This window comes from Ensifer sp. PDNC004, assembly GCF_016919405.1.
Lineage (GTDB): Bacteria > Pseudomonadota > Alphaproteobacteria > Rhizobiales > Rhizobiaceae > Ensifer.
In genome coordinates this window covers 721,337-779,007 of the sequence record NZ_CP070354.1, presented here as the reverse complement: position 1 = coordinate 779,007, position 57,671 = coordinate 721,337, and the positions used below count along the sequence as shown (strand labels likewise).

Here is a 57,671-nt window from a genome sequence, read left to right as displayed (position 1 = left end):
AATTTTTCCAGGAACACATCGTGCTCGCATTAGCAAGAATATTCAGGCGTGGCCTTGGCGAAAACAGAGCGACAATCGGAGTTTTCGCGCGCGCGCTGGACGCCGTCATTTCATCGGTCGATATCGGGAAAATCAGCGTCATCCTACCCTCCGGCGAACGTATTGAACATATCGGCACACGTCCGGGGCCTTCGGCGGCGATCACTATTCACAAATGGCGGGCCGTCCGTCGGCTCGCGACAGGTGGTGATCTCGGCTTCGCGGAAGCCTATATCGACGGGGACTGGTCGACGCCGGATCTGGAAGCCACTCTGGACCTGGCCGCACGCAACATCGATATGCTCGATGGGAAGATTTCAGGTCACTTGGCGGTCAGGCTGCTGCAGCGGTTTCGCCATGCTCTGCGCGCGAACAACAGGACCGGTAGCCGGAAGAACATCGCCTATCACTACGATCTCGGCAACGCTTTCTACAGAGAGTGGCTCGACCCGAGCATGACCTATTCCTCCGCGCTCTACGCGGAACCGGCCCTCAGCCTGGAGGAGGCCCAACGGGCAAAGATAGAGCGGGTCAAGCAGCTCCTGTCGATCAAGGGTGGCGAGCAAGTTCTGGAGATTGGTTGCGGTTGGGGAGCACTCGCAGTAAGCCTCGCCCATGCGGGCGCCACGGTGGATGGTGTCACGCTATCCTCCGCGCAACTGGACCATGCGACGGAGTGCATCCGGGCCAAAGGCCTTCAAGAAGCGGTGCGTCTGCAGTTGAAAGACTACAGGGATGTTACAGGAAGCTATGACCGGATCGTGTCCATCGAGATGCTGGAAGCGGTTGGCGAGGCCTATTGGCCGCTGTTTTTCAATATGCTGCAGCAAAGGCTTCGCGCGGGCGGGCACGCCGTCCTTCAGGTCATTACGATCGATGAGAGTCGTTTTGCCGCATATCGAGACGCGGCAGATTTCATTCAGCGGCATGTCTTTCCCGGGGGCATGCTTCCGACCAAAAACATCATCCAGTCACAAGCTGCGCACGCAGGGCTTCGAATGGTCCAATGCGAGTATTTCGGATCGGATTATGCTCGAACACTCCTCGAGTGGCGGAAGCGATTTCGCGCCGCGTGGCCCCGCATCAGCGCACTGGGCTACAGTGAACAGTTTCATCGCCTGTGGGACTATTACCTCTGCTACTGCGCGGCTGGTTTTAAGGCCGGAACCATAAATGTCGGCCTCTATGTATTGGAACGGCCTGCCGACCCCATTCGCGCGAGGGCGGATACTACCGAGCTTATTCCCACGCTTCCTGGTAACTGAAATTGGCATAACAAAGAATGCGAATGACATCTGCAAAAATCGAACACAGCCATCCGCCTGTCAAACACGGCAAGGTGGGCGTTCTGCTCGTCAATCTCGGCACGCCCGACGGCACGGACTACACGTCCATGCGGCGCTACCTGAAGGAATTCCTGATGGACAAGCGCGTCATCGAGTGGCCGCGCATCGCCTGGTACCCGATCCTGTTCGGCATCGTGCTCAACACTCGCCCCGGTAAGGTCGGCAAGGCCTATGAGACGATATGGAACAAGGACAGGAACGAGAGCTACCTGCGGACCTATACCCGCAGCCAGGCCGAACTGATGGCCGAAGCCCTCAAGGACCATGCCAACGTCATCGTCGACTGGGCCATGCGCTACGGCCAGCCGTCTATCGCATCGCGCATGGACGCGCTGCAGAAGGCCGGCTGCGAACGCATTCTCGTCTTCCCGCTCTATCCGCAATATGCCGCCGCCACCACGGCCACCGTCAACGACAAGGCCTTCGAGACGCTGCTGAAGATGCGCTGGCAGCCGGCGCTGCGCACCGTGCCGCCCTATCACGACGACCCGACCTATATCGACGCGCTCGCCGTCTCCATCGAAAAACACCTCGCAACGCTCGACTGGGAACCGGAAAAGGTACTTACCTCCTTCCACGGCATTCCGAAGAGCTATTTCGAGAAGGGCGACCCTTACTATTGCCAATGCCAGAAGACCGCACGCCTGCTGCGCGAACGCCTCGGCTGGTCGAGCGACAGGCTGCTAATCACCTTCCAGTCCCGCTTCGGGCCGGAGGAATGGTTGCAGCCCTATACCGACAAGACAGTTGAAAAGCTGGCACAGGAAGGTGTCAAGCGTATCGCCGTGCTTAATCCCGGGTTCGTTTCCGACTGCCTGGAAACACTGGAAGAGATCGCCGAGCAGGCTGCCGAAAGCTTCCTGCACAACGGCGGCGAGAAGTTCGCGCACATCCCCTGCCTCAACGATTCCTCCGAAGGCATGAAAGTGCTCGAGAAGATCGTCAGGCGGGAGCTTTCGGGTTGGGTCAACCCCAAGCCGCTGTAATAGGTCTCAAATTACTGCCTCCCGGGAATTCATTTTGAATAGAAGCAGTATCGCGCTGCTTCTTTCGGTCTAAGCGGCAATACGGACGTAAACTGCCGCGTGCCGATCACTGTCCCGACACGAAACTTGCTCGCTGTAGTCGCGTCTTGATTTCCCACTCTGAGACTAAGGAATTAGCAAACCTTTACGAACAACAAGGGTACGGCGGGAACGCGAAACATTACAAAGAAATGTGTCGGAGTTGCAGAGTCGCTGGCGAAGGTAGATTAAACATTATCTATGACGTCGTAGGAAAAGGCGTATTCGTTGAATTCACTGGCCGATCGCACTATCTCGAGGGGCCATTTCCAAACAGGAGAAAAGCGCTAGCAGCCGCGATGTGATTTTGCAGATCCGAAGGCTGGCCTTCGGGTTTCGAAAATCGTGAGGTACGTGACGATTGATGAAAACTGGAATGTAGTCCTTTTTCGTTATCAGTGATAATTAGGAATTTACATCGTGAATGCTGCCATTATTTTCCATTTTTTTTAGATTATCATCGCGACTATACTATTACAATAAAAGTTACTTACTGCGCTACGGAGATCATAACCTAGAATAGGGAGGATTTCATGAACCATCTCACGCTCACGATCGGGACCGCTCTGTTGGCAGCGTTCCTTTCAGCCGGTGCTGGAACTGCATCTGCGGCCCCCAAGGTCGCCAAAGTAGGGCCAGATCACTACCGCGGCACCTGGCTGGAGATCGGTCGCACACCCATGTTCCTGACGGACGGCTGCGTCGCGGGTTACTCGACCTACCGGCAAGGCAAAGCACCGGACGAGGTCTCGGTTGAGGATGGTTGCCGGATGGATACGCCCGAAGGCCGCCTCAAGACGGTTCGCGGCAATGGCAAGATCCAGGACTTCGGATCGACGAATGCGAAGCTGCGCGTTCGCTACCCGCTGCTGGTCACTTTCAACTACTGGGTTCTCTACAAATCACCGGACAAATCCTGGTTCATCAGCGCCAATCCATCCATGACGGACCTTTGGATCTATGCCCGTGCCGTCCCCTCCAAGACGAAGCTCCAGCGCATGATAAGTAAAGCGAGCGAACTCGGATATGACGTGCGCAAGCTCGAGTTTCCGCCTCAGTGAGATGTATCGAATGCCTAACTGAAAGATGACGCCCTTTCAAACCCGTTCACCATCGTCCAGCTTCTGCAGAAACGAGGATGCGCTGTTCCGATATGGCTTCCTTTTTTCCCGGGCTCATACGATCCCAAGAGGAGTAAATCTGGGCGAGACGATGGTTTTTGGAGAGGCTATCAGCATTTCGGACGATGAAATCCCAATGCAGGGCATTAAAGGGACAGGCGCCTTTGCCGCTCTTCTTCGAAACGTCGTATCGGCATCCGCCGCAGTAGTTCGACATGCGTGCGATGTAGGCGCCGCTCGCAGCATGGGGCTTGGACGACATGAAGCCGCCGTCGGCAAACTGACTCATGCCAATGACGTTGGGCAATTCCACCCATTCGAACGCGTCGGCATAGACGGCCAGATGCCATTCGTGGACAGCATAGGGGTCGAGGCCTGCCAGCATTGGACAGGTCCGCGCCCTATGATAGCGTTGGCATCATGACCGTCGATCGCATCGCCAGGCTACATATCCAACTCGACGATATCGAGCCTTTGATCTGGCGCAGGGTCGAGGTTCCACTCACGATGAGCTTGAAGGGGCTCCACGATGTCATTCAGGCCGTATGCTTCCTGAGCGTCATGGCAAGGCCACGACATGCGCAGCATCCAGAGTTCGTGCGTTGGTATGGTGGCCGCTTTGAACCAGAAGATTTAAGCGTTGATATCATTCAAGACCGTGTCGCTAAAATTGCGCGACGTCGGACACTTGGAAAGCTGGATTTGCGAAGAGCCAAAACCAGCAGCACTGACCAAATCTAGAAAATACAGAACGAGGCATCATGGGCTAGCGCAACTCTGCGCTGTATACCCTGAAGTATGTCGCAGCCATGATTGATGAGGACAAAGACTTCTTGCGAGAATGTTCGATTGAGATGTTCTCTGAAGATGGCTGCTTGTGTGCATATGATGATTATCCGGCCTCGGAGCTCAGCGAGCACATCATCTTGTTCACCCAGGTGGGGATCGAAAACCTTCAACAGATTATCCGCAATCTTCGCGGAATTGGCGGCCCGCCATCGAAGTGGCGGAAAAAAATCGCAAGAAGCCTCGGCTACTTCGGCCCTCACCGGATGGTTGCTTTGAGGGCGTTCGTCATCAATTCGTTGGTGACCAGCCGACCGGCATCGCGATATTGATGGAGACGGGCCAGGTGTCGACTTTCGTATCCAGCCCAATACCCTTAACCGCATGCGCCGCCATCACGGCCGCGGCAATCTGGCTGACATATGTGCCGAGATCGACGGTCTCCTGCGCATTGGTATCGGATATCCGCCTCCTTATCCCGTTTGTCATCGGTAATGATCAGATAGATCGGCTGTCCGACCACCTCGGATTCCGAATAGCTGAACATGCGTTCGGCGGCCTTGTTCCAGCTGACGATCAAGCCTGAAAATCATTACTGATGATCGCGTCGAAGGAGAACTCGACGATGGCTGCAAGGCGTTCTGTGGTGTGTTCATCCATGCCGACCGCTTGGCTTATCGCGGCGTTAGAGTGATTTAGGCAGGAGCCTGACAGATCAACCTCGCAGACCATAAGAAACTTCAGGCACGGTACCGTATAAAGACTGGCGGTTCGGATGACCGTCTATCGTGGTCAGGCACGGTCGTAGGTAAAGGAGGTCAGCAGCGTCGTCACGAAATTGCTGGCACGTTCCTTGACCAGCATTTCGGTCCACTCGCTGGTTCCGCGAAGCCTCAAGTCGGTCTGGATGCTGTCGACGGCCGCTTCTTCGATCCGCTTGATATGGGCGCTGAAGGCCGCTTCACCCGCACCACGGTACATGTCACGGATGACCATGCGCAGGATTTCCTGGATCGCTATCTGCCAGGCGGTATTGATTGCCTGCAGCTCGTTCGTGTCCGGTGCCATCAAAGGCTCCTCAGAAATGAGTAAGTTCGAGCGCGACCATATATCACGCCCTGATCTATTCCACGGCCGCCTCCCCTAAAAGGCGGGTGCCTAGACGTTAAGCCTTCCGGGCCTTCCGAGCGGCGTAGCGTCTGTCGCGTTCAGCCTTGCGAGCGGCCTCATCTTCAATGACGCGCGATATCCGGGCGTTTTCAGCGGACTGTCGCGCCTCAATCTCGGCCGCGGCGGCGGCCTCGACGGCTGCCTGCTCTTGCGCTGCAAGTGTTTCGAGGCGGGTGCTCTCCTCGACTCTCAGTCGTTCCCGTTCTGCACGGCGCGCTTCGCGGGCTTCAACAAGCAAGATGCGCTCCGCCTGTCGGGCGGCTTGAACTGGCTCTGCCGCCGTCTTTGCGGCCCGGTAGGCAGTGAGAAGAGCGGCCTTGGCGTCTGCAGCAGCGGAGCGTCGGTCGGTGAGTTCGTTATCTCTGGCGTGTCTCAAATCATTATCCTGATTTAGCGTTTGGGATGATCAACTGGCCTTGGATCGTTTGGCAAGAAGCGCCGATGTTGCAGACATCCTGTCTGCTTGCTCCTTGGCGAGGCGCGCTTCGCGCAGCCTGACTGTCTTGGCGTCGCGTGCTTGAGCTTCGGATTCGAGCTCTTCCGCCGCATTGTTCTTGGCGAAAAACTCCGTCCGGAGATTGCCGAAGGCGGTTTCGGCCTGCTGGCGAGATTTACTATATGTCTCTGTCACTGAATTTCCTCGATGTGGCTTGAGGCCAGAACGAAAAAGGCCAGGCATGACGCCTGGCCTAAAAGTGATAATTGCTTCCGGCAGTGCCAGTACATCCGTGGTCAAAGGGAAGCAGCCATCCTTAGGCAGCCTGCAGATTGCAGGCCGACATCTTACCCGACTTCTTGTCGCGCTCGAGGTCGAAGCCGATCTTCTGGCCTTCGACGAGATCGCGCATTCCAGCGCGCTCGACAGCCGAGATGTGAACGAAAGCGTCAGCGCCGCCGTCGTCAGGCTGAATGAAGCCGAAGCCCTTGGTGGAATTGAACCATTTAACTGTGCCAGTGGTCATTGTGAACCCCTTCAAGCATAGAGTGAAGAACTGCGGAGCGGATGCCACGCAGACGAAAACCGACTATTTTTGAAAGAGAATTTCGCTTAGAGCGCGGTGCCAATCGCGCGGTAGACAAAGCTCGGCAAGCAAAAGATCGATGACCCGTCTATACGGGGTCTGGGGCCACTCGTCAACGCTTAGTTTTCGAAACCCCTAAATGCACCGATAGAATGCGCTTGTCTTCGCGGTTGCGGTGGCAGCCTGAACGGTCGTCCTCGTCTCGCCGAGTGGTCAATCTGGATCGTTTTATGGTGGCTCCACGGTCCGATACTGGGTCGAAGCGAGACGAACGTTTTCACGATCAAAGTGAAACGGTCGGTGTACTGACCCCTTCATGTTGCTCCAAGATGTGTTTCATCACCGCTCACCTCACCTGACTGGATCCCGGCCGTCGCCTTGACCGTATCGCCTCTGGCATAAAGGTATCTGGCGCTAGCAGGTCGTGCTTTTCCACAAAGGCCGCAAACAGCCCGCGGGCTGTTTCCGCTTCGATTTCGCCGCGCAACGCGGCGCCACAGGCATTGAGGGCCGCGCGGTGCGCTGCATCCCGGTTCGAGGCTGGCCACTCGACCAGGTGCCGGTAAGCTTCCATCACGGAACAAACGTCGGCGGGAAATCCAAGTCCGACGAGGATCGTCACGGGCGTTTTGAACATATCGGGTTTCATTCGTGTGCTCCTTTCCAACCCAAAATGTCGTTGGGGGCCCTTCAGCAAGGGCCCCCTTCTTACCGCGAGCTTTATCCAGCTTTCCGTGCTTCGATTTGCGGCGCAGCATCCAAGCCTGTTGGAGTGGTCAAGCCCTGTATCGTAATCTTCCGCGGCTTCATCTCTTCCGGAACCTCGCGCACGAGTTCGATTTCCAGGAGACCGTTGTTCAGGTCAGCCGCATGAACCCTGACATGATCGGCAAGCTCAAAGCGATGCTCGAACGGCCGCCCGGCAATGCCGCGGTGCAAATAGCCGTCCGAAGCCGCTTCCTGCTTCTTTCCGGTGACGGTCAGGAGATTGGACTGAAATGTGATTTCGAGATCGTCCGGGGCAAAACCTGCGACCGCGATCGAGATGCGATAGCTGTCATCGCCCGTCTTGACGATGTCGTAAGGTGGCCAGTCACTGATCGTGCGGGCGCGATGCGCATTCTCAAGCAAACTGAAAATCCGGTCGAACCCGACGCTCGAGCGGAACAGGGGTGCGTAGTCGTAAGATGTTGCCATAACCATATCCTCCTTGAAGCAACATGGATATGAAGGCGCCGAGGGCGACGCCTCCAGCAAAGCCAGCCCTTGCGGCGACTGGCGATCATCGATTTGGTTTGGGATTTTCCAGGTTTCAAGAGCTGTGGGCGCAAATTTTTTGCCGTCGAAGATTGGCCTCATTATTCGCCGCAGCACTCTGCGTTAACACGGCATTCCGCCAGGTTCTCAGAACCAATATTTACCGGCAATCATCGTCTTTCTGGTGAAAGTCCCGGGCCCTCAGTGGATGGCGTGGCTGATCATTCGATAAGGACGACCTGCGTGAAAATTTGAGATGACAGCCGTCGCCTGCTGAAGCACGCGTTCGGCATCTTGTCCGTTGTCGCGCGCCAGTTCGCCGGCGTTTATGCGGATCGCCTGGGCCATGTTGGCCGAAAACGCGGCGAAGTGCCGCTTACCTTCGACATAGGCCTCGTGGGAGGTGTCCTCCAGAACACGGGCAATATCGGCAAATAGGTCTTCGCGTTCCTGAATGCTAAGGTCTTTGATCAATCTGTTTTTCTCTTCCATAACCGTCTCACTCTGAACAGACGTGCGAGGCGGCCGAGCCCGTCTGTCTCGGCCGTGCAAGAGCTAGGAAGGACAGAGTTCTTATTCAAGCCTCAGTACCTTGGAACTCGCCGCGAATGCAGGGGCCCCTCGCTGGGCCCATCAGCCGCCGATGCGGATATTGTGGGGTCTTCGATATCGATCGGCTGTCCCGTCGGCACGCCTTCGTACCCCGCATGCGAGCCGGATGCCGGCATCGGCGTCTATTCCAGCGTCCAGGCCACTTCCTTGACGCCGCCATGATTCATGCTCGCATGTGTCGCATCCGAGAGAGGCACGTTATCCCATTTTTCCGCTGGGAAGGTGCTCCATGCCTGCGTCATGCGCTCGCCCCAGATCCCGGCCCAGGTAAGCCCGGAAATCAGGAACACGAGCAGGATGGCGGCCGCGTAGACACCGACGGTCTGGTGCAACGACTTCCAGACCTGGCGACCTCGGCCAGAAATCCGCGGAACGAGCGAGGCTGCGATGCTTCGACCGTCGCGCGGCCACCACAAATAGAGCCCGGTGACGATCAGGACGACGCCGAACCCAGCGGCAATCTCGATCGGCCGATCGACCGCGGCGCCGATGAGGAGTGTACCGTGGATGTCGTTGGCGAGATCATAGAGCGCGTTCTGTCGTTCCCAGGAGCCGAGGACCGTGCCGCGATATGGATCGACGGCAACCATGGTGGCAGCTTCTCCGACATCAAGGCGAAAGACAGCCGGCTGCTCAGCAGTCCGGGGAGCAATGTATTGTACAAAGCGTTCCGCCCTGAACGGCACCACGTGCCGCATTAGCCTGCGCTGAAACCGCAACGATTTGTTGCGCCGGCTCGACGGAATAGAGCTTCTCACCGTCGCGGCCAACAAGCACCGCCGACCAGAGCATCATAAGCCCGGTGACGGCCAGCATGATCAGGAATGGAGCGCCGTATAGTCCGGCATAGAAGTGCCAACGCCAGGCCGTCGTGTAGAAGGCTCGTGAGAGCGATCTCTCGGCGCTTGCTGGCGGGATATTTGTGGTGAGCGTCATTGATTGTCCTCTGTTTGACGAAATGCGTTCACGCCGCGAAAGCGCGTGCGTTGCCGGCAGCAAGCGCTTCGAGCGCCGTGCGGTCACGGATGGTGATGATTTCCGGGTGATCGAATGCGATCAGTCGCCCGCGCTTGAACGCGCCGAGGCACCGGCTGACGGTTTCGAGCGTCAGCCCCAGCCAGTCGGCGAGATCGGCGCGGGTCAAGTGAAGGTTGAACGTTGTCTTGCCCTTGCCCGAGGGCGATCGTGACTTGCGGGCGAATTGGCTTGCAAGATCGAGGAGGGCCGTGGCAACCCGTTCGGCAGCCGTCTTGCGGCCGAGCAAAATTGCGTGGGCCTGTGCGCGCAATAGCATCTGCCGCATGACCACATCGATGACCGCAGCTTGTGGCGGTCCGTCGAAAGTCTCGACGCTTGTCGCGGCAAGCGTCATGGCCCTGCAGTCCTGAACGTCAACGAGACCGGACCCGAAAAGTCGCCCCGGTCCAAGCACGTCAGGGATCAGTCGCCGTCCATCGCCAAGTTCGCGGTAAAGGGCGACGCAGCCTTCAACCACCCGAAGTGTCGTCGGGCGCGAGATAAACTTGCGTTCGAGCGGCAACGCGGCTCTGGTGCGATGTTGGGCCATCAAACGGGCCATTGAAGAAAAGAATGGGCGAACTGCCACCCACGACCGTCCTGCTGAACATGGAATGTGATCCGGCCTTGGGCCGGCACATGCCCGTACGAGGGACACGTTTTCCGGCCGCAGACTGATGGAACTGCCGCGCGATGGCGGCAGAGGCTCAGGCTGAAAGACCGGAAGGTGGACCACGTGGCGAGGTGTTTGGAGGAAAGAGCTGGCGATAAAACGTTTCCGTGCGGGTAGGCACGAACAGGTTGATCGACCGAGAGATCGGCCTCCCGGCGGAATCGGCCGGCGACGGCAGCAAGACAGCGGAAGCGAGGCGGCAGAACTCGCATCCCGTTCCTGCATCATGGCTGCCATGGCTGGATTTGCCATCTTCCGATGGCAGGCAGAGAACGGGACTTGTCCCGTCGGGAAGGACGTATTCCGACAAGAGTTCCGCCGGGAGAGGTGAGGCCGCCGCCATCGGCGGCTTGTAGGTGAAACCGGCAAGCAGCAACGCCAGCGCGCACAAGATGCGCACTGCCCATTGCTCGGCACGGCTCAGTCCCTTGGCCATCGACTCCCCAACGTGATCCAAACGTCTGCGCACTACAAGCAGATCCTTGAGTGACGTTCAATGCGACCTCGCACTCGGTGAAGCGGAATTCATAGCCGCTGGTCGGTTTGCCATAGCGCCATACGCTTCCCCGAACAGCTGATATCTCCGAAGATCAGCACGCCAAGCCAGCCGACCTCGCCAGATGCGGGATAAGCCGAAAAACCGAGTGACGCGAAAGTTAGCTAGTGTCAAAGAGCGAGGAATGTTGTGAGCGACAGTCAAACAATCAGTTTCTATTCCGCAATTCGCAACGATCGAGAGGCGCTAGGCCGTCTCGCAGCCGCAAAAAGTGAGTCTGAATTGATCGAGCTGATCCTCGATGAAGCGCGGACGCGCAACTGCCTGCTCGAGGTCGAACAGATCAGGGCAGGTCTTGCCAATCTCGGCAGCCTGGTTGGCAAGGCCGCTGGAAACGATGAACTTCGAGACTTCGAGCTCGAACTTGTTTCCGGGGGTGTCGAATCTGCACGGGAGCAATGGGAGCGCGCCAAAAAGGCCAATGGCGCCTGCTGGTAAGCCCCCTCCAGGATTGGATCACGTTTCGGCAAATCTTGCTTCGGCCGAGGCCGTAACGGCGCGTGACTCCGCTGTGCGACCGCGCCGTGCTGGTTGGTTGAAGGCACCGACGCGCCATGCCTTGCGCGTCCAAAAAGGTTCAGCAAACTCAATGAGTCGGCAAGAAAATCGATCCTCATTTCGCAAAATTCAACGAGAAACCTGTGACTGCTAAACTTGTTTCCTCGTTTATGTTCGGGCTAGTTGCCGCCATAGATGGCCTGGGTACCAGTGTTGCCTTCGCAGCACTGCTCTTCTCCGGCAGTCTCGCCTCAGGCTTTGGAGCTGGCGTCAGCGTCATGCTTTTGAGCTGTGTAATCCTCGCGATCTACGTGTCGTTGCGCAGCCGTTTTTCCACCAGCGTCGCGCAGGTTCAAGAGACCAGCATCGCCATTCTGGCCTCAACCGTGGCCGTTGCGACCAGCTCGATGAGCGCTGCCGGCCCGCAGGAAAAGGTTGCCACGGCCTTTGCAGTCCTCGCCGTCAGCACATTGGCGACAGGCTCCGTTTTCTACCTCTCCGGCCGCTTCCGTCTGGGTACCTTGGTACGGTTCCTGCCCTACCCGGTAGTGGCGGGCTTTCTCGCCGGCTCCGGGTGGCTACTCATTGAGGGCGCACTCGTGATGATCCGCCCGGGTGCTGATCCGGTAAGCCTCATCCAATCACTTTACGATTTCGCCGCGCTCGGCATGCTTTTCCCGTCGATCGCCTTTGCAATCGCCTTGGCGGCCGCCCTTCGCCTGACGCCTAGTCCATTTGCTGCGCCGATTGTCACGCTGGCCGCGATCATGCTGTTTTATGGCGCTCTTGGTCTCACGGGCCTGTCGATCGAAGCGGCCCGTGCATCGGGGTGGTTGCCGGCGATCGCGAACTCCGGTGGTCTTTCCCTCCCATCGCCGATTTGGGTCATCTCGGCCGCAGACTGGTGGGCTGTGATCTCGATCGCGCCTATGCTCGTCTCGCTTCCGCTCGTCGCGATGACTGGTATGCTTCTCAACACAAGTGGGCTTGAGGCAGCGGTCGGTCGCGACATCGATGCGAACGCCGAACTGCGCGTTACGGGTCAGGCAAACGTGGTCGTCGGCTTTATCAGCGGCGCATCCGGCTTTACCGGGCTCGGCATGACGCTACTGGCGCGCCGACTGGGTGTCACGGATCGCTCCGCCGGTCTTGCAACCGCTGCCATTATGGCGCTGGCTCTCCCCTTTGCGACCGACCTTGCCGCCAGCATCCCGCTGTTCGTTGCAGCGGGCCTGATGATCATGCTCGGTGCGGAACTCCTCTACGACTGGGCTATCGCGGTGCGAAAGACGTTGCCCGGGCTCGAATGGGCCGTGGTGCTGTCGATCGTCGGATCGATGATGGCCTTCAGCTTCATGGCCGGTATGGCAGTGGGGCTCGCCGCATCGCTGGCAACCTTCGTCTACACCTATGCTCGACTGCCTGTCATTCGCCTTGCCGCAAGCGGGCGCGACCGGCGCAGCCGGACCGACCGCTCGCCCGCGACAAATCGTATTCTCGATGAGAAGGGCGATCTCATCCACATCCTGGAGCTTCACAATTATCTCTTCTTCGGCACGATGGGACAGGTCGTCGATGCCGTTAAGGAGCGTCTTGACGCCAGTCCGCCGCCTCGCTTCCTAATCCTCGACTTCCGACGCATCGGCGGAACGGATTCGGCTGCGGTTGCTGGATTTGCACGGATCTTCAGCCTTCTGGCCGCTGAGGGGGTTTCTGTCACTCTCTCGTCCTTGCCGCCTTCGGTAAGGGCTATGCTCGACCCGGTTCTGCAATCCGACTGCCATGCCGGAAGAGTGGCGTTTGCCTGTGACCTGGACCACGCGCTCGAAGACTGCGAAGAGCAGTTGATCAAGGCGGAGTGCGGTGAGCACAGCGACAATGATGTTGCCGCCCAGCTGGTCAAAGCGCTCGGGCCTCACCCGCGACTTGCAGCACTCATCAGCTCGATGGAGCGCTTCGAGCGGAAAGTCGGAGAACGACTGATCGCGGCCGGCGAGCAGGCAGACGACATCTTCCTTTTGGGGCGTGGCGTGGTGAGGGTGCAGATCACCTTGCCCGATGGACAAGCCCTGCGCCTGCGCAACATGGCATCGGGAGCCGTGCTTGGTGAAATCGCCTTCTACCTTGGCGAAACGCGTACAGCAGACGTGCTCATCGAAAAAGAGGCCGTGCTGTTCAGGCTGACACGGAAGGCATTGAGATCGATGGAGACGAACGACCCCGAACTTGCCGTTCTCGCCCACCGGCTGTTCGCCCGCGCGCTAGCGGATCGTCTGACCGTCGCCAACCGCATGGTCACAGTCGCAAACGCCTGAGCCGTCCAATCGCCAAAAAATTCACTCGACGTGCGTGCCGCTCTCGGTTTCGTAAGGAACGTGGAGCCCGAGGGCCGCCGCGTTGTGGGGTGTCGCCGTGGGAATTGCATGGCGACCGGCTCAATCGTTTTCGAACAAGATCGCGACGCCGCTGCATCGGCAGACCGTCATCAAAGTAGCCAGTGGATTGGCGCATATTGCCGGTTCCGTGGCATCTCCAGACCATTTGCTTTCTAAAAAACCTAAACAGTTGCAAAGCCTTGCCGGTTGTCGCCAAAAGATTCCAGCCGCGAAAAAACAAACCGCGGCGGCGGCATTCGCCCCAATCGAACAGCGATAGCCTGTAACTCAAACCTGGCACGAGGAGACCGGTCGATGAGGATCGACGCCCTGACACTCGATGGTTCGGCGACAGTCTTTGCGTCCCAAAGGATCCGAGCCGCAGTCGGAATGGTCGGCGTCGTCCACCACGGAAGCACGTTTGGCGGACTTGAGCTCTACGTCATGCTCGCCGAAGCGGAACAGGACGCGAAACTGGACCTCCTGTGCAACGAGCAGGGCGATTCGCTGACGTGCCTCTTTGCGTTGGCCGGTCACGCTTGCCTTGGCCTTTCACGGCTCGAAGCCGGATATGGCTGGCACAATCACGGTTCCGGCACACTGCAAGTGCATTTTCCGGCAAGAACACGCACGCTGGTTGTGGGCTACCGAGCGACTACTTGTTGCATTGCACGCCTGACGGATCTTCCACCTCACGCGCTTGCACTTGAGCGGCCGGCCCTGCGTCGCACGCCAGAGATCTTGATCTCGAACCTCAATTTGCTCGCGACCCCGCCGATCGCCGGCCACGGCAGCGATATCTATCGTTGGGGCAAGCTCCTGGAAATCCTGGCTCTGCATGCGCCAACGCTCGCCTTGGATGAGGTGCGGGAAGGCGAAGGGGTCCTAAGCCTGCGCGAACGTGAGGCCGTGGGACGCGCCGCACAAATTCTATCGTCCCACCTGTCCCAGCCCCCTTCTCTATCGGAGTTGGCCGAGGCAGCAGGTCTCAGCCAGCGTCGTTTGACGCAAGGCTTCCGCGAAAGCTACGGATCGACCATGTTCGGATACCTGCGCGAAGCGCGTCTGTCTGCGGCACGCGTCATGCTGGAGGAGACCGACATGCCACTCAAGCAGATCGCCTTCCATGTAGGGTACGGACACGCAAACAACTTCATCGCAGCCTATCGCGAGCGCTTCGGAACGTCGCCGCGCCGTCATGCGCGAAAGCTGGCCCACGGATAGAAGCAGCGTCCCTTGTGCCGGCGAAGTCATAGAACGAGGGTCGTCGCCTCTCGCGCCGCGAACACGCGGGGCCAACTGCCCCGAGCCGCCTGCTCGATCCGATCCATGAACGCGTCGTCATGCGCCGGATCATGATGAATAAGCCCCAGCCGTCTCGCTCCTGACGCTCGCGCAAGCCGTACGGCATCTTCCCAGGTAGAATGTCCCCATCCCTTGCGGTTTTCATATTCCATGCCGGTATAGGCGGCATCAAAGAGCACGAGATCAGCGCCTTCCATCAGCGCGGTCGCTTGCTCGTTCCAACCGGGCGCGACTTCATGGTCGGTTATGTAGACGAGGCTCCTATCGGCCCATTCGAGCCGATAGCCGGTGCAGCCGCCCGGGTGGTTGAGAGGGGCGGTTCTGACTGTAACGCCATGTCCCGGCGCAAGAGTCTCGCCCGATTCGAAATCGGAAAACCGGATATCGGCAGCCATCGCGGAAAGGGGAACCGGGAAATAAGGTGCCTGCATCTGCCCCATGAGGACCTGCATTACGCCGCCATTGTTCGCCATGCTGCCCGCATGCACATGGATGCGCCAACGTGCGTCGTAACAGGGTGCGAAAAAGGGGAAGCCGCATATGTGGTCCCAATGCGCATGCGACAGGAAAATGTGGCAGATACCGGGCTTCGCCTCGGCAAGCCGACGCCCGAGCGGCATAAGGCCAGTGCCCGCATCCAGGATGAAGATTTCGCTTCCGATCTTCACCTCCACGCAGGCAGTGTTCCCGCCATAGCGTGCGAAGGCGCCGCCCGAGCAGGCGATCGAGCCTCGCACCCCCCAGAATGTCACCGAAGCCGTCATCTGGCGGCCATCACTTCGAGGTCGCTCTGAAGACGCCATTCCAATTTTCGGATGGCGGCTGACGTCTGAGATCGGCGATGCGCTGAGCATAGAGGTCGTAGAGGGCCGAAAACTCCGCAGAAGTGCTTCTGAGGCGTTCAAGACGCGCCTCGGCTTCGTCCCAAGCACCAGTTCGATAAGCCAAGAGCATGGCGTCATGTCCCTGTGGAGCCTTTCCCAGCGTGAAAATGCGCACCGCCTCCTCCTTTCCCTTGACTACGATGAGGTCGAGCTCCACCCCTGCAAGCCCCGCCCGCTGCAGTGTCTCCTCGCTGACCACGATCGTTACACCATAGGTCTTCGACTGCCCCTCGAGACGGGACGCCAGATTAACGGCATCGCCGAGTGCCGAATAGTCGAACCGCCGTTCGGAGCCCATGTTGCCGACAACACAGGAACCGGTGTTGATACCAATGCCAATCCCGAGTTTGACGGGCAGTTCCCGGTTCAGCGCCTCAAGTTCAGCCATCATGGCCTGAGCAGCCGCACAAGCTTGGCTTGCGTGTTCTGGGTCGTCGAGAGGGGCATTCCAGAAGGCCATGATGCAATCGCCCATATATTTGTCGATGGTACCGCCTGCCGCGAGGATCACATCGCTCATGGGCGTGAGAAAGCGGTTGATGAGGCTGGTCAGCTCCTGAGGATTGCCCCTGAAATGCTCGGAGATCGCAGTAAACCCCCTGACGTCGCAGAACATCAGCGTCAGCTCTCGTGTCTCGCCGCCAAGGGCAAGTTGCTTGGGATCGGCCGCGAGCCTCTTGACGAGAGCCGGGGAAAGATACTGACCGAAGGCCGCCGTTACATGCCGGCGGTCGCCCTCGACCTTCAGATATGAGGCCAGCGACCCGGCCATATAGACGAAAATCCCCGCAAGTCCCGGTGTCACGGGGTCGAGAAGCAGCCGTTCGGCAACATAGAGATGCCAGGACGCCGCGCCTGCAACCAGCAACGCTGCCAACCCCGCAAAGGCGCTCCAGAAGGCGTTGGCATAGAACAGCGACGCCATCAGCAGCAGGCCGAGCGCGAGCGTAGCCAGCCACTCAGCTCCTTCCGCCCAATCGGGCCGTTGCAGAAACGACTGCAGCAGGATCTGCTCGATCGCTTGAGCATGGGCCTCGACGCCTGGCATCATCGGGTCCAGGCTGGAAGCTCGGATATCGTTGAGCCCGACTGCCGAAGTACCGATCAATACGATATGCCCGCCGATGAGATCCGGTGGCGCATCGGTGGAAAGCACCTTCCAGGCGGGAACATACCGCGCGCCTTCGGGCCGGGAAAAATGCATACGCAACTCGCCGCGGGCCGTCAGTGGAACTGTGAAATCGCCGATGCGCATGTCCGTGAGGGCGCCAGCTTCAGCCTTCAGGGTGTAGGATCTGGCGCCTTGCGCCACCCGCAGCAATTCGGCAGCCAGACTGGGATAGAGTTTTCCCCGCAAGGCGTACACCATGGGTACGGCACGGACGATCAGTCCATAGGAGGGATAGAAGTCGAACGCACCTGTCCCTGCCGCCGCGTCATCCAATTTGGACAGATTGACGACGGCGCCCTGGAACGAAGGGAGAAAGCCCGCGGGATCCGCTCCGGAGAAAGCAAAGCCCGCCTTTTGCGCCGGCGCTGCCCCATTGGCATGCACGGACAAGCCATAACCCGTGACGACGTTGCCAGCGCGCGCAATCGCATCAGCAAAGCCTGCGTCAGGATCTGGCAGCCGCGCGAGCCCCTCGATTTCGGGATATGCCTGCGCCAGAAATTTGGGAGCGGTGCGGTCTTCCTCGGCGAACACACTGTCAAAACCGATGGCAGCGGCGCCCATTTCGTTGAGCCTCATGGTGAGATCGGCAAGCAGTCGGCGCGGCCATGGCCATTGGCCAAGGCGGCGAAGACTTTCGTCATCAATGTCGATGATGCGAACCGGGACGGATTCGAAGTCGCGCGGCTGAAGCCGCGCATAGACATCGAAAACCATTACCCTTGACCGAACGAGCAATTCACCAGGGTCGAAAGCCCTCCAGACGAGAATGAGGGTGAGCAGACAGGCGGGTGCCAGCAGAATTTTCAAGCGTGAAGACATGAACCGATTGTGTTGACCGCTGCCGGCGCTGCCAATGCGATCGATCCGGAATTCATAGTCCGTGAGGCCCGCCCATAGTTTTCACGCGTTGAGCGTGAAAACGCCTGCCGTCTAGATTGCGAGGCAATCAATCCTTGCGATGGAATCTCATGCGCTACCGTCTTCTGCTCATGGCCACACTGCTGGCTGCCCCCGCCGTTGCCGAGGACGCGCTCTCGGCGGCGCAACTCTTCGAAGCACGCGATGACCCGGAAGGCGCGATTGCAGTCCTGGAACGCCGCCTGATCGCCTTCCCGGGCGATGCGAGCGCGCAGCTGAGGCTCGGGCAAATCTACGAGAGTATTCACTCGGAACAGGCCGCCCGGATCTACTATGTTACGGTCGCCGGCAACGACAGCGCTCCCAAGTCCTTGCAGCGGATCGCGCTTGATCGGCTGCGCGTCATCGATCGGTCCAATCCATGAACCGGCGCCTCGTCTGCACTTTGTTGCTACTGTCGCTGGCGCAGCCGTCCGTCGCGCGCGACATTGGTACCGCAGCGGCGGTTCAGCCAACCGTGGTCGGCGAAGGCGAAAGGATCATCCATCTGAACGCGGCCGTGCGCGCCAACGAGCGGATCGTGACTGGAGCGGAAGGCCGTGCGCAATTGCTCTTTGCCGACGGAAGCGCCTTTTCCATCGGCCCCGGCAGCGACGTCGTGCTCGACGCCTTCGTCTACGATCCCGACCGAAGCACCGGCAAGATTGCGCTGTCGGTGACCAAGGGCGTGTTTCGCTTTGTCGGCGGCAAGCTCTCCAAGGAGCAGCCTGTCACCATTTCGGCCGGCACTGCGACGATGGGCATTCGCGGCGGCATCGCGTTCCTGACCGTTCAGCCCGACCACTCGGTCTCGGCGGCATTTCTCTACGGCGAAGAGTTGACACTGCGCCGAAACGGGGTGACGCGTTCGACGCGCAAGCAGGGTACGGCCATCGATGCGGAGCCGGGCCACGCGCCTCGCACGGCTCGGCCGCTCTCCTCGATCGAGATTGACGATCTGCTTTGTCAATTCGACCGCGGGCCGAAGAAGACCGATCAATTGGCGGAGGTCCCAATCGACCGCAGCAAGCTGCCTGCGAGATAGCTGCCATGTCCCGACAAATCTTTCGGCAGGCGGCGCTTGACCGTCTTTCTTCCCCTGAGCAGTTGGACACGGCACTTCCGCTCGTGAGCGTGAGGGGGTGGGCAGGCATCGCCGTCTTCGGCTTCCTCATTCTATGCGCGCTGCTGTGGGGCGTTTTCGGCTCCTTGCCGTCCAATATTTCGGGCAAGGGGATCCTGGTCGTGCGCGAGGGGCGGGTACAGGAAGCCATGACGTTGGCCTCCGGCGTTCTGATGGAGATCCTCGCTACCCAGGGACAGGTCGTGACCAAGGGACAGGTGGTCGGCCGGATCGAACAGGCCGGCAGCGAACGTCAGCTGCTGAACCTCGACCAGGAGATCGAAGAAAAGCGCGGGGAACTGGCACGGCGCCAGTCCTTGTTTCTCGATGAGATGCGCAGTCGCGAGGCCATCAAGTCAGAGCAGGAAGCGGCTTTGCGCACCAACCTTGAAGCATCCCGCCAGCACGCCGAGTGGCTGGTAAAGTCGATGCCCGGTATCGAGAAACTGCAGATCAAGGGCGTTGTGTCCGCGCGCGGTCTCCAGGATCAGAGGGTTTCGCTCGCCAATGCGCAAAAGCAAGTCAGCGACGTCGAATTGGCGCTCTCCAAACTTGACAGTGATCTCGCCGAACTGCGTCTTTCGCGTGAAACGGCCCTCAAGGAACTGGAGGCGGCCCACAACGATGCGGTACGGCGCAGGGCGCTGACCGAGGCGCGGATGCAGCAGGAAAATCTCATAACCGCACCGGTGGCGGGCCGCGTGGTGGCGGTCAAGCAGGCGGCAGGATCGGTCGTGGCGGCCGGCGCGCAAATCGTTTCGATCGAAACCAACGGTGGTGGGTTGGAGGCCCTGGTCTTTCTGCAGACCGCCGATGGCAAGAAGGTGGTCAAGGGGATGAGGGCGCGCATCACGCCCGACGCCGTGCGCAAGGAGGAGTGGGGCAGCATTCGCGGCGAGGTCCTAGAGCGTTCCGACTATCCGGTCGCAGCCAACGGGTTGGAAGCCTGGATCTCCAACCAAGCCTTGGTTCAGCAACTGGCGGCCGGCAGTCAGCCCTATGTCGCCCGACTGAAGCTGCAGATCGATGAGGACGGTCGGTGGGCGTGGACCTCGGGCAAGTCTCCCCCCATCGTGATCACCTCGGGCACGACCGTCGCGTCCGAGATCACCTATGAACGTCGTCGTCCGATCGATCTCGTGCTTCCTGCGCTGCGCAAATGGTTGAGCCTAGAGCCATGAGCCGTTGGAATGTGGCAGGCACCCGAACGAAAACAACCGCAAGAACGCCGACCATTCTGCAGATGGAGGCCGTCGAATGTGGCGCCGCTTCGCTTGCCATGGTTCTGGCTTGCTACGGTTGCTGGGTGCCGCTGGAGCAGTTGCGAGAGGAGTGCGGCGTCGCCCGAGACGGAACCAATGCGGGCAACATTCTCAAGGCCGCGCGTCGCCACGGTTTCATCGCCAAAGGGTTCCGCAAGGAGGTCGGCCAGCTGTCCGATATCCGCGCGCCCGCCGTTCTTCACTGGAACTTCAACCATTTCGTGGTGTTCGAAGGCATAAGGCGCGGCCGCTACCTGATCAACGATCCTGCCCAGGGCCGCCGCGTTCTTTCGCGCGAGGAAGTGGACGCGGCGTTCACAGGTGTTTTGCTTGCCTTCGAACCTGGCCCCGACTTCGTGCGGCAAGGCACGCCCCCCAGACTCCTGCCCATGTTGGGCGCGCGACTTTCGGGTGCCCGAGATGGGCTCATGATGGTTCTGCTCGCAAGCCTTCTGCTGGCGATCCCGGGGCTCGTCATACCCGCGTTCTCGAAGGTTCTCGTCGATGACATCTTCGGCCGGCAGGCGCAAAGCTGGCTCGCCCCTCTCCTCATTGCCATGGGCTTGACGGCCGTCATCCGCGGCGGCCTCACCTACGTCCAGCAATTTTATCTGGCGCGGCTGGAAGCCAAGCTCGCGGCGGTGGCCTCGTCCCGCTATTTCGAGCGCCTGCTGCGGCTCCCACTTGCGTTCTTCTTGCAACGTCAGCCAGGCGACCTCATGAACCGCGTCGAGGCGGGCGAACGCATGGCGCGGCTCCTGTCGGGCGATCTCGCAACCAGCGCTTTCAACCTGATCTCGGTCATCTTCTTCAGCGTGGCCATGTTGCTTTACGACCCCGTCCTTGCGGCACTGGCGATCGGGCTTTCGGCCGCAAACGGCGTCGCCGTCTGGTTCAACACGACACGCGCCGAGGAAGACAGCGCTGCCGTAGCCTCTACTGCAGGCAAGTTGCAGGGAGCCACCGTCGGCACTCTTTCAGCGATCGAGACGATCAAGGCGAACGGCGAAGAGGACGACGCGTTCGCCACCTGGTCCGGCTATCAGGCCAATGCGCTGAAGACCATTCAGCGGCAGATGGCCGCGTCACAGCTCGTTCAGGTGATCCCGAAACTTCTCTCCGGCCTTACCACGGCGCTTGTACTCGTGTTGGGCGCGTTTCGGGTGCTGGAGGGAGCGATGACGGCCGGCGACCTCGTCGCGTTCCAGACCCTGCTTGGAAGCTACGCCACGCCGATCGCGCGGCTGACCCAGCTTTCGACGCAGGTGCAGGCGGCCAGAGCCGATCTTTCCAAGCTTCAGGACGCTTTCCGCTATCCGATGCCAGAGCCATGCGTGCCCGTTCACCTCACCGGAACGCCATCCGGGCGGATGACGATCGAGAATGTCTCCTTCGGCTATGCGCCCCTGTCAGCACCCATACTTGACGATTTCTCGGTTGACCTTCAGCCAGGGCGACGCGTTGCGCTGGTGGGGGGCTCCGGTTCAGGCAAGAGCACGGTCGGACGTCTCGCGGCCGGCTTGACGGTTCCCTGGACGGGTCAAATACGCATCGATGGTCATCCCCTGGCTGCGCTCGATCCGGCGACGAAGGCTCGGCTTCTAGCCTATGTCGACCAGGACACTTTTCTTTTCGAAGGAACCGTGCGCGACAATCTTTCCCTCTGGGATGACGGCCTCCCCGACGACGCTTTGATGGATGCGTTGCGCGACGCCGAGCTGCTGTCGGAGGTCATGGCGCGCGGCGGGCTCGAGGCGCGCGTCCTTGAAGGCGGCACGAATTTTTCGGGAGGCCAGAGGCAGCGGCTGGAGATCGCCCGCGCCCTCACCCGCAACAGCCGTCTTCTCATCCTCGACGAGGCGACCTCCGCCCTCGACGCTCTCACCGAGCAACTCGTCGACACCAATCTCAGGCGGCGCGGATGCAGCTGCCTGGTCATCGCCCATCGCCTCTCCACCATCCGGGATTGCGAGGAGATCCTGGTGCTGGAACGCGGCCGTGTCATCGAGCGAGGAAATCATGACCGACTGATGGCCCTCGAAGGTGTTTACGCAGGTCTGGTACGGAGCCAGTAGTCATGTCGATTTCGAATGTCGCCGCCGCTGTCATCGACGGCCCGGCCCCTCCGCAAGGAATATGCGGATCGCTGCTGGCGTCCATCGGCGTGCCGATGCCGCCCCGGGCCGGCGGCAGCGCGCGAGAAATCCTCGCCAGCGCGGGTATCCGTCTCCGCAAGGTTCAACTGCGCCTGGACTGGCACAGAAGCTCCCAGGGCGCGATGCTGGCGCGCTTCAGGGGACTGGACGCGGCGCTGATCCCCGGGCCGTTCTCGGGCTACCGCTTGGTTACGACGGAAGGCTCGCATCCGGTCACCGCAGCGCTTGCCGAAGAATTGGAGGGGGAGGCTTTCCTGCTGCATGCTCCCCTTCCACCGGACGCCCGTGAATGGCGCGCGCTCGCGCGCTTCGCAACTGCGGGCAGTCGGGCCGACCTGCTCCACATTGCGACCATGGCCACCGCCGGCGCGTTGCTCGCCGTGCTTTTGCCCATCGTCACGCAACTAATGTTCAACAACGCCATCCCGCAGGCGGATATCCCATCGATCCTGCAGATCGGCTTCCTGCTGCTGGCCGCCGCACTTGGGAGCGCCGCCTTCGCCGCGCTCCAGGGATGGGCCGCACTGAAGATGGAGGGCCGGCTCGATCCGCGCGCGCAGACGGCCTTGTTCGACCGGCTGTTGCGGCTCTCGCCCCGGTTCTTCAAATCCTTCACCGTCGGCGATCTGACCACGAGAGCCCTCAGCATACAAAGGGCGCGCGCCATCGCCTCGGCCTCCGCATTTCAGGTGCTCATGGGCGTGGCAACCGGAATACCAAGCCTGATACTTCTCTTTTTCTATGACGCCAGACTGGCGGCCGTGGCGGTGCTGCTGGCCTTGTTCGGCGCATGCGCTCTAACCGTCATCGCCCGCAGGCAGGTCAAAGCAGGACAAGCGGTGGTCGAGAACGGCATCAGCGGCCTGACGTTGCAGATGCTTTGCGGCATGGCGAAGCTGCGCGCGGGACAAGCTGAAGGACGAGCTTTCAATGTTTGGCTTTCGCACTATGCGAAGCTTTTGCGCCTCCGGCATCGCGAACTCGCCTGGGGCAATCTTACCGAAGTGTTCTCGAATACTTACCCGCTCCTGGCAAACCTCGTGGTCTATGGCCTTGCCGCCTATTTCCTGCAGCAATCGCTTGCCGCAGGCGACGCGGCCAAGGCAATGAGCGCCGGCACTTTGATTGCCTTTTCGACCGCCTTTGGCCAATTCATGGAGGCGCTGACGGCGACCGCTCTGTCCTCAACGCAGCTGCTTTCAGCTCTGCCACATCTCTCACGTGCCAAGCCCATTCTCGAGGCACCGCCCGAGGCTGCCAGCCTCGCGCGCGACGCGGGCAGGCTCCTGGGCGGCATCAGCCTCAATGCGGTATCCTTCCGTTACACGCCAGAGACGCCCCTGGTACTCGATCGCTTGAGCCTCGAAATTCCACCAGGAAGCTTCGTGGCCATTGTCGGGGCCTCCGGCAGCGGCAAGTCGACCCTGCTGAGATTGCTGATGGCGTTCGACATACCCGAGGGTGGTGACATCCTATACGATAGCCAGCCGCTGGCGACCTTGCGTGCCGAATCCGTGCGCAGACAGATCGGCGTGGTGCTGCAGCACGGCCAGGTCCTTTCCGGAACCGTCCTTTCCAACATCGTCGGTGCGAGCGGACGCGGGGTCGATGAGGCCCGTCGCGCCGCAACGATGGCGGGGCTCGATCGCGACATCGACGCCATGCCAATGGGCTATCACACCGTCATGCAATCGGGAGGGACAAGTCTCTCGGGAGGACAGCGCCAACGGCTCCTGATCGCCCGCGCTTTGATCAACAACCCGGCCCTGCTTCTGCTCGACGAGGCTTCGAGCGCTCTCGACAACGTGACGCAGTCCCTGGTGATGGACACTTTGGCCACGCTTCCTGCCACACGCATCATGGTGGCGCACCGCTTGTCGACCATAAGGCGTGCGGATCGGATCCTCGTCATGGAGCGCGGGCGGCTGGTCGAGGACGGCACGTTTGACGACCTCATCCGCAAGGGCGGCGCCTTCGCGCGGCTTGCGCAAAGACAACAGCTCTAAGGATCCGCAGCATGCGAAAGGTACTTTATATTCTCGGCCAACTCACCGACCAGGATGTCGAATGGCTGGCGCGAGCAGGGGAAAGACGCCTGCTGCCGCCTGGCCATCTTCTGATCAACGAAGGCGAGGCTGTGCCGGCACTTTTCGTGCTGCTCACCGGGGAACTGGATGTTGAAATTCGGGGTGTCGGCCAGGTCGCACGCCTGCTGCCTGGAGAGGTCGTCGGCGAGATGAGCTTCATCGACAGAGCCCCGCCTTCGGCTTCGGTCGTCACGTGCGGCCACGTTCAGGTTCTCTCCGTCAGCAAGGCCGCCATCGAAGCGCATATCGCCCGGGACCCGGCCTTCGGCATGCGATTCTACCGGGCCCTTGCCACATTCCTTTCCGACCGCTTGCGAGGAACGGTGAGACGGCTCGGCTACGGCAGCAAGAGCGGCAGCATCGCGGATGAGACGGCCGACGAACTGGATGACGCCGTGCTTGAAGGCGTGTCGCTTGCCGGCGAGCGCTTCACCCGCATGATGGACGTATTGAAGGGTTGAAAGCGATCCCGCGAGATCGGCCTTGAGTTCGCTGGCGCAAGCCGCCTCGCGGGGCCATTTGATGCGACCAAAGGCGGACCCCGGCCACTGTGCGCTCGATTGGTGCCCCTGCAACGGTTTAACAACAAGAACCGCGGACCTGGAAGCCAGATCCGCGGTATTGGGCACCGCCGCGCCAAGACGGCTCTCATGAAGAGCGTGGCGAGACGGTCAACCGCGCTTGGCGACGGATTGGTGGGGGCGACCACACGAATCGGTCGGGCCTCGGACCTGTCCGTAGCCACCCGAGACGATTTCCAGTTCCATCTCCGTCAACTCGTCCCCGCCCGCTGCCTGCTGAACGATGGTGCCTAGGTCTGAAAGAGCTGACCTCACAAGCTCCTCAGTCGAAGCAAAGCCGCGTTTCTCGGCCTCATCCATGATGAGCTCAATTAGCTCCGCTTCACTCCCGGCCTGCGCGAAACGATCGAGCGTTTCAGGATCCTTGCGGATCGCGACATAGAATTGAACGCCTTGTGTATCAGTCATCGGTACGCTCCTCTTCAATCAATGGCTTCAGCGCGTGCATGAACCACGAATTGCTCATTTCTTGCACGCAGGCGTCGAAGGACGGTCCCGGTCGTTGTAGAAGAGAAAGGCGCTGAACCCTAAGCCGCCCGACACGATCTCCAGCTCCATCTCACTGAGTTCATCCCCCTTCGAGGTCTCTTCGATAATGGCTGGCAAGTTATCGAGACCAGCCTTGACGAGTTCCACCGTCGGCACGAAGCCGAGCGTTTTTGCCTCATCGAGTATGAGCTCCACGAGCTCTGCCTCGCTCGTTGCTTGACCGAGCCGGGCGAGGGTTTCGGTGTCCTTGCGGATCGCGGCGTAGAATTGGACTGTCTGTTTGTCTGTCACCGGTAAATTCCTTTCTGGGTGGCCTTGCAGGCGGATTGGAGCCCCGAGCAGATCTTCGACCATGGACTCGGCACGGTTCCCACGGGGAGGATGATTGGAAGGAGCGCCTTGCCGGCTTGCTCGGGAGCCAGTTCCGATCACCGTGGCCGCGGTCGTTCACTTGCAACTGAGGGTCTTGGTCGTCCTGTGCTCGACGAAGCTCGAAAACATGGTGCCGCCGGAAACGATTTCGAGTTCCAACTCCGTCAGTTCTTCACCGTTTGCAGCTTCTCTCATCAAGCCGGCAAGATCCGACAGACCTGCACGAACAAGATCGGCAGTCAGCTCGAAGCCACGCGACTGTGCTTCGTCCATGATGAGTTCGATGAGCTCCGCTTCGCTCGTTGCCGCGCCAAGTCGTGCCAGGGTCTCCGCGTCACCCCGGATGGCGGCATAGAAGCGAACGTTATCGCCATTGGTCATGTTGGGTCCTTTCTCGGATCGCTCGGCGTGTTTGCCGATCGCCAGGATCATTGGTGATGCGCTGCGTCGTGAAAAGCGCTGCGGGCTATGACAAGACGGCAGGTGCTATGGAAATTGAAACGGGACGCAGACCATTCATAGTCGTGCTCTGCTATTCATAGTTCGGCCGTCAGGACGCCTTTGCGGGGCCCCCTTATGATCGAGGCATGTCATCCACTCCACGGATCAGCCATGCCCACCGATCTCGATGCCCTGCCCTCAGCACTACCCGAAGCATGGACGGCCTTGAAAGGCATTCTTGATTTCACGGATGCGCAGCTCCGGTCGGAGATAGACCGCATTCGACAGACGCATGCCTGGGCCCTCGTCCAGGACGACAATCTGTGGGGTGATCTCGTCCTGTGGCAACGCCTAGAAGGGGCTCAATCCTTGGACGGCCGCCCCCTGCTCCTTTTCCTCGCGGAAACCACCCTGCCCCTGCCGGAGGACAACTTGCTTGCGGCCGCAGCGGACGCCGGCTTGCATATGCTCACACTCCGGATCGAAGGCAGCGAGGTCAATATGTCCTTGGCGGCGGAAATCAGGCGCCTTGCAGGCCATGGCATTGCGACACAAATCATTGCCAGCGGCGATGCGAAAGCATTCGCCCCTTTGCGTCACCTGCCCACGCCGCGCATCGTACCTGCGGATCCAAGGTCCGAGCGTAGCGAGTGGCGGGCGCTCAATGCACCAGATCTCTACGCTATCCGGTTGAATGCGCTCATCACGGCGCTCCGCCTTCCCTCATCTGCCGCGCGACGGGCGGACGCCCTTTCAAGGGGCAGCGACGCCCGGTCACCGGCCATGCTGACGCGCCTTGGTGAAGCCGAATGCCGCATTGTCGACATCGTCATGGCTAGGAACGCCGTCGATGATGGCCTGGCCGCAACGGCCAGCTTCTACCTCGATCTGCGTTTGAATGATCTGATGGCCTGGGGCGACGTCATCGCTCCGCCGCCGGTTCGATTGGTACGACGCGGTGCGGATGGTCTCACGCTTGAAACCCTGGCGGGGCCAGAGCCCGGCTGCATGCCGCTGACCTACGGCCGCTTCTGGTTTCACTGGTCCATGAGGCGCCCGGACTGGCTCGCGATCGCAGCCCGCGGGACCGATTCTAAGATTGTCGGGTTGGCTCTGTTGTCCGAGCCAATCACTGTTGACGGCGGCCTGGGGCGGCGGCTTTTGTCTCTTTCCGTCGATAGTGCGCATAGACGTCGGGGCATTGCGAAGAGCCTTCTTGCCCTTTCGGCCGAAGCTGCGGGTGAAAGCGGCACGCCGACCTTGTTTACGACCTATTCGCATCACATGGGCTCCCGCACGCATTTCGAGCGGACCCTTGCCGCCTGCGGCTGGACCAGTCCGGAGCCGATGGAATACATGATCGTCGGCCAGGCGAAGTGGGTACGCGCAGCGGAGCGAGAATGGGCGCCGGTTCTCGCCCGTGCGGCACGGCAAGGGTTCTCCATGTCCGCCTGGACCGACGTCAGCGACGCCGACCGCGTGGAAATCGATGCGGCGATCCGATCGGGTGAAGCCCCAGCCGAATGGCATCCGGATCTCTTTCTCAAGGACGGGAACGAAGCCTTTTCGCTCCTTCTTCGCTATCGGGAGAAGATCGTCGGCTGGATCATCGGCGAACGCGACGGCGATCTCTGCGTGCACTATCGGCGCGGGTGCCTCTTTCCACCCTATCGCAAGTACGGGTTTCTTATCGTTGGGCTCTACGAAGCCTGCCGTCGCCAAGCCGCGCTTCTTGGGGAAGACAGCGTCTGCGTAAACTGGGCAAGTGCCGGCTCCGATATGGCCCGTTTCATGGAAACCCGCCTTCGACCGCTCCTGGACGGCACCTTCCTCCATCCACCGCAACTTGCCAAGACACGCTTTGAACGGCCCGGCGGCTATCTCGAAATTCGCTATCTCGCACGCAGGCAGGCCGGTTAGGTCTTCGGTCCGCCTGTCAGCAATTTCATAGTCTTTGCCGATGCCTCATAGTTTGTTGCGCGCATATCGGCTGGTTTGGCAGATATTCTAAAGACTGAAATCAGGACAGCCGCCATGCCCGCCTTCACCTCCGAGGAACTCCGCCGTGCACTCGCCGCATTGCAGGACCTCGTCGACTATGACGAAGAATTTCGGCACGCCGCCCGGCAAGACGCCCGAGTGGCCGTCGAGCAGGCGCTGGGACTGACGCTGCCGGCGGATATGGAGGTGCGTCAGGAGGAGGCTGACGGGCGAATGCGTCTTGCGGCCGAGTGGCGAACGGCCGGTGAACTCAGCGACGACGAACTGGAGGTTGTGACAGCCGGACTGTTGGATCCCTCGACTTCGGCGCGGGAAAAAACCGTGGTTCAGCGGATTTGACGGAGCCACTGGTCTTTGAAGTGCTTGATAAACCGGAGGAGGATTTCCGCACCCTTAGCTACCCAAGGTTCTGGGCATACTGGTCGTCTACGGCTTGTGACTGGCAGGGGATCGTCGCCCGGCAGGCTGGTGGAGGCGCAGTCGGGCTGGCGCTAATGGGCGCAATCCACGAGCAGGGCGGCAAAAGGAGTCGGCGCTTGCTTTCGGTTGCTGTCGCCCGACAGTCCCGCGGCACCGGCATTGGCCGAATCCTTGTTGCCCTTGCCGAAGCCCAGGCGCGCAAGCAGAGCGTTGAGGAGATGTTCGCTCTTTACCCCGGTCGCCTGACATCGCGACCTGCGTTCGAGCGCTTGCTCGCGGCTTGCGGCTTTGAAGCGCCACGCCTCAGCGAGTACACCCTGAGCGCCGAGGTGAAATGCGTGTCCAATGCAGCGAGAGAATGGTCTTTCTTGCTTGAACGTCTCAAGCGAGATGGCTTCCGCTCAGTGCCTTGGCGAAGCCTGTCCGAGGTCGACCATCTTGTCATCGAGGAGACGCTTGCGTCCGGAAAGATCCACTCGGACTGGCGGCCGTACGCCCATCTGGATCAAACGTCCCTCGATTTCTCTCTCGCGCTTTTTCACCGTGGCGATATCGCAGGCTGGATCGTCGGTCGCAAGGAAAACGACCGTCGGGTGTCCTATCCACTTGGTTACGTTTTGCCCCGATTCCAACGTCGTGGTTACCTGGTCGGCGGCATGGTCGAGAGCTGCACACGGCAGGCAGATAGGCTCGGCGGCGATAGTGTGGCGATCTACTGGACGCTTCCCGAAACGTCCATGTATCGCTTCATGGAAAGGCGCCTGCTGCCCCTCCAATGGAAGGGAGAGGCAAACCAGGATGGACCGAGCCTCGCCACGGAGTGCAGGGCTGACATTCGCCTGTTGTCGCTGAAACGCCTGTAGGCCGGTCAGTTCACCTCATCCCTCATCAAGCACCCGCATCCGCGCGCATCCTGGGTAAAGCGGGTCAAGCGACCGGTCTTGCCACCTGCTGATTTTTCCAGCCCGACCAACAATTCCTCGGTCGGAGCGACCGTGCGCGGCAATGTGACAATGTTGGCCCCCGCCGGATCGGGGCGTGTGGTGACAAGAAGCGTCCGGCCACCGTGCGGGTACAGCAGCGGATCGCGGCGCAGATCACCGATGAAGTTGACCGGAACGGGAAGCAGACCGACGTCGGTGACAAGCGGAGAAGGCGACGATGTGGTTTGCGGCCAAAGCGGCAGTCGTGAGGGGGTGGCGGTTGGAACTGCTGCGGCTGGCAAAATGCTCAATAGGCCATTCACCCACGTAATCGCGTAGTTTGAAGAACTCAATCCGGAGGCCGATATGGCGTAGGTTCCGGCATTCTTCGCCCCTTGCGCCGAACCGCCATAGACGAGCGAGCCCGACAGAACCGACGCATCTTCGCCATTGACGAAGCCAGAGTAGCTCACGCCGTTGCCACCGGTATAGCTGGCCCCGCTATACGAGCGGCTGTCGCCATTGGCCGTCACCGTCAGCGCCGCCGGCGTGATCGACAGCGAACCGTCGGCATAGGAAATGCTGTAGTTGCCCGACGAAAGCCCAGAGGCGGAGATCGCATAGCTGCCGGCGTTCTTCGCCCCTTGCGCCGAACCGCCATAGACGAGCGAGCCCGACAGCACCGAGGCGTCTTCGCCATTGACGAAGCCAGAGTAGCTGACGCCGTTGCCGCCGGCGTAGCCGGCCCCGCTATAGGAACGGCTGTCGCCATTGGCCGTCACCGTCAGCGCCGCCGGCGTGATCGAGAGCGAACCGTCGACATAGGAAATGCTGTAGTTGCCCGAAGTAAGCCCAGAGGCCGAGATCGCATAGCTGCCGGCGTTCCTCGCCCCTTGCGCCGAACCGCCATAGACGAGCGAGCCCGACAGCACCGAGGCGTCTTCGCCATTGACGAAGCCAGAGTAGCTGACGCCGTTGCCACCGGTATAGCCGGTTCCGCTATAGGAACGGCTGTCGCCATTGGCCGTCACCGTCAGCGCCGCCGGCGTGATCGAGAGCGAACCGGCAACGTAGGAGATGTCGTAGCCGGCCTGCCCTGAATAGAGCCCTTCGGGTGTGATCGTATAGTTGCCGGCATTGCTGCCGCCCCCTCCGATTATCGCTGTTCCCATCAAGAGACCCAAGTCGACCGCTCCTGCAAAGGAGGCATATGTGACGCCGAACGACGGGGTGCTACCGCTGTAGACCGCGGTGCCCGAATTGGCGGCAACGGTGATTGGCCTCAGGAATGCTGAAAGCAAGGGGCCGGACTGCCCCTCATAGATTCGCCAGATCGTCTTTTGCCCGCCGCTCGATGCCATGCTCCAACCGGAAAACGTTGAAGGCGTTCTCAGTTGAGCGCTCGTGATCGCCTGCCCGGAACCGTTGTCGGGCCCGGTATCGAGAAAGTAGCTGTTCGAAATCGTCGTCCCCGAAGCTTCCCCGATCAAGCCCCCGGCCGTTGCGGCGGAAACCGCGCCGGTCGCGTAGGTATTGGCAACATCGCCACCGATGTCGTCTCCCACCAACCCGCCTGCGCGGGTGACGCCAGTCACGTTGCCGGTGGCATAGGAATCGGCGATCGATCCCTGATTGATGCCGACGAGCCCGCCCGCCGAAGCACCGAAGCCGCTCGCACCATTCGCCGCGACGTTGCCAGTCGCGTACGAACCGCTGACAATGCCCCTGTTACGACCGATCAGCCCGCCTGCGCCGTCATTGTTGGATGTAACTGTGACGCCTTGGGCACCGACATTGACCACTTGCGCTTCGTTTGCGCCGAACCCTCCGCTTGAAACCATGCCGGCCGCGGCACCGACGGTATAGCCGCCGGTGACATTTCCGCCTGAAATGGTGAAATTGCGGATCACACCGTCGCCGCCCACGAATCCAAACAGTCCTACGCCCTCAAGGGTCGGCCTGTTGATGCTCAGGTTGGAAAGCGTATGGCCCAGCCCGTCGAAGATGCCGACGAAGGCGTCCCGACCCTCCGGCTGGAGTGTCCCGCTGATGTTCACGATCGGCGCAAAATTGCTGATCGAGGAAAGGTCAAGGTTGGACCCGAGCACGTAGTGTCCCGGAGTGTTGCCAAGGTTCGACGCGTCGCCGATCGCCTGCAATTCCGCGGCCGAATTGATGATCGAATAGTTGATGGCCGTTCCATCCGACCCCTGTTTCGTCTGGAAGGACGCTGTCGACGCCAGATTGACCTCTCCCCTGACCACGTAGGTCGAGGTGTTGTTGAGGACCGGTGTTGCCTGCCCGTAGCTGAAAACCAGGCCGCCGGTTCCGGTGACGTTGAGTGCACCGTTCACGACAATATCGTTTTGAGCTTCCAGCGTCAGCGTGCTGCCATTGCCCCAGCTGACGGCGTCGTTGACATATATGTCACCTTCCGTGCCCGCGCCCCCGCTTATGGATTGCACGGTCACCGAGCCATTGCTCGCAAGCAGGCTTGTCAGCATGGCGCCGGTCATGTCGCCGCCAGAGGCTGCAATCGTATAGTTGGTGGGATCGATCAGAAAATGACCGGACTTACCGTGGGCGGAGCGGGTCGTAATCCTGGCTTTGTCGGCAATTGTAACTTTCTTGGCGGAGGTTTCGATGAATCCGCCGTTGCCGTGATCCGGGGCCGATGCGTCGAGGGTCCCGGAGACTTTCACTGAACCGCTTTCCATGTCACCGAGGAGCAAGATGCGGCCATTCTTGTTGACCATGCCCTTGGCTTCGACCGTGCCGGAATTGTTGATAACCGACGCCTTGGCCGCGCTTGCGCCCTTTGCGGTGAAGATGACGGTACCGCCTGGCGCCTTTACGGCGCCTTTGTTGTCGACCAGGGTGGAAAGGGTCGACTCTTCGACCTTGACGGAGATCAGTCCATCGCCGCCGAAATCCAATCCCACTTTCGTGCCGGCCGCCAGGGCCGTATCACCGGTGATGGTACCCGCGTTGGTCACTTCCGGCGCGATCAAGGCCACGACTTTGCCGTTGAGGCTGCCGTCGTTGGCAATGCTGCCACCCGTTCCGGAGAACGTGTATTTCCCAGCCAGAAAGTCACCATCGGCGATATCGAGGGTGGAGGCAACAAGCGCCGCAGTGTTCACCTGCGACCCTGCCCCGAAGACCACGCCGTTGGGATTGACGAGGAAGACCTGGCCGTTTGCACTGAGCGCACCTCGAATGTGGCTCGGTTCCACACCGGTTACGCGGTTGAGGGCAACGGAACTGGACGACGGTTGCTGAAAGACCACCGAATTGGTGCCACCGATCGAGAAACTGTTCCAGTTCGTGACCAGGCGGTCACTTGTCTGGTGGACCGTGAGTGTCGAACCCTGCGTGGAAATGCTGCCCGACCCCGAAACGATGTTCCCGCCGGTCGGCAATTCACCTGCAAGGGCCGGTACAGGCAGCGCCGTGCTGCCAAGCAGCGCCATAAGGACGCTCGAACAACGATTGCTCATCTCGTTCCTCCTAAAACCTCATACGGCCCGACAACCAGAGCTGATGGCGCCCCGTCCCGCCGTCGACATTGGTGCCATTGGCACTGCGGCCCGGGTTGTCGCCGAGCCCCATGCCCCAGCCCGCCGTCAGCGAAAGGCTCTCGCGCTGCCAGTCGAGAGTGAGCCCCGCGGCAAAGAGCGCGTATTCGTTCTTTCCGGTGGCCGTGGAAAGCGTGACGCCTCTTGGGCGCGCATTGATTTTCGCGTATCCGCTGTCGAAGAAGCCGCCCAACTGCAACTGGCCCCACTCTTCGGGAACCGGAAGATCGTGGCGTAGTTCCAGCGTGCCAATCGCTCCCGTGTCGGCAGAGGCTTCTCCGACCGGCCAACCACGGATGCCGTAGGGCCCGCCAAGCGCAATTTCTTCCGACGATTCGAGGTTCTTCGACGCCCATTGACCGCTAACACGGGCAAGTAACGTCCATCGGTCCGCCAGGCTCTGTTGGCGCTCAATCCGGGCATTGAAGCGAGCAAAGCCGCCCTCCGTCTTGAGGCCCGCCGCGTCGGCTGCCGCCGAGCTTGTGACGCGGGAGAGGTCAAGTGCGCCGTAGGTGGCGTCCAGTCCCCAGCTCGTCGTCCCGTCGAAATCCCTATCGATACCGCTCACCGACAGCGTGCCGGTGAGAAGGCGCTTGTCGTCGAGCTCCCCTGCCGCCGAACCGTTTCTGAGCGCCTTGCCCGTCACGGCTCCACCCAGCGACAGTTCCGTGGCGCGGTCGCGAAAGACAGGATGGGTGAGACCGAGCACCAGTTGATGCCCGTCTCCATCCAGGCCCGCCGCGCGCCCGGTGTCAGTGACGTCATGATAGGTCAGATAGCTGTAGGCACCATTCACGAAAGTGCCCCCAGTGCCGAGGGGAGCGCTTCCGGAAAAGCGGCCATAGACCATTCCTTGCGAGGCGACGCTCTGGAGGCGGAATTGCTCGCCGTATCCCCAGGGGTCGCTGAAACTAAAAAGCGCATTGGCTTCGGGTTTCCCGGTGCTTGCCGAACCGAAATTGTCCGCCCAGATCTGTCCCGCAAAAAGCGGGACCTCCTCAATGCCGATCGAAACCTTGGAGGTGCCCGGATTGTCTCCCGCTTCCACGCTGGCGCGAACCTTCAATCCCGGTAGACTGTTCATCTGAAGCAGCGCTGCCTCCAGCTGCTGCTCTGTCATTGACGCGCGATCGTTGAGATAACGTTGTTCGATCCCTCTGAGGACCTCGTCCCGAACGCGAACGGACCCGACCCGCACCAAACCGACGTCTTCCACGCGCGCTTCCATGAGGGCTATCTCAACGACACCCTCGGTCACATCCTGTGGAGGCAGAAAGGCCCGCGCAAACAGATGCCCCTTCGATTGGGCAAGCCGGGTTACCTCTGACGTGAGGTCACGCAGACCGGAAAGGTCGAAGGCTCTCCCGGCCGCGGCTTCGACAAGCCGGGTGCGCTCTTCGGGCGACAGCAGACTTGTCCTGCCTGAGAAGATCAGATGGTTGACCTTCACCGTGATGCCGCCGGGCTCGATGCGCTTTGCCTCGGCGCGGACGTCTTCGACGTCCGCAGGTAATGGCTCAGCGCGCGGCTGCACGGACTGCTGCTCGCGGTCGCGCAGGAGCGCGCCGGCATCCTGGGCAAGCGCGGGAAAGCAAAATTGGGCGACAAGTGCTAGTCCGAGAAGTACGACGCGCGACACGGGCACACCTTTCGAAGATCGACGTTTCCCATCCGCTGACATGGAGGCGATGCGCACGGCAATGCACCCGCCCGGCATTCATAGCTCTTGTTCAGGATTCATAGTTTGCGGGCGCCGGGACGGGCCGACGGGCGTCCGCGCGATACCGGGCATCACTTTCCGATCTGGCCTATCCAGTGGCTCCAGGCCGATTGCGGTTCTCGGCCATGTGGTCTCTGTGCGACGGACAGCGCAAGGCCCCGCACTTCCCGCGGTGTCATATCGAACATGCGGCGAAAGGCACGGCTGAAATTCTCAGGATTCGGAAAACCGTGTTTGTCTGCAATCGTCGCGATCGGCACATTGCGGGTCTCGACTGCCCGTAAGGCCGCATGCGCTCTGCCAAGCCGTCGCTCCTGCAGATAATGGGTAGAACCTCCCATCGGTTCAAACATCCTGTAAAGGCTTGGGCGGGACACTCCAAATGCGGCACCAACGCCGTGTGCGGTCAGGGTGGGATCCAGGAGGTTCGCTTCAAAATATCTGCGGACGCGTGAGAAGAGTGCCAAATTGAGCGAGCCGGCCCTCTCCTCGTCGACTTGACCGCAAAGGGCAACCGCAACCAGGTCAAGCAGCGGGCGCAGGACCGCATGCCCGGCTTCGACGGGCATGTCTTTCAAGTTCTGGAAGTAGCTCGCCATCGTGTCACGCAACAGTGCAACGAGCGGCAATTCGGCCGGCAAGACGCGCTCATGGCATTTGTCAGGTGCCTTCAGCAGGGGAGCCAACATACGGCGAGGAACGACCAGGCTGAGATGGGAATGGTCTGTGAAGCTGGTGGCAATCGGCTGCGCCATATCAAGGACGTAAGAGTCTCCTGGACAGGCAAGATGACGCCCCTGGCGGTCTTCACTCGTTCCATCGGTAAAACTGGAGGATGTAGCCATCCATTCCATCGCGAGCGAATTTCCGACGAGAGCGATCAAAGAGCTGCGCTCGGCTTCTCATGAATCCTACGGCAACCTCGCCTATCAGATACGCGTCACACGCAAAGAACCCTTCCTCGACCGATTGCCGCGGACGCGAACCGAAGAGCACGGAGATCTGATCGTGCCACAAGCTAAGGGCAAGAAGTGCCGGGAAATGACGGGAATCGAAACGGGATGAAGGCAATGACATATTGGTAGCGACCAAGCCTCAGCGATACGATTGGGTGTCGTGCGTGGGAACCGGTGTCCATGATCGCTCGCAGTTTGACAAGCGGTTGAAGCCGCTCCAGATGTCTCAAATTTGGGTAGAAATCTGCCATCCGAATGCAGGCCGACAAGCAGCCGATTGGTTTCTCCGCAAACGTGGGCCCTCAGTTCACGTTTCAGTTCCTGACGACAAATTACGTGTGTTCCTGGAGTGCCCTTAGGGCGGACAGATCGGGAAGAGTCATCTTCGATATGCCTGGCTGTTCCCGCGGGTTTAGAAGGCCGGTGGGGCGAGCGCGAGTAAACATTCGAAACCACCTGCGGCTCTGACGGTGAACCGCGCGCCGTTTCTTCCATACCACCGTAGGACCGTCGAATGCGATGCCGCCTCCATTGGCGACCTTCCCAGCCAAACGCTCATCGACATATCGACAGAGGACCAGATTGCTCGCCAACTTACCTGCCCGTGGTCGCCGAGCGGGTCGGTCAGCAGGCCATTGCGCTGTGCTTGGTCGATAGTCCATCCGACCGCTGCGAGTAGCAGCATTACGGCGGACTGCCGGTGAGATGGTACTCGGTGAGCGCCCAAGCTTTCAAGCAATGGCCCGAATGCCGATCCCTTTGGCCAGCTCCAGAGCAATATCTTCCCGCTTTGGGAAGGAAAGATAACGACCCGTTCGGGCTTGCCCCGTGGCGCCAGATATGTTGGTGGCATTCCGCCTGCCTCCCGAAACCAGCGTGGGCCTAGCGGGGCGGATACTCCGGCATCCAACGCCGCCTCCTCGCTCGAACGCCCCAAGGCAACAGCTTGCCAGAAGCGGGCACGTTCCTGACGCTGCCATGCAGATGAACAGCTCGCGACTAGAGGTGACTCCCTTCCGTCTACACCACTCGGTGGGACACGATCCGAGAACACGCCGTGCTCTCCCGTTAGGGCGTTATCCATCTCGTAGTTTCGAGGTTACCGTCCCAGAACTTCTGCAAAGACGGCCGCGAACTGAGGGCGGTATGCTGAGATCAACAAACACTCGACTGACGAAAGCGCATGTGGATTGCGGTAGTGAAGTGAGTAGACGCCAATACCCTTGCCAGCGGGGGGACATGATCGGAATAGACGTGATCGAGCGAATGTCCCTGTCGCGTGCCCAGCCATGTAGATTAGGATAGTCATTGTCGTGCTCGAGATCCTCGATACAAACGGCTTTAAGGCCCTTTATCGCTGCTTCGCATGAGGTCCCATCGCCATCCCTGATATGCGCAAACTTGGTTGCGTACTGCCTGTCGAAGTTGCATTGAGCAAACAGGGCGAGCGAGCCATCCACGTCGTTCCAGATCTGGCAACTGCCAAAGTCCGCGCCATGGGCTGCCACGGCTCGATCAAGTATATCCTCTATTTGAGATACGAAGGATGGTCGGGCATCGAGCTCGGGCCATAATAGGCGCCAAAGCTGTTCGAGAAAGACGAGTTCTTCGCGTGACGCTGCCAGCATCGCTTCCAAAATTGTGCGCTCGCCTTCCGTTGGAACGGTACTTAGCTTTGCTTCGTACAGATGGATGTTTTGCCGAAGGATAAACCGTTGCATCGACAATTCCCCATAACCCTGTTGGTGAGCGATGCATCTGTGAGGAAGGCAGTGATTGCAACTCTTATTTACATCATCAAATGCTAAAGCGCGGAAATTGTGACGTCAACCAAGATAGGGTGAACAATTACTTCAACGAAGAAGAGTGAGTGGCATTGCGCACCGCCGTAGCCTGACCACTCAGGAGACAAGAGATTGCCGCCACCGTGACTGAAGGCGCGCCAAGAGAGGAACGAGGATTCAGCGAGGAGAAGGAGTGGGGGAATCGCGCCGATGCCCATGCGGTAATCGGGTATCCGCACGCCAAACAGAAAGTGCCGATCAAGTTTTTTCGCTCTATTGATGTTTTTTACTTCAATGGTAATGTTGATGATGTGAATGAATGCCCGATGATCACCGCCGCCCAGCTTCGTGCCGCCCGTGCTCTTCTCGACATCGACCAGAAAACCATGGCGGCGATGGCGGGCGTCTCGGTGCCGACCATCCAGCGCATGGAGGCCAGCAACGGGAATGTGCGTGGGGTGATCGATACCTTGGTCAAGGTTGTCGAGGCGCTCGACCACGCAGGCATCGAGCTGATTGGCGAGTACGCCGTCAGCGGCGGCGGCGGGCGCGGTGTTCGTCTCAAAGACCCCGTGAATACCGGCTAGTTTCAGAAATTCCGCGAACGCGGCGCCGACCGGCTGACCGGCCGACGATCCACAAGAGAGGATGGTCATGGTCGCCCGAACTGCTGAGCCCGGCTTTCATGAGTTGTTCACCCCCAAACTTGTCACGGTTCTGCGCGAACGCTACGGCCTCGCGGACCTGAAAGCTGATGCCATTGCCGGCGTGACAGTTGCCATAGTGGCGCTACCACTGTCGATGGCGATCGCGATCGCCTCCGGCGTCAAGGTCTTGTCGAGATCGACCTGGGCCTCCTTCAGCGCGGCTTGGGCACTGGATTTCTCGGCAGGTATCTGGAAGTTGATCTGAGCGACTACGGAATCCTTGGCGGCCAGCGCTGCATCAACAGCTCCTTGCGCGGTGTCGACCATCACCTTGGCCCTCTCGACATCGCGCACTGCGATTGCACTGGAGTTGAGCCGGAACAACTCGGCCCTGGTATTGTACTGATCGAGCGCCTGCTGGAAGGATCCGCGCGCCTGCACGATCTTGCCCTCCGCCTCCCTGAGCTGCGCCTGGGCGACAACCATGTCGGCATCCACCTGAGCGATCTTGCGTCGCTCGGTCTCGATAGCCGCCTCCTGCTTAGTGCTGTCCAGCCGAAACAGCCGCTGACCAACCTCGACGCGCTGATTGATTTCGACATAGGTTTCTGCGACACGGCCGCTCGTCTCCGAAAGGATGGTGACGGTCCGGAACACCGATGTGGCTGCCTTCGTCGAAGGATGGAAGTAGAAGATGGTTGTGATCAGGCTCAATGTCAGGATTACGCACAAGGTGATCCCCCAGCGCAATTCATACCACACCGAGAACAACGTAATCTCGCGGCCAAATCGCTTGCCCTGCACGAAGCGGCGGTAAAGGAGGTCCGGCAGGATTGTAAGCATTGAACAGAGGGTGAGTTCCAGCATCGATCGCCCCTCACTTCTCGTCGATAACCTGGTGATCACTCGCTTCAACATCGACGACCGATTGCGCAGGCGCCATCGTGGTCGCGCTTTTCGGTAACCACCGCATCACCCACACTCGGGAAACGGCTGAGCCAGAAACGAAGTTCTCGTTGGCGAACAAAGCCCAGGAGTAGTTTCCGGAACAGATCCGACCTATGTCCGTTGATGGTGCGGAGGTACCGCCGATGACCGAAATCCCCGCTGGGCAAGCGCTATCCACACGAAAAGCCATTCAGTACAGCCGCCTTCGACGGGCGGCTGTTTTTCGTCAGTTGGGACCAGGTCTGATCACCGGAGCGGCCGACGACGACCCCCGCGGCATCGCGACCTATTCGCAGGCGGGGCGCAGGTCGCCTTCAACATGTTGTGGGCCATGCTGTTCACCTATCCGTTGATGACCGCCATACCGATCGTCAGCGCCAGGACCGGGCGCGTCACCGGTTGCGGTCTTGCCAGCAACATTGGACAGATCTGGCCCCAAAAACCTATGGTCCTCGGTTTGGTCATCCTCTTGTTCGCAGCCAATACGATCAATATTGGCGCGAACCTGGCGGCGACGGGGCCTGGGTCGAGCTGGCGACGGGCTTGTCGAGCAAGGACCACCGCGATCGAAGCGCCGCGGTGATTGCCGGCAACAGCTTACCCGTGGGCGGAAATGCCATTCGATCCGCAGACCTGAGTATTGGCGACCTGATGAAGGAACTGGCAGTCATTGGCCACCTCTTGGATATCGACGTCATGCAAGCCGGTCATAATACCCTCGATCGTCGGATGAAAGAAATTAGAAAGGCTTTCAAGGCGGCGTCGGTGAGAACAAGACAATCCGTCTAAACGCTCGATGAACGTTGTCGACCTAGGCGGCGGCCGATCAATCGGAGGTCGCCCACAGTTCCCGAACCTATGACCGGTCGCCTTTTCCTGGTGGGTGTTCAGCAGGAGACTTCGTGCGGTTTGGGCAAGATCTGTGTCCGCCGCTAGCGTGCCTAGCCGCAAAACAAAGGCGACATAGGGCGCGCTTGCGAAACGTCTTCCGAGCTTTGCAACTTAAACCCTCCGCCTCATAAAAATCCAACATTCCCACGTTGTACCAGTAACCCGAAATTAAGCATAGATGAATATTCTTATGCTCAGTCGCTTCAAGCGCAAAGCGGAGTTTACGATGACTATTCAGGCAAACAATTCTGACCTGCAAGACCGCCTCGATTTTGTAGGCCTTGATGAACGCCAGCGCCGCAGCTTAGCCAATGTGCAGCCCGTAATCGGCACGGCTATCGGTCACGCGCTCGACGTGTTTTACGCTAAAGTAGCGAAACACCCGAAAACAGCAAAATTCTTCTCGAACGATGCCCATATTGCGCATGCCAAAGAGCGCCAGGTCAAACATTGGGAGATTATCGCCTCCGGCAAGTACCAGACTGACTATGTCGAGGGTGTGACCATAGTCGGGCGCGTTCACGCTCGGATCGGGCTCGAACCCCGCTGGTATATCGGCGGATACGCCATGATCCTGGATGGCATCATTCGCGCCGTTGTTAATCAAGAGTTCAAAGGGCTTTTGCATGGTCGCAAAGCGCAAAAGGTCGCAGATGATTTGACGGCGGTGGTGAAGGCCGCCCTGGTCGACATGGATTATGCCATTTCGGTCTATCTCGATGCACTTGCCGATGAGCGCGCCCGTCTGGAGGAGCAACGAGCGAAAGAAAAAGAGGAGCAGGATAAAGCGCTTTCGGCACTTGAAACTGTTCTCACGCGGCTGGCAGGCGGCGATCTGACGTCCGAACTGAACGACACGCTCGCGCCGAGCTTCAGCGGACTAAAAAAGAATTTCAACACATCGGTCGCCGCGCTCGATCGCGCTATGCAGGAGATCGCTTCGTCGGTTGATCAAGTCCGCTGTGAGGCCGCCGAAATCGCTTCTGCCGCAAATGAGATTGCCAGGCGGACCGAGCATCAGGCCTCAGCGCTTGAGGAGAGCGCAGCGGCGCTCGAACAAATCACCACCATTGCCGGACAATCAACCCAAAGAGCCCAGGAAGTCCAGACCGTTGTTCTGGAATCAACGGTCGAGACGAACCGCTCCGGACAGGTCGTGAAACAAGCCGTCGCGGCCATGGGGGATATTGAAAGCTCTTCGCAGAAAATGACCCAGATCATTGGAGTCATCGATGAGATTGCGTTTCAGACAAATCTGCTGGCGTTGAACGCTGGTGTGGAAGCGGCTCGTGCCGGAGAGCAAGGCAAGGGCTTCGCGGTCGTCGCGCAGGAGGTGCGGGAACTTGCGCAACGTTCGGCTGCCGCCGCAAAGGAGATCAAGGAGCTGATCAACCGCTCGTCTTCAGACGTCGTACGCGGCGTGCAGTTGGTCAACGAGACGGGGCATTCGTTATCAAACATCGGCGATCGCGTGGCTTCGATCAACAACAGCATCAGTTCGATGGCTCGATCTGCTCAGGAACAGGCGTCGGGAATCGAGGAGATCAATTCCGCGGTCCGTAGCATGGACCACATCACGCAGCAGAACGCCACGATGATGGAAGAGACGAACGCATCTGCCCAGACGCTTTCACAAATCAGCGATCGACTAGCGGCGTTGGTTGGCCGTTTCCAAACCAGCGACGCTGGGCGGGGCCAAAAGGAACGAGCGTGGCATCGACCCGCTGCCTAGCGGTTTGATCGTGGTCAGGACTTTCATCTCCCCCTTGCCGGCATCGGCCTTCCAACGATGGATATCTGAGCGACTGTCCCTGCAAGTTCGTCCGCTCTGACACGGAAAGGTGGTGGCTCGCCACCACCTTTCTTGCTGTTGGGCATCTGAAGCGACGCCCCCCGGAGCGCGACCTTATCGGATCGAAGCGGTCTCAAGCGTTCGGAGGGTGAGACGAAAATGCAAGCTGACGTTTGCGGTCGTCGGCATCCAGCCAGAACGGGACAAACTTCTTAGCGGAGGTCGTTTTTTTCTCCCGATCCGTTGCCGACGGCTCACAAAACGTGCGTCGATCGGCAGGGAGAAGAATCCGGGGCCACCATACCGATCGCCACACATCCCAGACGGGCATGGCCGAACTCGAGGTCACGAAGTTCGTGTCGCAAACCCCGTGTAGCTGAGCCTGCCCACCCTCACCTCCCCGGCCGCGCCAACGATCGGGCAATGTCGATGATGTCGTCACGGGAGGCCGTTGGGTCCTCCTTATTCCAGGCGACGCCAAGCCCGATCTTCAGATCGACACCGCGCACCGGCTTGAGCTCAAAGTTGCGGTTCGGCAGATCCTTTGTCCATTCCGGCACAAAGCCGATGCCAAGGCCGGCTGAGACCAGCGATACCAACGAGAAGGTGTCGTCACAGCTGTACGCGATGTTGCCAGCCAACCCATGGGTGTCGAACATCTCGGAGAAATACCGCTCCGAATACGAGAGGTTCTGACGGGAAAAGGCGATGATCTTCTCTTCCCTCAGATCCTCGATGTCGATCTCGCTGCGAAGCGCCAACGGGCTCGTCTTTTCGACTGCCAGCAGATAGCGCTCATGCGCAATCGAGAAGAAACGCAAGGAGCCAATGTTTTCGACCGGCCGGATGAAGCCGAGATTGATCCGGCCGTTTTCCAATGCACGGATGATGTCGCTGGTCGAGCCGCTGCGCACGTGTAGCGACACATCCGGGAACTTCCGGCCGATGCGCGACAGAAACGAAGGCAGCACGCCGGTTGTTGCCGGATAGACGGTTCCGATCCTGATCGTGCGCGCAGCCTTGCCGGCGACCGACCGCGCCACTTCCGCCGACAACCCGACGTCGCCGATGATCCGGACCGCGCGATCGTAGAACGCCTCCCCTGCTCGCGTCAGTTCCACCCGCCGCGTCGACCGATCAAGCAACCGCACACCCAACTCCTTCTCCAGCGCCTGGATGTGCGAGCTCAGCGCCGGCTGGGCGATGTGCATGCGCATCGCTGCCCGATGGAAGTGCAGCTCCTCGGCCACCGCAACGAAATAGGAGAGCTGACGGAGTTCCATAGAAACCACCACGTTTCGTTGTCATAAAATACCACGTATCGTACATAGACCCGTGTTGTTTGTCATGAACAAAATGTGGGCATGGAAACGTTTGCCCTAAACCTAAAGCGCCGCGCTGAACAACTCGGGATTTCAAACGCGGAGGTCGCTCGCCGCGCCGGGTTGAGCGACCGTCGATATGGAAACTATGTCAGTGGGGTGCGTGAACCGGATCTGTCCACTTTGGTCCGAATAGCCGACGTGTTGGGCAGCAGCGTCGACGAATTGCTTGGCGTAAACCCCACCGATAACACGATCCGCACAATCGAAGAGCAATTTCAGGATCGTATCACCGTCGCGCTTAAGGCCTTGAAAAGTGAAGACCTCCAACGACTGGTCCTCATGATCGAGGCGCTCGCATCTGCCCCGAAGCAGCCGACATAACCCGTTCCCGACGATACATTATGCGATCGTATTGGCCCAAAAAGTGAACAACACAGCAACGAACGAAAGTAATGAGGCTGTTCGTGAGAGTTGTCGATTTCCTGATCGATGTTCTTAGCGCATTGGGGGGCAGTGGGCCCAAACCCGGTCTATGGAAAAACGTTGAGCGCGTTCTGGTCGTCGTAGCCGCTTTGGTGCTCTCTTCTGCGCTGTGCGTCATCGTTGCCGTTAAATTCTTGGTGTAAATCAATCACCGCACTGATTCGCAGAGGCCGCGCGACGGGATGTCCACCCGTACCTGCGCCTTCGTGGCCTACAAGGACCGCAGTCGCATCGCGCGGATATTCAACCGGCTTAAGCAGTTCCGTCGTGTCGCCACCCGATACGACAAAACCCGAGAATCCTTCGCCGCCTTTCTCGTGTTGGCGACCGCGAAAGTATGGTTGCCCCACTTGCTCTAATTCGTGAGTTGTGCGTCTTAATGGAGACGCACCAAAGCTGCTTTGCTGGAGGCAAAGTCCGCTATGACTTCAATCATTTGGCGCCGAGCGAAAGAATTGATCGCAAGCGGGAATGCAGCGGACGCCATCAAGATTTATCTTTTCGTGGCAGATGGCGACCAATCGCTGGATGCCAGATATCTCGGAGGGCGACTGGGCCAGTGCTATGAGAACCTTGGCGACCTGCATGCCGCAAACTATTGGTATGGAAGAGCGGTAGAAGAAAGTCCCGACGTTCACGCTGGCCTCTGTGGAAGCGCGTAAAAGGCTCCACCCAGTCAGCATCGATCCTTTACTGGGGGGCGCAGAAAAGTAGCGCTAGCAGCGCGACCACGCGCCGAAAACTACTTTGTCAACAGGACCTATTGTACCGTTTCCCTCGTTGTATTGCATTGCATCCCTCCAAGCACATGCCATTTCAGTACCCATTCGTCCTTAACCAACGATCGTAGAAATCTCGATCGACTTCCTGAGCCATGGAGTCCAGGCGAGATGATGCGCACTTCCCTGGATCATAATATAATTCAAGTATGTATAACTTACCCAGATTGTTAGAGTATAATTGCGCGACGCAGTTTCTTGTATTTCTGTTGAGAGAAAATATATACCATACCTCTTTTTCGTCTCTGCAGAAAATACGTCTGTACGACCGGGGGTTTTCAGCAATAATGTCGCTATATTTATTGCTGAAAAATGAGGAGGAGAATGCTACTTCATCAAAACCGGTGCAGGAAATATCCTGTGCACGTTCGCAGCCCGCTAGAAGCACGCTCACCAACAAAGCAGCCGAGGTTGGCGCGCGCAGTTTCCTGAATTCAACAGCCTTCACCTTATGCAACTTTCGCCCGGACATGTTGAGACTGCTTCCTAAACCGGTTGGCATAAGTTGCCCTCACCTTTCCTTCATCGCACTCGATGACACCTCCGCCAGCGGCGAAAACAGATATTCGAGGATCCGGCGCTGACCCGTTTTCACTTCGATGGTGACCGCCATGCCCGGCGACAGCGGAACAGCTTTGCCGTCAATGACGATGTCGCTCTCGGCCGGTTCGATGACGACGGGATAGACGAGGTTCTGCATGCGCTGTGCATTGCTAAAGGGAACTGAGGTCTGCAGGTTCGTTGACGACATCTCTTCCGTCTGTCGGGCATCCGGTTCCGGGATCGCGTCGGTCGCGACACGGGTGACCTTGCCATGAAGGATGCCATAGCGGGTGAACGGGAAAGCCTCGACCTTGATAACGGCCTCCTGACCGGCTTCGACGAACCCAATGTCGCGGTTCGGCAGGTACGCTTCGATCTCGAGCTTTTGGCTCGTCGGAACGATGCGCATCAGTTCCGTGCCGGGTGACAGCACCTGGCCGACCGTGGTGATTGCGGATGCCTGGATCACTCCCGTCTCGGGGCTCCTGATCGTCATCGCCGAAAGCTTACGGTTCGCTTTGGCAAGTTCCTGGTCCGTCTGGTCGGCTTCCCTCTGCGCTTCGGTCAGGCGCTGCGTGTTGTCGGCAAGAAACAGACTAAACTGGCTTGCCACCTCGCTTTTGATTACGTCGAGAGCGATCTCCGCTTCTTTGGCCTCACCCCGCTGCGAGGCAAGGTCACGCTCGGCTTCCTGCAACGTCTCCTGAGCGTCGATCATCGCCGCCTTGCTGCCTGCTTCCGCATCGACAAGTTTGCTGCGCATCGTCACGCGTTGCGCCAGCGTCGATACAAACACCTGCTGCGCGGCGATTGTCCCGGCCAACCGCTCGGTCTGTGCCTGCCCCTTGCCAAGCTGAGCACGCAGGTTCGCGATCGTGCTGACGAGCTTCGCGATCTCGGCGGCATAGACCCGCTGCTCACGCGCCTGGATGATTTCGCTGGTCTGTTCGGAAAACTTGATCGCGCGGTTCGAAGGGCCGCTTGCCCTCTCCCAAGCATTTGCCTGTGCCCACATGCCGACGACGTCGTTCAGGGTCTGTCGCCGAGCGATCTCGGCCTGAAGCGCTTCCAGGCGGAGGGCTAGCGCCCGTTCTTCCGCCTTGGCCGTGGTCGGGTTGAGCTCGATCAGGATCGCATCCTTCTCCACCCGGGCGCCATTGACAGCGTTGGTCGCGATCACCCTGCCCGGTTCCTCCGATTGTACGACCTTGACGCGACCGATCGGCTGGATCTTGCCCTGCGCGGTCGCGACGATGTCGAACTTGCCGAAATAGGCCCAGATCAGAGTGAGGGCCGCGAGCAGGCAGATCAGCCAGATCATTGTGGCACGCACCGGCGAGGCCGGCGTCTCCAGTATCTCGATTGCCGCAGGCAGGAATTCCTGGTCGGCACGACTGACCGGCTTTTTTGGGCGTGGCTGATGCACGTTCATGCCCGCACCTCCGCAGTCACGTCGGCCATGCCGTTCTGCAGACGCCAGAGATGCGCATAGAGCCCGTCGTTCTTCGCGAGCAGCTGGTCATGCGTGCCGACCTCGACGATGCGCCCCTCCGACATGCCGATGATACGGTTGCAGGAACGAACGGTCGCCAGCCGGTGGGCGATGATGATGACAGTGCGGCCGCGCACGATCTGGCGCATGTTGGCAAGCACGATGCGCTCGCTGTCATAGTCGAGCGCACTGGTTGCTTCATCGAGGATCAGGATCGGCGGGTTAGTCGACAGCGCTCGGGCAATAGCAATCCGCTGCCGCTGGCCGCCGGAAAGGTTGGCACCGCGCTCTTCGATCATCGTGTCGTAGCCGTTCGGCAGCTTCGCAATGAACTCGTCCGCACCGGAAAGGCGCGCAAGGCTGATCACGGCTTCGCGCGACATTGCCGGATTAGAGAGCGCGATGTTGTCGTGGATCGTGCGGTTGAACAGCAAGTTCTCCTGCAGCACGACGCCAACATGCGAACGGAGCCAGGCGGGATCGACCTGGGCGATGTCCTGGCCGTCGACAAAGACCTGCCCGGTGTCAGGAATGTAGAAGCGCTGCATCAGCTTAGTCAGCGTCGACTTGCCCGACCCGGACGGGCCGACGATGCCGATCACCTCACCGGGCTGAATATCGAGATTGATCACCTTCAGGATCTCCGGTCCGTTCGGAGAATAGCGGAAGCTGACATTCTTGAAGGCGATGGCGCCGCGCGGTTTGGGAAGCGCCACCGGCTGCAGCGGCCGCGGCTCGGCCGGTGCGTTCAGGATATCGGCCAGGCGCGTCACCGAGATTTGTACCTGCTGGAAATCCTGCCAGAGCTGCGACAGACGCAGGATTGGTTGCGAGACCTGGCCGGCGATCATGTTGAAAGCGACGAGCGCGCCGACGCTCAAACTGCCGTCGATGACCGCCTGCGCGCCGAGCATCAGAAGAGCTGCACTCGTCAGCTTGTTGACGTACTGGATGGCGTTCTGGCCTTTGGCAGCCAGCATCGCGGCCAGAAACGACGACCGGACATAGGCCGCCAGCCGCTCTTCCCATTGCGATGCCACCACGGGCTCGATCGCCGAGGCCTTCAGGGTCTGCATGCCGACGACAGACTCCACCAGCAGCTGCTGGCTGTAGGCGCCGCGGTCGAACTTCTCGTCGATGCGCTCGCGCAGGAACGGCCGGATCAGGAAGCCGATCGCAACGTAGAACGGGATCGAGGCGACCACCACCCAGGCAAGCGTCGTCGAATAGGCAAACAGCACCGCGATAAAAACGAAGGTGAAGATGAAGTCGAGGCCGCTGAACAGCCCCTGCCCCGTCAGAAACTCGCGGATCGTCTCGAGCTCGCGCATGCGCGCGACCGTCTGGCCGGCGGCCCGCGTCTCAAAATAGCTGAGCGGCAGATTAAGCAGGTGGCGGAACAGCCGGCGGCCGAGCTCAACGTCGATACGGCTCGTCGTATGGGTCAGCGCATAGATGCGCAGATACTGCAAGAAGACATCAAACAGACCGATCGTGACAAGTCCGACGACGAGGACAGTCAGCGTCGAGTAGCTGCGATGCGCCAGAACCTTGTCGACCACCACCTGGAAGAACATCGGTGTCACCAGCGCGAACAGCTGGATGAATAGGCTGGCGATCAGCACATGACCGAGGGAACGCCGATAGCGCCAGATGGACGGCAGGAACCAGCGGAAACCAAACACTGTCGCCGACGCGCCGGCGCCCAGAAATTTGCGCTGCAGCAGGATGAAGCAACCGCCGGTCAGCCGCAGCAGTTCGGCGGAATCGACCTCGCGTGTTTCCATCGTCGCGGGATCGACAAGCCGCAATTCCCCTGATGACGTCGCTCCGGCAAAGATCGCAAAGCCGCCTTCGACCAGGCAAGCGATGGCCGGCGTTGGCAAGGCCGCGAGCCGCGCCGAGGACACAGCCGACACATGCCGCGCCTTCAGACCGACGAGTTTGGCAGCCCGCAGCAGATCGTCGGGGCCTGCCGGTTCACCAAGCGCCAGTTGTTTGGCGATGACTTCGGGTTGCGCGGCAATGCGATAGAAGCCGGCGACGAGGCAAAGGGCTCGAAGGCCGGAATCAATATCCACCGCTTCGGGCTCCGAGGCGACAGGATGAGGGGAGCCGGTAGGGGCGTTATCCATGTTAGGGTGGCTTTGGCTGAAGTGAACTGGAACGTCACCGCCCGCCGAGTGACAAAGTCTCGGCGGGCGGTGCAGCAGGAATCAAGGTTAGCGTCAGGCTGTCCCCAGCTCAAAGCTTGACGGACGGGTCGTAACCTTCACGTCGCCAACAAGAGCCGTCGTACCGTTGCCCTTCAGATAGCTGCTCGAGCCCGTGATCGCCGAACCGTCGGCGAAGTCGCGTGCACCTGCAGCCGACGGGACGAGTCCGATCAGGCTTATGTCTGCCTCAGCCAGGGTCCGAAGTTCGCCAGCCTCGGAGACACCATTTTGATTGGTGTCGCGCCAAACTCGGAATTCGCTCCAACGTGTGTCGCCCGCATCGAGCTGGTTGTTGCCGTTGGTGTCGAACACCAGCCGCAACGCCTCCAGGTCAGTGATGTCGGCCTGCTCCTGCGCCAGTTCATCACCCGTCTTCCACAAGGTGAACGCCAGCTCCTTGGCCTGGTTGATCATCCCGTCCGGCCCTGCACTGCCATCGGCCGCAAGGTCGATCGTCAGCCAGCCATCGTTTGGACCGACCCAGGCGGTGCCATCGGCAATCCCATCGCTGTCCCAATCGAACCGCGGACCATTGCCTGCTTCGAACTCAGCGGGCGAAAACATCCTGAGATCGATATGGTTGTCACCATCCAGATCAAGGATGACCGGTTTGCTCACCATCCCAAAACGGTTGGCAACATATTGCGGATACATGCTGAGAACGGCTCGGTCGTCGTAGTTCCAGCCGACGTTGCGGAGTGTCCATATTACATCCGGGGGATACCTGGGTCTCGAACGATCGTTATCTCTGTCGATCAGATTATAGGTATTGCGGGCGTAGGAACGCATTGCCCCAATGCGGTCGCCTTGTATCGTCGCAAACAGCTGTTCATTGAGCGCCGCTAGATCCGACTGCGCGCGCCCGTCAAAACGCTGGTATCCGTCATGCGGCGCGCGCCCCTCGGCATAGCCATTTTGCCGCCAATGCTCGAACGGATTGAGACCAGCGTTCCTGACGTCCGCGTTCTGCTGCAGATAGTAGTTGCCGTCAAACCAGGCATTCGGCCGGCGCCCCTCCTTCCAACCGAACTGGTTGTAATGATCGATCGCCGGCGCATGCCAACCGTTCGCGATATCTGGATTCATCGCGAGGTAGTAATTGGGATCGAAGGTGGCGAGTTGGCGAGCCGTACCCTGACCGTTGGCGCGTGTCTCTACGAAGGAACCGTCATCGCTCCGCCTGTACTCGGCTGTGACCTCGCCTTGAGCGTTGAGATATTGTTCGACATACGAATACGGTTGGGCGTTGGTAGGATCCCAGTACTTCGCGTGCCGCGAGTTGTCGGCCTGATGGGCCGTGGTTGAGATCAAAGCCCCGCTTGGATTCTTGACCTCTACGAAACGTGCCCAGGGCTGATTGTTATAAACGTTGTATGTCGTTGTCTCCGTCCAGCCGTCATCCCAGCGGTTCATCTGCCACTCGACGGCGTTCGCGCCGTTGACCCGCTGTTCGATATACGACCAGGTCTGGTTGTTGTTGCCGTCCCAATGCTTGACGAAGCGCGAGTTGTCGCCTTGATAGGCGGCCTCTGACATCAGCGCGCCGCCAGCGTTCCTGGCTTCGACAAGCCGGGCCCAGGGCTGATTGTTGTAGAGGTTGAACGTCGTCGTCTCGCTCGAACCATCGTCCCAGCGGTTCATCTGCCGCTCGACGGCATTTGCACCATTGACCCGCTGCTCGATGTAGGACCAGGTCTGGTTGTTGTTCGCATCCCAGAGCTTCACGAACCGCGAATTGTCGGCCTGATAAGCGGCTTCAGAGATGAGCGCCCCGCCTGCGGTTTTTGCTTGAACCAGACGTGCCCACGGCTGGTTGTTGTATACATTGTAGGTCGTCGTCTCCGTTGACCCGTCATCCCAGCGGCTGACCTGCGATTCCATCGCGTTGGCGCCATTGAAGACCTGGGTGATCTGCGACCAGCCATGCGCGTTCGCCGGATCGAAGGCTTCCACCACCGACGAGCCATTGTCATTGATGGTGGCGGTCTGGGTTATGCGGCCCTGTGCATCGACGAGATGCTCGCGTCGGATCCAGGACTGATTGCTCGCCCAGTCGTAGTCGGTTCTCGCAGTCATCACGCCTGCGGCCGAGAAGATCCGGGCTTCATAGAGCTGACCACCGGGCGAACGGTAGTAGAGGTCCGTTCTTGTGTTGTTATCGTGGAACTGCTTTTCCAAAGTCTTGACGCCCGCCGTATCGATGGTCTGCTCGACGCGCGACCAGGCGTTCTGATTATAGGGATCGTAGATCACCGCTCCGGATTCGCGGCCAGCGCCATCGTAATACGTTCTCGACAGCAGATTGCCGTCGGCGGCGAAGTTCTGCGCCTCCTGAATGACGCCACCTGCCGCTCGGAAGATCACTTCCGTGCGGGTGCCGTTGTCGAAGAACTGCTTCTCGAGTGTCTTCACGCCTGCAGCGTCAAACGTTTGCTCAATCCGCAGCCACGTCTGCTGGCTCAGCGGATCGTGGATGACCGTGCTCGTCTTTCGTCCTTGCGCATCGTAGACGGTGAGCGAGGTCAACGCTCCATTGGCGGCAAAGGTCCGGGACTCATAAATGAGCCCGCCAGCCGCGCGATAGTAGAGCTCCGCCCTAGTGTTGTCGTCGAGGAACTGCTTCTCAAGCGTTTTCACGCCCGCCGTATCGAAGGTCTGCTCGACGCGCGTCCACGGCTGCTGGCTCAGGGGGTCATGGAGCACGGTGCTTGTCCGGCGCCCCTGTGCATCATAGACCGTTACCGAGGTCAGCGCCCCATTGGCGGCAAAGGTCCGCGACTCATAGATCAGGCCGTCGGATGCGCGATAGTGGAGGTCCGCCGTGGTTCCGTCGTCGAGGAACTGCTTTTCGAGCGTCTTGACGCCAGCCACGTCGAAGGTCTGCTCAACGCGCGACCACGTTTCGGCGTTGGCCGGATCATGATGGGTGGCGCTGCGGATGATGTCGAACGCGTCGAACACCTCTGTCACACGAACCGCACCCGTGGCCGCCACGTAGGTGGTGCGGGTCGATGTGCCATTCGTCGCTCGGGTTTGCTCCTCAAGGGTGCGCCCCGCGCCATCCACCGTCTTGCTGCGGAGAATGTTCCCGAACGAATCTACCGTGGTCTCAGCACTCTTGGTCACCGCACCGGTGTTTTCCCTGGTCACGGTTGTCCGTTCGACGCCGCCACTGCTGCGCTTCGTCGTGGTCTCCACCAGCTCGTAGAAGCCGTCGTTGTTGGCGTCTCTTCTAAAGAGGCTTACCGCCCCATCGTGGCTGACCTCATAGAGACCACGCGACTTGACGCTGCCGTCGCCGTTCGTTTCGACGACGGTCGTGATGACGCTGCCGTCGATCCGAGTCTTGACGTCCATCGAAACCTCGAAGCGACCGTCACCATCGACATCGATAGCCGTGGTCTTGACGAGGCCATCCGCCGAAGTGGTCGTCTGGGTCGCCGCGGGAACCTTGTCGTTCCAATAGGTTTCGTCGTTCTGTTTCTGGTCCGCCTTGCGCGCACCCACATTGTTGGTGACCGACGTCTGTCGCACACCGGACGAAAGGATGGTCTCGCGCACGGTCTGATCAACGACGCCGTCGCCGTCCACATCCGTAGTTTCGACGTAGGTCTTGCCGTCAGCGCTTGTGGTTTTGGTCGTCTTGGAGCGGAGCTTTCCTGCCCTGAGATCGGTCTCGGTGACGACGATCTCACGGCTGCCGTCGGCAAAGTATCCATTCTGCTGGGCTTTCCGTGTATCGATCGTGCCGTCCGCGTTCCGGTCAATCTCAATCACCGAAGACAGCCCGTCCGGAGCTTCCGTCGTGGTCATTCTGCCCGTCACCGTACCGTTGGCGAAATTCGTCAGAGTTGAGACGCGACGACCATCGACGATGGTCACGGTTTGCTCGCTCTGGTCCACCTGGCCGTCGCCGTTGGTGTCTCGTTCGATCTGCACCAGGCGCTTGTCGTCAGAGACAGTGGTCGTAATCCGTTCGATGAGCTGGTTGGCCCCATTGCGGATGCTGTCGATCCTGACCGTGCCGCCGTCCGCCCTTTCCCGTGTCACTGCCACGGTCGTGCGGGCCGCGACACCGTCGATGCCGGAGATGTCCTGAACAGTGACCGTCTTGCCATCGGCGCTGGTCGCCGTCGTCACGGTCGAAAGGGTCGCGGCATTTGCCCCAGTCGACGCAACGGTGCGCGTCAGCGTTCCATCCGCATTCAGTACCTTGGTGTCGGTCTGCTGCTCTTCAATCGACCCATTGCCGTCAACATCAAGTTGCTTGGACGTGACGAAGCCGTTGGCGGAAGCGGTCGTCGTGAGAGTGCGGAAGTTCTGCCCGTTCGCAGACTGCTGGTCGGTGATCGTCCGCGAGCCGTCAGCATTGAGCACAGTTGCCTTGCTTTGCCGACGATTGAACGTACCAGCTCCCGTATCATCCCATTGCAGGGTCTCGGTAAGCCCGTTGCCGCTGGTCGAAGCGACTTCCCGCCCCTTCAGGACCCACGCGCCGTTTTCTCTGTTGCTGTAGTCCGTCGTGACGGTTCTGCTGCCGTCCGAACCGATCACGGTGTTCTTCGTGACCAGGGCGTCTGCACCGCCGGTCCCGTCGAAGTCGTAGGTGTACGACTGATTGAGCCCGTTGGCGCTGGTGTCGATGATCGTCTGCCGGGCCACCGTCTGACCGTCGGCGTGATAGTCCGACAGCACCCGATGCCGAGTACCATTGTTGTAAATTTGGGTAAAATCGCTCTGGTCACGGACACCGTCGCCATCGAAATCCTTGGTCACCGAGACGGTCCGCTTGTCGGCGCTCGTCCAGGTGCCGACATGGCTTTCCCGCGTCCAATCCGCATTGCGGAAATAGACGATGTCGCGCTGGGTGGTTCCATCCTGATGGATTCTGGTGATGTCGTTGTAGGCCCGCAACGTGTTGTAGTTGGCGTCAGAGTAGATCACCTCCTTCGTCAGGCTGTCGGCGCTGACAATCGTCATTGTCCGTTCCCTTAGGGCCCAACTGCCAGAGTACTCATCATCGAACCGCGTCGTCTGACCATTGGCGCTAATGCTGGTCTGCGTCCGGCGATGCAGATCCCAGCCGCTGTCGCCGGTAAGCTCGAAGCTCTTCGTCGTCATCAGCCTGTTTGCCGAGACGAGCGTCAGGCTGGAACTCAATGCGGTTCCGGAAGCGCTGAACTCCGCCACCGAGCGCGACCGCTCTCCGTTGTTGTTGATACGCTCTTCGATCCACTGATCAACGACCCCGTTGCCGTCATCGTCGATCCCCTGGCCGATCAGCTTTCCATCCGAGCTCGTGTTGGTTTCGGTGCGGGCGAGCAGACCGCCGTTCGCCGCATGACTTTCGGTGGCCTCATAGGTGGAACCGTCTGCGTTCAGCGTTTTCCATTGGGTTATCGTGTTGTCGACAACGCCGTCACCGTTGAGGTCCGAAGTCGTCCGTGACGCCAGGCCGTTCGCCGATGTCGCTACGGTCGCGCGCGAGACGAGGCTCGTACCCGCCGTCGTCGACTGGGTCACGGTCTTCGCGCCGTTGTTTTCAATCACGTTTGTCTTGGTAACCGTGCTGTCGATGACGCCGTCGCCATTGACATCGTTTTCCTGGGTCACGGAGAGGCCGTTGCCGCTCGTCGTCACTTTGCTTCGGTTGAGCAGGGTGTTGTTGGCGGAGACCTTCTTTGTGGAGACCGTGTTGCCGCCATTGTTGTGCAGCATCGTGAACGTTTCTGTGACGAAGTCATTCGACCAGTCGCCATTGACGTCGTCGAACTCCTGCTTGAACAAGCCGTCGACGCTCACATAGAGGAACTTCTTTGAAATCAGCATGCCGTCGGCGTAGTTGTGGCTGTCAACCATCTGCGCGCCATTGCTCGATTGCGTCGTGCGCTCCCAGAAGTCGGCCCGCCCATCGCCATCGAGATCCTTCTCCACGACCGTTTCCGAGCGATCGGCATTGATGGACGTGGTTTCTCTACCGAGCAAAGTTCCATTGCCGCTCCGGTTCTCCACCGTGATCGACTGGCTGCCATCGGCATTCAGTACCTTTGTGTTCGAGGCGGTCTGATCCACCAGGCCATCGCCATTAACGTCGGTTGCAACGGAAACAGAGAGCCCATCTGCGCTGGTTGTCTCGACCGACTTTGATATGAGCGTGTTGTTCTCGCTCCTGCGTTCAATCGTTCGGGTCGCGGTACCGCCTGCGTTCCGGGTCGTTGTGTCGACAACGATTTCGTCGAAGGTGTTGCGCCCGTATCGGTCAAGCTGCGTCGTGCTCGAGGTGCGGTCGGCACTCGTGGTTTTCACGGTGCGAGACAACAACGTGCCGTCGGTGCTTTGGTTGGTAGTCGTCTCGATGACAATGCCGGCCGCATCGCGGGTCACGGCAACCACCTGGTCGGTCGCGCCATCACCATTCACGTCGTTGGTGATCGTCCCAACCAGGCCGTCGGCCGCGCGCTGCTCAACCGATTGGGACAGAAGCTTGCCAGATTGTGCGGTCGCCCGCATCGTGCGCGTTCGCGTACCGTCGGCCGCAACGACAGTTACGTCTGATGTTGCGCGGTCTGTTGCGCCGTCGCCATTCTGGTCCGCCGCGCTGGTTTTCGTCAGGCCATCGGCGCTGACAGTCGTCGTGACCTTGCCGAACACGCTGTTGTCGCGGGCCGATGAGGTCTCGACAACCGTGGTTGTTCCATTGCTGTCGCGGCTTGTAGACGAGGTGGTCGTGTAGTCGTTCAGGCCGTCGCCATCGGCATCGACGGTTTCGGTTCTCGAACGATTGTCCGCGCTAATGGTCGTCTGTGTTCTCGACAGAAGATTGCCGTCACCGCCGCGCACGGAATTGCGTTCAATCCGGCTGCCATCCGCATTGTAGATCGTCTCTGTCGCAACGCTGCGCTCAAAATAGGAGTCACCGTTTGCGTCCTGCCGCATGGTGCGCGTCAGTCGGTCGACGCTATGTGAGGTGACCATCTGCTTGATCAGCGTGCCATCCTGGCCAAGTTCCTGCACGGTGATTGTCAGGGAGTTGTCGGCCGCTTTGACCTGCGTTTCCCGTTGCGTCGTGTAGCCGCCGCCGCGCTCGTCGCGCGAAATCGTGACGGTCGCGCCGTCGCTGTTCTTGACGGTGGTTGTACTGTCAATCAGGACGCCGCCGCCGTTGCGGTTTGTTTCCGTGCGCGTCTGGCTTCCATCCGCATTGACGACGGTCACGTCCGTCAAGATCCGGTCGACGACGCCGTCGCCGTTCTGATCGAACCGGGCGGTGACCGTCAAACCATCAGCGCTCACGGTCCGCGCAGTTTCGGATTTGAGCGCACCGTCCTTAGAATGGGCGCGCGTGGTGACCGTCCTGTTTCCAGCGCCATCCGTCGATGTCGCTTCGCTAACCTGGTAACCATCCTGGTCATAGGTCAGCGTGGCAGTTGCCGCTGTGCCCTTACTTCCATCGGTGCGCGTAAACGTCGTCTGGCCATCAATCGAAGACCCGTCGTCGTAGACGATCTTCGTCTGGTCGACACGAAGATCGATCGACTGGATGCCCAGCTGCGAAAGCGTTTTCGCCGTGATCGTCCCATCCGGATTGGTTACCATGACCTTGAAGGAGGTCCACTGCGCGTCGCCGGCATCGAGCAAGCCATTGCCGTTGGTGTCAAAGACCTGTCGCAGCGCCTGCATATCGTTGTCAGCCGACGGATCCCAGTCCGTGAACACAATCTCCTTGCGGTTGGAAATCTTGCCATCGCCGTCCGCATCAACCATCAGGACGCCGTCGCCGGCCCCCACCCAGGCGCTGCGATGCTTGTATCCATCACCGCCGATATCGAGGAACAGGTTCGAGTCGTGGCGGCCGGTAACACTGAATCCGTTGCCGTCCAGATCCAGAAGCACGGGTTTGCCGTTCGCCCCGCGCCCGCCGCCCTTCGACTGGCTGGTGTTTTTTGAAGAACTGTTGGTCGTCTTCGAAGGGGTGCGGCTGGTGCTTTCGCCACCACCACCTTTGCCGGACGAGCTTTGGTTCGAAGTGTTCTTCGTCGCTGACGTTGTTCCGGACATGGATGTCGATTTGGTCGGGGTCCTGGCCGCTGTTGAACTCTCACCGCCGCCACCCTTGCCTGACGATCCGCTGCTTCCAGGTAGCGTGGCGCGATCCAAGCGCGCGTGAAGGCCGGCATCGTTTGTGTTTGCGCCAGCGAGTTCTGCTTCCCGGAATGCAGCAGCGAGCGCATCGGTGCGGTTATGTCCCGCGGCCATTGCAGCGCGTGCAGCGGCCTCTGCGCGGGCCGCCGGACTTGCGTTCTTGCCCCCGTTTTCTGCAATAGATTTCTCTAAGACGGCCCGGTCGAGCGTGATGGCCCGACCCGCGGACGTGAAGCCTACGGCATTGCGGCCGCCAAAGTCCTCCACGCCCATAGCCCCGCGGCCTAGACTTGCCGCGTACTCCACAGGGACTTTAGCAACGTTCACCGCATGCTGAAACGCAGCAATGCCCTTGTTAAGTTCGTGAGCCCAAGCTTCAGATAGATTGTGAACCCGTACACCTCCAGCGACGTAGGTATGGAGTTTTTCGACTTCAAAGTTATACGTCTGCCATCCGCCGGCCTCACCTGGCCCGATTCCCGCGGCTGTAGTGTGTTCAAACAGATGTCTGTTTTCGGCCGTGTAAACTATCTTTTCAGCCGCTACGTCCACCAAAGCACCCGTTTCGAGTACAACGGTCGCCTTGCCTCCCTCCATCATTTCATGAAGCGGCAAGAAGTTCCCAGATCTGTCTAGAAATTGGTGACCGGGTGTTGCGACCAGTTCACGCGGCAAACCATCCTCAAACCATTTCAGATGGACCCACTCGGTTGTCGTATTGCGA

General features: G+C 59.8%; 45 protein-coding genes and 5 pseudogenes (1 of these 50 cut by a window edge). 23 read left to right on the top strand and 27 right to left on the bottom strand.

Going from position 1 to position 57,671, the window contains the following annotated elements; genetic code table 11:
* Window positions 1-20: 20 nt before the first annotated feature.
* From JVX98_RS31910 to JVX98_RS31900, 3 genes are all read left to right on the top strand, one after another.
* Complete coding sequence (locus tag JVX98_RS31910) at window positions 21-1,304, top strand: cyclopropane-fatty-acyl-phospholipid synthase family protein (RefSeq protein ID WP_205239772.1); 1,284 nt, start codon at window positions 21-23, stop codon at window positions 1,302-1,304.
* A 23-nt stretch (window positions 1,305-1,327) separates the two neighbouring features.
* Complete coding sequence (gene hemH / locus JVX98_RS31905) at window positions 1,328-2,371, top strand: ferrochelatase (RefSeq protein ID WP_205239771.1); 1,044 nt, start codon at window positions 1,328-1,330, stop codon at window positions 2,369-2,371.
* 611 nt (window positions 2,372-2,982) lie between these two features.
* On the top strand, window positions 2,983-3,510 hold the full coding sequence (locus JVX98_RS31900; protein WP_192448863.1) for a lipocalin family protein: 528 nt from the start codon (window positions 2,983-2,985) through the stop codon (window positions 3,508-3,510).
* 46 nt (window positions 3,511-3,556) lie between these two features.
* Here JVX98_RS31900 and JVX98_RS31895 read toward each other — a convergent pair whose 3' ends face one another.
* The gene (locus JVX98_RS31895) at window positions 3,557-3,955 is read right to left on the bottom strand and encodes a hypothetical protein (RefSeq protein WP_205239770.1); all 399 of its coding nucleotides are present in this window, start codon (window positions 3,953-3,955) and stop codon (window positions 3,557-3,559) included.
* A gap of 35 nt (window positions 3,956-3,990) precedes the next feature.
* On the opposite strand from JVX98_RS31895, the gene JVX98_RS31890 reads away from it, so the two are divergent.
* Entirely contained in the window at window positions 3,991-4,311 is a 321-nt protein-coding gene (locus JVX98_RS31890; RefSeq protein ID WP_246765093.1) for a plasmid pRiA4b ORF-3 family protein, read from the top strand.
* A 319-nt stretch (window positions 4,312-4,630) separates the two neighbouring features.
* Here the strand turns inward: JVX98_RS31890 and JVX98_RS32465 are convergent.
* The 12 genes and pseudogenes from JVX98_RS32465 to JVX98_RS31830 form a co-directional block, all read right to left on the bottom strand.
* A pseudogene (locus JVX98_RS32465) lies at window positions 4,631-4,800 on the bottom strand (histidine kinase); the annotation flags it as partial.
* A complete protein-coding gene (locus JVX98_RS32460; RefSeq protein WP_246765145.1) occupies window positions 4,733-4,903 on the bottom strand; it encodes a hypothetical protein in 171 nt (56 codons plus the stop codon). The gene JVX98_RS32460 and the pseudogene JVX98_RS32465, both read right to left, overlap by 68 nt.
* Window positions 4,904-5,148: 245 nt before the next feature.
* Complete coding sequence (locus tag JVX98_RS31875) at window positions 5,149-5,424, bottom strand: hypothetical protein (RefSeq protein ID WP_192448861.1); 276 nt, start codon at window positions 5,422-5,424, stop codon at window positions 5,149-5,151.
* A 97-nt stretch (window positions 5,425-5,521) separates the two neighbouring features.
* The gene (locus JVX98_RS31870) at window positions 5,522-5,902 is read right to left on the bottom strand and encodes a DUF6481 family protein (protein WP_205239769.1); all 381 of its coding nucleotides are present in this window, start codon (window positions 5,900-5,902) and stop codon (window positions 5,522-5,524) included.
* A 30-nt stretch (window positions 5,903-5,932) separates the two neighbouring features.
* Entirely contained in the window at window positions 5,933-6,157 is a 225-nt protein-coding gene (locus JVX98_RS31865) for a hypothetical protein (RefSeq protein ID WP_192449270.1), read from the bottom strand.
* A 121-nt stretch (window positions 6,158-6,278) separates the two neighbouring features.
* Entirely contained in the window at window positions 6,279-6,488 is a 210-nt protein-coding gene (locus JVX98_RS31860) for a cold-shock protein (protein ID WP_130520340.1), read from the bottom strand.
* A 406-nt stretch (window positions 6,489-6,894) separates the two neighbouring features.
* Window positions 6,895-7,197 (bottom strand): DUF982 domain-containing protein, encoded by a 303-nt coding sequence (locus tag JVX98_RS31855; RefSeq protein WP_205239768.1) that lies wholly within the window; start codon window positions 7,195-7,197, stop codon window positions 6,895-6,897.
* Between the two features lie 71 nt (window positions 7,198-7,268).
* A complete protein-coding gene (locus tag JVX98_RS31850; RefSeq protein WP_205239767.1) occupies window positions 7,269-7,745 on the bottom strand; it encodes an Hsp20 family protein in 477 nt (158 codons plus the stop codon).
* A gap of 261 nt (window positions 7,746-8,006) precedes the next feature.
* Window positions 8,007-8,297 (bottom strand): hypothetical protein, encoded by a 291-nt coding sequence (locus JVX98_RS31845; protein ID WP_205239766.1) that lies wholly within the window; start codon window positions 8,295-8,297, stop codon window positions 8,007-8,009.
* Window positions 8,298-8,539: 242 nt separating this feature from the next.
* A pseudogene (locus tag JVX98_RS31840) lies at window positions 8,540-9,233 on the bottom strand (PepSY-associated TM helix domain-containing protein).
* A 148-nt stretch (window positions 9,234-9,381) separates the two neighbouring features.
* The gene (locus tag JVX98_RS31835; protein WP_205239765.1) at window positions 9,382-9,984 is read right to left on the bottom strand and encodes a helix-turn-helix domain-containing protein; all 603 of its coding nucleotides are present in this window, start codon (window positions 9,982-9,984) and stop codon (window positions 9,382-9,384) included.
* A 157-nt stretch (window positions 9,985-10,141) separates the two neighbouring features.
* Window positions 10,142-10,543: a DUF2946 family protein gene (locus tag JVX98_RS31830; RefSeq protein WP_192448857.1), complete on the bottom strand. Its 402-nt coding sequence runs from the start codon at window positions 10,541-10,543 to the stop codon at window positions 10,142-10,144.
* Window positions 10,544-10,792: 249 nt separating this feature from the next.
* Between JVX98_RS31830 and JVX98_RS31825 the strand changes: the two genes are divergently transcribed.
* From JVX98_RS31825 to JVX98_RS31810, 4 genes are all read left to right on the top strand, one after another.
* On the top strand, window positions 10,793-11,101 hold the full coding sequence (locus JVX98_RS31825; protein WP_192448856.1) for a hypothetical protein: 309 nt from the start codon (window positions 10,793-10,795) through the stop codon (window positions 11,099-11,101).
* A gap of 203 nt (window positions 11,102-11,304) precedes the next feature.
* Complete coding sequence (locus JVX98_RS31820) at window positions 11,305-13,476, top strand: SulP family inorganic anion transporter (protein WP_192448855.1); 2,172 nt, start codon at window positions 11,305-11,307, stop codon at window positions 13,474-13,476.
* A gap of 97 nt (window positions 13,477-13,573) precedes the next feature.
* Window positions 13,574-13,816: a hypothetical protein gene (locus JVX98_RS31815; protein WP_192448854.1), complete on the top strand. Its 243-nt coding sequence runs from the start codon at window positions 13,574-13,576 to the stop codon at window positions 13,814-13,816.
* 35 nt (window positions 13,817-13,851) lie between these two features.
* Entirely contained in the window at window positions 13,852-14,760 is a 909-nt protein-coding gene (locus JVX98_RS31810) for a helix-turn-helix domain-containing protein (RefSeq protein WP_205239764.1), read from the top strand.
* A 26-nt stretch (window positions 14,761-14,786) separates the two neighbouring features.
* Here JVX98_RS31810 and JVX98_RS31805 read toward each other — a convergent pair whose 3' ends face one another.
* Both JVX98_RS31805 and JVX98_RS31800 read right to left on the bottom strand, forming a co-directional pair.
* Entirely contained in the window at window positions 14,787-15,695 is a 909-nt protein-coding gene (locus tag JVX98_RS31805) for an MBL fold metallo-hydrolase (protein ID WP_246765092.1), read from the bottom strand.
* The gene (locus JVX98_RS31800; RefSeq protein WP_205239763.1) at window positions 15,616-17,718 is read right to left on the bottom strand and encodes a CHASE2 domain-containing protein; all 2,103 of its coding nucleotides are present in this window, start codon (window positions 17,716-17,718) and stop codon (window positions 15,616-15,618) included. Before JVX98_RS31800 ends, JVX98_RS31805 begins: the two co-directional genes overlap by 80 nt.
* A 149-nt stretch (window positions 17,719-17,867) precedes the next feature.
* On the opposite strand from JVX98_RS31800, the gene JVX98_RS31795 reads away from it, so the two are divergent.
* Genes JVX98_RS31795 through JVX98_RS31770 form a run of 6 tightly spaced genes read left to right on the top strand, consistent with a single transcriptional unit; the run spans window position 17,868 to window position 24,885 of the window.
* Window positions 17,868-18,182 (top strand): tetratricopeptide repeat protein, encoded by a 315-nt coding sequence (locus tag JVX98_RS31795; RefSeq protein WP_205239762.1) that lies wholly within the window; start codon window positions 17,868-17,870, stop codon window positions 18,180-18,182.
* Window positions 18,179-18,841 carry a FecR domain-containing protein gene (locus tag JVX98_RS31790; RefSeq protein ID WP_205239761.1) on the top strand — a complete coding sequence of 221 codons (663 nt, stop codon included), beginning with the start codon at window positions 18,179-18,181 and terminating at the stop codon, window positions 18,839-18,841. The genes JVX98_RS31795 and JVX98_RS31790 overlap by 4 nt, the downstream gene beginning before the upstream one ends.
* A 5-nt stretch (window positions 18,842-18,846) precedes the next feature.
* Window positions 18,847-20,100: an NHLP bacteriocin system secretion protein gene (locus JVX98_RS31785; RefSeq protein WP_205239760.1), complete on the top strand. Its 1,254-nt coding sequence runs from the start codon at window positions 18,847-18,849 to the stop codon at window positions 20,098-20,100.
* Complete coding sequence (locus JVX98_RS31780; RefSeq protein WP_205239759.1) at window positions 20,097-22,256, top strand: NHLP family bacteriocin export ABC transporter peptidase/permease/ATPase subunit; 2,160 nt, start codon at window positions 20,097-20,099, stop codon at window positions 22,254-22,256. Before JVX98_RS31785 ends, JVX98_RS31780 begins: the two co-directional genes overlap by 4 nt.
* 2 nt (window positions 22,257-22,258) lie before the next feature.
* On the top strand, window positions 22,259-24,343 hold the full coding sequence (locus JVX98_RS31775) for an ATP-binding cassette domain-containing protein (protein ID WP_205239758.1): 2,085 nt from the start codon (window positions 22,259-22,261) through the stop codon (window positions 24,341-24,343).
* Window positions 24,344-24,354: 11 nt separating this feature from the next.
* Window positions 24,355-24,885, top strand: coding sequence for a cyclic nucleotide-binding domain-containing protein (locus JVX98_RS31770; protein ID WP_192448846.1), 531 nt, complete (start codon window positions 24,355-24,357; stop codon window positions 24,883-24,885).
* Between the two features lie 210 nt (window positions 24,886-25,095).
* On the opposite strand, the gene JVX98_RS31765 is transcribed toward JVX98_RS31770, so the two are convergent.
* The 3 genes from JVX98_RS31765 to JVX98_RS31755 all read right to left on the bottom strand — a co-directional run bounded on the left by JVX98_RS31765 (window position 25,096) and on the right by JVX98_RS31755 (window position 26,298).
* A complete protein-coding gene (locus tag JVX98_RS31765) occupies window positions 25,096-25,413 on the bottom strand; it encodes a hypothetical protein (RefSeq protein WP_205239757.1) in 318 nt (105 codons plus the stop codon).
* A 54-nt stretch (window positions 25,414-25,467) separates the two neighbouring features.
* Entirely contained in the window at window positions 25,468-25,848 is a 381-nt protein-coding gene (locus JVX98_RS31760) for a hypothetical protein (RefSeq protein WP_205239756.1), read from the bottom strand.
* A 93-nt stretch (window positions 25,849-25,941) separates the two neighbouring features.
* The gene (locus tag JVX98_RS31755; protein WP_205239755.1) at window positions 25,942-26,298 is read right to left on the bottom strand and encodes a Nif11-like leader peptide family natural product precursor; all 357 of its coding nucleotides are present in this window, start codon (window positions 26,296-26,298) and stop codon (window positions 25,942-25,944) included.
* A gap of 180 nt (window positions 26,299-26,478) precedes the next feature.
* On the opposite strand from JVX98_RS31755, the gene JVX98_RS31750 reads away from it, so the two are divergent.
* The 3 genes from JVX98_RS31750 (at window position 26,479) to JVX98_RS31740 (ending at window position 29,591) form a co-directional block, all read left to right on the top strand.
* Window positions 26,479-28,227, top strand: a complete 1,749-nt coding sequence (locus tag JVX98_RS31750) for a GNAT family N-acetyltransferase (RefSeq protein WP_205239754.1) — start codon at window positions 26,479-26,481, stop codon at window positions 28,225-28,227.
* A 114-nt stretch (window positions 28,228-28,341) separates the two neighbouring features.
* Window positions 28,342-28,647, top strand: coding sequence for a hypothetical protein (locus JVX98_RS31745; RefSeq protein ID WP_205239753.1), 306 nt, complete (start codon window positions 28,342-28,344; stop codon window positions 28,645-28,647).
* Window positions 28,644-29,591: a GNAT family N-acetyltransferase gene (locus JVX98_RS31740; RefSeq protein WP_205239752.1), complete on the top strand. Its 948-nt coding sequence runs from the start codon at window positions 28,644-28,646 to the stop codon at window positions 29,589-29,591. Before JVX98_RS31745 ends, JVX98_RS31740 begins: the two co-directional genes overlap by 4 nt.
* Window positions 29,592-29,596: 5 nt before the next feature.
* On the opposite strand, the gene JVX98_RS31735 is transcribed toward JVX98_RS31740, so the two are convergent.
* From JVX98_RS31735 to JVX98_RS31720, 4 genes are all read right to left on the bottom strand, one after another.
* The gene (locus tag JVX98_RS31735; RefSeq protein WP_205239751.1) at window positions 29,597-33,151 is read right to left on the bottom strand and encodes an MBG domain-containing protein; all 3,555 of its coding nucleotides are present in this window, start codon (window positions 33,149-33,151) and stop codon (window positions 29,597-29,599) included.
* Window positions 33,152-33,161: 10 nt separating this feature from the next.
* Window positions 33,162-34,868 (bottom strand): ShlB/FhaC/HecB family hemolysin secretion/activation protein, encoded by a 1,707-nt coding sequence (locus JVX98_RS31730; protein ID WP_205239750.1) that lies wholly within the window; start codon window positions 34,866-34,868, stop codon window positions 33,162-33,164.
* Between the two features lie 152 nt (window positions 34,869-35,020).
* Complete coding sequence (locus JVX98_RS31725) at window positions 35,021-35,803, bottom strand: helix-turn-helix domain-containing protein (RefSeq protein WP_205239749.1); 783 nt, start codon at window positions 35,801-35,803, stop codon at window positions 35,021-35,023.
* Between the two features lie 1,178 nt (window positions 35,804-36,981).
* Complete coding sequence (locus tag JVX98_RS31720) at window positions 36,982-37,626, bottom strand: GAF domain-containing protein (protein ID WP_205239748.1); 645 nt, start codon at window positions 37,624-37,626, stop codon at window positions 36,982-36,984.
* Between the two features lie 389 nt (window positions 37,627-38,015).
* On the opposite strand from JVX98_RS31720, the gene JVX98_RS31715 reads away from it, so the two are divergent.
* Together JVX98_RS31715 and JVX98_RS32455 are read left to right on the top strand one after the other, a co-directional pair.
* Window positions 38,016-38,276 (top strand): helix-turn-helix transcriptional regulator, encoded by a 261-nt coding sequence (locus JVX98_RS31715; protein ID WP_205240098.1) that lies wholly within the window; start codon window positions 38,016-38,018, stop codon window positions 38,274-38,276.
* A gap of 67 nt (window positions 38,277-38,343) precedes the next feature.
* A pseudogene (locus JVX98_RS32455) lies at window positions 38,344-38,517 on the top strand (sodium-independent anion transporter); the annotation flags it as partial.
* Window positions 38,518-38,915: 398 nt separating this feature from the next.
* Here the strand turns inward: JVX98_RS32455 and JVX98_RS32795 are convergent.
* A pseudogene (locus JVX98_RS32795) lies at window positions 38,916-39,179 on the bottom strand (HlyD family secretion protein); the annotation flags it as partial.
* 248 nt (window positions 39,180-39,427) lie between these two features.
* Between JVX98_RS32795 and JVX98_RS31705 the strand changes: the two are divergent.
* The 3 genes and pseudogenes from JVX98_RS31705 to JVX98_RS31695 all read left to right on the top strand — a co-directional run.
* Window positions 39,428-39,804, top strand: a pseudogene (locus JVX98_RS31705) (divalent metal cation transporter); the annotation flags it as partial.
* Window positions 39,805-39,827: 23 nt separating this feature from the next.
* Window positions 39,828-40,073, top strand: coding sequence for a hypothetical protein (locus JVX98_RS31700; RefSeq protein ID WP_205240108.1), 246 nt, complete (start codon window positions 39,828-39,830; stop codon window positions 40,071-40,073).
* A gap of 280 nt (window positions 40,074-40,353) precedes the next feature.
* A complete protein-coding gene (locus tag JVX98_RS31695; RefSeq protein WP_371826591.1) occupies window positions 40,354-41,907 on the top strand; it encodes a methyl-accepting chemotaxis protein in 1,554 nt (517 codons plus the stop codon).
* A gap of 452 nt (window positions 41,908-42,359) precedes the next feature.
* On the opposite strand, the gene JVX98_RS31690 is transcribed toward JVX98_RS31695, so the two are convergent.
* Window positions 42,360-43,250: a LysR family transcriptional regulator gene (locus JVX98_RS31690; RefSeq protein WP_205239746.1), complete on the bottom strand. Its 891-nt coding sequence runs from the start codon at window positions 43,248-43,250 to the stop codon at window positions 42,360-42,362.
* A gap of 81 nt (window positions 43,251-43,331) precedes the next feature.
* Here JVX98_RS31690 and JVX98_RS31685 point away from each other — a divergent pair, with 81 nt between their 5' ends.
* Entirely contained in the window at window positions 43,332-43,673 is a 342-nt protein-coding gene (locus tag JVX98_RS31685) for a helix-turn-helix domain-containing protein (RefSeq protein WP_205239745.1), read from the top strand.
* Window positions 43,674-45,065: 1,392 nt separating this feature from the next.
* On the opposite strand, the gene JVX98_RS31675 is transcribed toward JVX98_RS31685, so the two are convergent.
* From JVX98_RS31675 to JVX98_RS31665, 3 genes are all read right to left on the bottom strand, one after another.
* Entirely contained in the window at window positions 45,066-46,529 is a 1,464-nt protein-coding gene (locus JVX98_RS31675) for an HlyD family type I secretion periplasmic adaptor subunit (protein ID WP_205239744.1), read from the bottom strand.
* Entirely contained in the window at window positions 46,526-48,724 is a 2,199-nt protein-coding gene (locus JVX98_RS31670) for a type I secretion system permease/ATPase (protein WP_205239743.1), read from the bottom strand. Before JVX98_RS31670 ends, JVX98_RS31675 begins: the two co-directional genes overlap by 4 nt.
* Window positions 48,725-48,817: 93 nt before the next feature.
* Window positions 48,818-57,671, bottom strand: partial view of a Hint domain-containing protein gene (locus JVX98_RS31665; protein WP_205239742.1) — the 3' portion only. The gene runs 596 nt beyond the window's last position; the window shows 8,854 of its 9,450 coding nt (coding positions 597-9,450); its start codon lies off the right edge, out of view; it ends in the stop codon at window positions 48,818-48,820.

Coding starts and splice junctions, on each gene's coding strand:
- hemH (WP_205239771.1), top strand. CDS start 1,328: ATGACATCTGCAAAAATCGAACACAGCCATCCGCCTGTCAAACACGGC.
- JVX98_RS31900 (WP_192448863.1), top strand. CDS start 2,983: ATGAACCATCTCACGCTCACGATCGGGACCGCTCTGTTGGCAGCGTTC.
- JVX98_RS31895 (WP_205239770.1), bottom strand. CDS start 3,955: ATGCTGGCAGGCCTCGACCCCTATGCTGTCCACGAATGGCATCTGGCC.
- JVX98_RS31890 (WP_246765093.1), top strand. CDS start 3,991: ATGACCGTCGATCGCATCGCCAGGCTACATATCCAACTCGACGATATC.
- JVX98_RS32460 (WP_246765145.1), bottom strand. CDS start 4,903: ATGTTCAGCTATTCGGAATCCGAGGTGGTCGGACAGCCGATCTATCTG.
- JVX98_RS31875 (WP_192448861.1), bottom strand. CDS start 5,424: ATGGCACCGGACACGAACGAGCTGCAGGCAATCAATACCGCCTGGCAG.
- JVX98_RS31860 (WP_130520340.1), bottom strand. CDS start 6,488: ATGACCACTGGCACAGTTAAATGGTTCAATTCCACCAAGGGCTTCGGC.
- JVX98_RS31855 (WP_205239768.1), bottom strand. CDS start 7,197: ATGAAACCCGATATGTTCAAAACGCCCGTGACGATCCTCGTCGGACTT.
- JVX98_RS31850 (WP_205239767.1), bottom strand. CDS start 7,745: ATGGCAACATCTTACGACTACGCACCCCTGTTCCGCTCGAGCGTCGGG.
- JVX98_RS31845 (WP_205239766.1), bottom strand. CDS start 8,297: ATGGAAGAGAAAAACAGATTGATCAAAGACCTTAGCATTCAGGAACGC.
- JVX98_RS31835 (WP_205239765.1), bottom strand. CDS start 9,984: ATGGCCCAACATCGCACCAGAGCCGCGTTGCCGCTCGAACGCAAGTTT.
- JVX98_RS31830 (WP_192448857.1), bottom strand. CDS start 10,543: ATGGCCAAGGGACTGAGCCGTGCCGAGCAATGGGCAGTGCGCATCTTG.
- JVX98_RS31810 (WP_205239764.1), top strand. CDS start 13,852: ATGAGGATCGACGCCCTGACACTCGATGGTTCGGCGACAGTCTTTGCG.
- JVX98_RS31805 (WP_246765092.1), bottom strand. CDS start 15,695: ATGCTCAGCGCATCGCCGATCTCAGACGTCAGCCGCCATCCGAAAATT.
- JVX98_RS31800 (WP_205239763.1), bottom strand. CDS start 17,718: ATGTCTTCACGCTTGAAAATTCTGCTGGCACCCGCCTGTCTGCTCACC.
- JVX98_RS31795 (WP_205239762.1), top strand. CDS start 17,868: ATGCGCTACCGTCTTCTGCTCATGGCCACACTGCTGGCTGCCCCCGCC.
- JVX98_RS31790 (WP_205239761.1), top strand. CDS start 18,179: ATGAACCGGCGCCTCGTCTGCACTTTGTTGCTACTGTCGCTGGCGCAG.
- JVX98_RS31785 (WP_205239760.1), top strand. CDS start 18,847: ATGTCCCGACAAATCTTTCGGCAGGCGGCGCTTGACCGTCTTTCTTCC.
- JVX98_RS31780 (WP_205239759.1), top strand. CDS start 20,097: ATGAGCCGTTGGAATGTGGCAGGCACCCGAACGAAAACAACCGCAAGA.
- JVX98_RS31775 (WP_205239758.1), top strand. CDS start 22,259: ATGTCGATTTCGAATGTCGCCGCCGCTGTCATCGACGGCCCGGCCCCT.
- JVX98_RS31770 (WP_192448846.1), top strand. CDS start 24,355: ATGCGAAAGGTACTTTATATTCTCGGCCAACTCACCGACCAGGATGTC.
- JVX98_RS31765 (WP_205239757.1), bottom strand. CDS start 25,413: ATGACTGATACACAAGGCGTTCAATTCTATGTCGCGATCCGCAAGGAT.
- JVX98_RS31760 (WP_205239756.1), bottom strand. CDS start 25,848: ATGGTCGAAGATCTGCTCGGGGCTCCAATCCGCCTGCAAGGCCACCCA.
- JVX98_RS31755 (WP_205239755.1), bottom strand. CDS start 26,298: ATGATCCTGGCGATCGGCAAACACGCCGAGCGATCCGAGAAAGGACCC.
- JVX98_RS31750 (WP_205239754.1), top strand. CDS start 26,479: ATGCCCACCGATCTCGATGCCCTGCCCTCAGCACTACCCGAAGCATGG.
- JVX98_RS31745 (WP_205239753.1), top strand. CDS start 28,342: ATGCCCGCCTTCACCTCCGAGGAACTCCGCCGTGCACTCGCCGCATTG.
- JVX98_RS31735 (WP_205239751.1), bottom strand. CDS start 33,151: ATGAGCAATCGTTGTTCGAGCGTCCTTATGGCGCTGCTTGGCAGCACG.
- JVX98_RS31725 (WP_205239749.1), bottom strand. CDS start 35,803: ATGGAATGGATGGCTACATCCTCCAGTTTTACCGATGGAACGAGTGAA.
- JVX98_RS31720 (WP_205239748.1), bottom strand. CDS start 37,626: ATGCAACGGTTTATCCTTCGGCAAAACATCCATCTGTACGAAGCAAAG.
- JVX98_RS31715 (WP_205240098.1), top strand. CDS start 38,016: ATGATCACCGCCGCCCAGCTTCGTGCCGCCCGTGCTCTTCTCGACATC.
- JVX98_RS31695 (WP_371826591.1), top strand. CDS start 40,354: ATGAATATTCTTATGCTCAGTCGCTTCAAGCGCAAAGCGGAGTTTACG.
- JVX98_RS31690 (WP_205239746.1), bottom strand. CDS start 43,250: ATGGAACTCCGTCAGCTCTCCTATTTCGTTGCGGTGGCCGAGGAGCTG.
- JVX98_RS31685 (WP_205239745.1), top strand. CDS start 43,332: ATGGAAACGTTTGCCCTAAACCTAAAGCGCCGCGCTGAACAACTCGGG.
- JVX98_RS31675 (WP_205239744.1), bottom strand. CDS start 46,529: ATGAACGTGCATCAGCCACGCCCAAAAAAGCCGGTCAGTCGTGCCGAC.
- JVX98_RS31670 (WP_205239743.1), bottom strand. CDS start 48,724: ATGGATAACGCCCCTACCGGCTCCCCTCATCCTGTCGCCTCGGAGCCC.